Annotated in this window: 35 protein-coding genes and 5 tRNA genes (1 of these 40 running past the window's edge); 17 read left to right on the top strand and 23 right to left on the bottom strand. The window is 31.3% G+C overall.

Features of this window, described 5'->3' with window-relative positions; all coding sequences use genetic code 11:
* The 16 genes from nusG to ACEWL1_RS10915 all read right to left on the bottom strand — a co-directional run.
* Positions 1 to 419, bottom strand: partial view of a transcription termination/antitermination protein NusG gene (nusG, locus tag ACEWL1_RS10840; protein ID WP_409233324.1) — the 5' portion only. Its footprint begins 133 nt before the window's first position; only the first 419 of its 552 coding nucleotides appear in the window; its start codon is at positions 417 to 419; its stop codon lies off the left edge, out of view.
* 2 nt (positions 420 to 421) lie between these two features.
* Positions 422 to 610 (bottom strand): preprotein translocase subunit SecE, encoded by a 189-nt coding sequence (gene secE, locus ACEWL1_RS10845; RefSeq protein WP_409233325.1) that lies wholly within the window; start codon positions 608 to 610, stop codon positions 422 to 424.
* Positions 611 to 625: 15 nt separating this feature from the next.
* A tRNA-Trp gene (locus tag ACEWL1_RS10850) sits at positions 626 to 698 on the bottom strand.
* A 65-nt stretch (positions 699 to 763) separates the two neighbouring features.
* A complete protein-coding gene (gene tuf, locus ACEWL1_RS10855) occupies positions 764 to 1948 on the bottom strand; it encodes an elongation factor Tu (protein ID WP_409233326.1) in 1185 nt (394 codons plus the stop codon).
* A 63-nt stretch (positions 1949 to 2011) separates the two neighbouring features.
* Positions 2012 to 2084, bottom strand: a tRNA-Thr gene (locus ACEWL1_RS10860).
* Positions 2085 to 2096: 12 nt separating this feature from the next.
* Positions 2097 to 2169 (bottom strand) — tRNA-Gly (locus tag ACEWL1_RS10865).
* 42 nt (positions 2170 to 2211) lie between these two features.
* A tRNA-Tyr gene (locus ACEWL1_RS10870) sits at positions 2212 to 2293 on the bottom strand.
* A 32-nt stretch (positions 2294 to 2325) separates the two neighbouring features.
* Positions 2326 to 2399: transfer RNA gene (locus tag ACEWL1_RS10875), tRNA-Thr, on the bottom strand.
* 96 nt (positions 2400 to 2495) lie between these two features.
* On the bottom strand, positions 2496 to 2804 hold the full coding sequence (hpf, locus tag ACEWL1_RS10880) for a ribosome hibernation-promoting factor, HPF/YfiA family (RefSeq protein WP_409233327.1): 309 nt from the start codon (positions 2802 to 2804) through the stop codon (positions 2496 to 2498).
* A gap of 6 nt (positions 2805 to 2810) precedes the next feature.
* Positions 2811 to 3695 (bottom strand): tyrosine-type recombinase/integrase, encoded by an 885-nt coding sequence (locus ACEWL1_RS10885; RefSeq protein WP_409233328.1) that lies wholly within the window; start codon positions 3693 to 3695, stop codon positions 2811 to 2813.
* Positions 3696 to 3809: 114 nt separating this feature from the next.
* Positions 3810 to 4007, bottom strand: a complete 198-nt coding sequence (gene rpsU, locus ACEWL1_RS10890; protein ID WP_347173836.1) for a 30S ribosomal protein S21 — start codon at positions 4005 to 4007, stop codon at positions 3810 to 3812.
* Between the two features lie 209 nt (positions 4008 to 4216).
* Entirely contained in the window at positions 4217 to 5383 is a 1167-nt protein-coding gene (locus ACEWL1_RS10895; protein WP_409233329.1) for an acyl-CoA dehydrogenase family protein, read from the bottom strand.
* 28 nt (positions 5384 to 5411) lie between these two features.
* Complete coding sequence (locus tag ACEWL1_RS10900) at positions 5412 to 6290, bottom strand: ComEA family DNA-binding protein (RefSeq protein ID WP_409233330.1); 879 nt, start codon at positions 6288 to 6290, stop codon at positions 5412 to 5414.
* Positions 6291 to 6301: 11 nt separating this feature from the next.
* Positions 6302 to 7978 (bottom strand): alanine/glycine:cation symporter family protein, encoded by a 1677-nt coding sequence (locus ACEWL1_RS10905; protein WP_409233331.1) that lies wholly within the window; start codon positions 7976 to 7978, stop codon positions 6302 to 6304.
* 86 nt (positions 7979 to 8064) lie between these two features.
* The gene (locus tag ACEWL1_RS10910; protein ID WP_409233332.1) at positions 8065 to 8967 is read right to left on the bottom strand and encodes an SDR family oxidoreductase; all 903 of its coding nucleotides are present in this window, start codon (positions 8965 to 8967) and stop codon (positions 8065 to 8067) included.
* Positions 8968 to 8973: 6 nt separating this feature from the next.
* Positions 8974 to 9201 (bottom strand): PspC domain-containing protein, encoded by a 228-nt coding sequence (locus tag ACEWL1_RS10915; protein ID WP_409233333.1) that lies wholly within the window; start codon positions 9199 to 9201, stop codon positions 8974 to 8976.
* A 110-nt stretch (positions 9202 to 9311) separates the two neighbouring features.
* Here ACEWL1_RS10915 and uvrA point away from each other — a divergent pair, with 110 nt between their 5' ends.
* The 5 genes from uvrA to ACEWL1_RS10940 all read left to right on the top strand — a co-directional run bounded on the left by uvrA (position 9312) and on the right by ACEWL1_RS10940 (position 20460).
* Entirely contained in the window at positions 9312 to 12134 is a 2823-nt protein-coding gene (uvrA, locus tag ACEWL1_RS10920; RefSeq protein WP_409233334.1) for an excinuclease ABC subunit UvrA, read from the top strand.
* A gap of 64 nt (positions 12135 to 12198) precedes the next feature.
* Positions 12199 to 12909: an LOG family protein gene (locus tag ACEWL1_RS10925; protein ID WP_409233335.1), complete on the top strand. Its 711-nt coding sequence runs from the start codon at positions 12199 to 12201 to the stop codon at positions 12907 to 12909.
* A 71-nt stretch (positions 12910 to 12980) separates the two neighbouring features.
* On the top strand, positions 12981 to 15782 hold the full coding sequence (locus tag ACEWL1_RS10930; protein WP_409233336.1) for an aminopeptidase: 2802 nt from the start codon (positions 12981 to 12983) through the stop codon (positions 15780 to 15782).
* A gap of 310 nt (positions 15783 to 16092) precedes the next feature.
* Entirely contained in the window at positions 16093 to 17802 is a 1710-nt protein-coding gene (locus tag ACEWL1_RS10935) for a tetratricopeptide repeat protein (RefSeq protein WP_409233337.1), read from the top strand.
* Between the two features lie 204 nt (positions 17803 to 18006).
* Positions 18007 to 20460 carry an alpha-ketoacid dehydrogenase subunit alpha/beta gene (locus tag ACEWL1_RS10940; protein WP_409233338.1) on the top strand — a complete coding sequence of 818 codons (2454 nt, stop codon included), beginning with the start codon at positions 18007 to 18009 and terminating at the stop codon, positions 20458 to 20460.
* A 26-nt stretch (positions 20461 to 20486) separates the two neighbouring features.
* Here ACEWL1_RS10940 and ACEWL1_RS10945 read toward each other — a convergent pair whose 3' ends face one another.
* The gene (locus tag ACEWL1_RS10945) at positions 20487 to 21767 is read right to left on the bottom strand and encodes a DUF2851 family protein (RefSeq protein WP_409233339.1); all 1281 of its coding nucleotides are present in this window, start codon (positions 21765 to 21767) and stop codon (positions 20487 to 20489) included.
* A 145-nt stretch (positions 21768 to 21912) separates the two neighbouring features.
* Here ACEWL1_RS10945 and ACEWL1_RS10950 point away from each other — a divergent pair, with 145 nt between their 5' ends.
* The 10 genes from ACEWL1_RS10950 (at position 21913) to ACEWL1_RS10995 (ending at position 30648) form a co-directional block, all read left to right on the top strand.
* Positions 21913 to 22545: an NAD(P)H-dependent oxidoreductase gene (locus ACEWL1_RS10950; protein ID WP_409233340.1), complete on the top strand. Its 633-nt coding sequence runs from the start codon at positions 21913 to 21915 to the stop codon at positions 22543 to 22545.
* Between the two features lie 146 nt (positions 22546 to 22691).
* Positions 22692 to 24155, top strand: coding sequence for an aminoacyl-histidine dipeptidase (locus ACEWL1_RS10955; protein ID WP_409233341.1), 1464 nt, complete (start codon positions 22692 to 22694; stop codon positions 24153 to 24155).
* A 187-nt stretch (positions 24156 to 24342) separates the two neighbouring features.
* Positions 24343 to 25107 (top strand): ParA family protein, encoded by a 765-nt coding sequence (locus tag ACEWL1_RS10960; RefSeq protein WP_409233342.1) that lies wholly within the window; start codon positions 24343 to 24345, stop codon positions 25105 to 25107.
* Positions 25107 to 25994: a ParB/RepB/Spo0J family partition protein gene (locus tag ACEWL1_RS10965; RefSeq protein WP_409233343.1), complete on the top strand. Its 888-nt coding sequence runs from the start codon at positions 25107 to 25109 to the stop codon at positions 25992 to 25994. Before ACEWL1_RS10960 ends, ACEWL1_RS10965 begins: the two co-directional genes overlap by 1 nt.
* Positions 25994 to 26569: a DUF5683 domain-containing protein gene (locus ACEWL1_RS10970; RefSeq protein ID WP_409233344.1), complete on the top strand. Its 576-nt coding sequence runs from the start codon at positions 25994 to 25996 to the stop codon at positions 26567 to 26569. The genes ACEWL1_RS10965 and ACEWL1_RS10970 overlap by 1 nt, the downstream gene beginning before the upstream one ends.
* Position 26570: 1 nt before the next feature.
* Positions 26571 to 27272 (top strand): 4-hydroxy-tetrahydrodipicolinate reductase, encoded by a 702-nt coding sequence (dapB, locus tag ACEWL1_RS10975; RefSeq protein ID WP_409233345.1) that lies wholly within the window; start codon positions 26571 to 26573, stop codon positions 27270 to 27272.
* A gap of 88 nt (positions 27273 to 27360) precedes the next feature.
* A complete protein-coding gene (gene lepB / locus ACEWL1_RS10980; protein ID WP_409233346.1) occupies positions 27361 to 28983 on the top strand; it encodes a signal peptidase I in 1623 nt (540 codons plus the stop codon).
* Between the two features lie 3 nt (positions 28984 to 28986).
* Positions 28987 to 29607: a WbqC family protein gene (locus ACEWL1_RS10985; RefSeq protein WP_409233347.1), complete on the top strand. Its 621-nt coding sequence runs from the start codon at positions 28987 to 28989 to the stop codon at positions 29605 to 29607.
* Positions 29608 to 29616: 9 nt separating this feature from the next.
* Positions 29617 to 30195, top strand: coding sequence for a Crp/Fnr family transcriptional regulator (locus ACEWL1_RS10990; RefSeq protein WP_409233348.1), 579 nt, complete (start codon positions 29617 to 29619; stop codon positions 30193 to 30195).
* A 144-nt stretch (positions 30196 to 30339) separates the two neighbouring features.
* Positions 30340 to 30648 (top strand): DUF6122 family protein, encoded by a 309-nt coding sequence (locus ACEWL1_RS10995; protein WP_409233349.1) that lies wholly within the window; start codon positions 30340 to 30342, stop codon positions 30646 to 30648.
* Here the strand turns inward: ACEWL1_RS10995 and ACEWL1_RS11000 are convergent.
* Genes ACEWL1_RS11000 through ACEWL1_RS11025 form a run of 6 tightly spaced genes read right to left on the bottom strand, consistent with a single transcriptional unit; the run spans position 30629 to position 38351 of the window.
* Positions 30629 to 32089 (bottom strand): oligosaccharide flippase family protein, encoded by a 1461-nt coding sequence (locus tag ACEWL1_RS11000; protein WP_409233350.1) that lies wholly within the window; start codon positions 32087 to 32089, stop codon positions 30629 to 30631. The two genes, ACEWL1_RS10995 and ACEWL1_RS11000, sit on opposite strands and share 20 nt — an antisense overlap.
* Before the next feature lie 8 nt (positions 32090 to 32097).
* Positions 32098 to 33183, bottom strand: coding sequence for a non-hydrolyzing UDP-N-acetylglucosamine 2-epimerase (gene wecB / locus ACEWL1_RS11005; protein ID WP_409233351.1), 1086 nt, complete (start codon positions 33181 to 33183; stop codon positions 32098 to 32100).
* A 5-nt stretch (positions 33184 to 33188) separates the two neighbouring features.
* The gene (locus tag ACEWL1_RS11010; RefSeq protein ID WP_409233352.1) at positions 33189 to 34463 is read right to left on the bottom strand and encodes a glycosyltransferase family 4 protein; all 1275 of its coding nucleotides are present in this window, start codon (positions 34461 to 34463) and stop codon (positions 33189 to 33191) included.
* Positions 34460 to 35683 carry a glycosyltransferase gene (locus tag ACEWL1_RS11015; protein ID WP_409233353.1) on the bottom strand — a complete coding sequence of 408 codons (1224 nt, stop codon included), beginning with the start codon at positions 35681 to 35683 and terminating at the stop codon, positions 34460 to 34462. The genes ACEWL1_RS11010 and ACEWL1_RS11015 overlap by 4 nt, the downstream gene beginning before the upstream one ends.
* Positions 35684 to 35692: 9 nt before the next feature.
* Entirely contained in the window at positions 35693 to 38098 is a 2406-nt protein-coding gene (locus tag ACEWL1_RS11020) for a YfhO family protein (protein WP_409233354.1), read from the bottom strand.
* Position 38099: 1 nt separating this feature from the next.
* The gene (locus ACEWL1_RS11025; protein ID WP_409233355.1) at positions 38100 to 38351 is read right to left on the bottom strand and encodes a DUF4834 family protein; all 252 of its coding nucleotides are present in this window, start codon (positions 38349 to 38351) and stop codon (positions 38100 to 38102) included.
* Between the two features lie 205 nt (positions 38352 to 38556).
* Here ACEWL1_RS11025 and ACEWL1_RS11030 point away from each other — a divergent pair, with 205 nt between their 5' ends.
* The gene (locus ACEWL1_RS11030) at positions 38557 to 39714 is read left to right on the top strand and encodes a transporter (RefSeq protein ID WP_409233356.1); all 1158 of its coding nucleotides are present in this window, start codon (positions 38557 to 38559) and stop codon (positions 39712 to 39714) included.
* A gap of 27 nt (positions 39715 to 39741) precedes the next feature.
* Positions 39742 to 40866, top strand: a complete 1125-nt coding sequence (locus ACEWL1_RS11035; protein WP_409233357.1) for a GTP cyclohydrolase — start codon at positions 39742 to 39744, stop codon at positions 40864 to 40866.
* Positions 40867 to 40923 lie beyond the last annotated feature (57 nt).

The raw sequence follows: 40923 nt of genomic DNA on the forward strand, positions 1-40923 counted from the left end.
CCATCAACAACTTTTACTGTTTCTCCAATAACATAAGGTATAGCCACATTATCATCCTGAACAGAAAGTTCATCAACTTTACCTAACATTCTATTTACTTCTGATTTTCTTAATGGTACCGGAGAACCACCTTTCGTTTCACCTAAAAAACCAATAACACCTGTTACCGATTTAATTACGTGAGGAACTTCTCCTGCTAAATTGGCTTCTACCATTATATAACCTGGAAAATAAACTCTTTCTTTGTGAATTTTTTTTCCATCTCTAATTTGTATAACTTTTTCTTTTGGTACTAAAACCTGATCAACATAATCAGACAAACCTAATCGTGCAATTTCAGTTTCGATATAAGCCTTAACCTTATTCTCTTGACCTCCAATTGCTCTAACTACGTACCACTTTTTAACTGAATCAGCCATAATTAATTATTAAACATGGTAAAAAAGTTATCTAAACCTAATTGAAAAACGTAATCAACAGCGAAAACTGCTAATGCAAAAATTATCGTAAACACAGCAACAACAACAGTTGATTTTTGCGCCTCCTCTCTAGGTAACCAAGTTACATGGTTATTTAATTCTTCAAACGATTCTTTGATATATTTTATCATATTATTAGTTATTTGCACGGGCGGAGAGACTCGAACTCCCGACACCTGGTTTTGGAGACCAGTGCTCTACCAACTGAGCTACGCCCGTAAACACAAGGTGCTAACCCAAATTATATTGAGAAGCACCTTGAAATGTTATTAAATGAATTCTTATTAAAGAATTTCAGTTACCTGACCAGCACCTACTGTTCTACCTCCTTCACGGATTGCAAAACGCAAACCTACATTCATTGCAATTGTAGAGTGTAATTCAACAGTAATTGTTAAGTTGTCACCTGGCATAACCATTTCTACTCCAGTTGGTAAAGTAATAGTTCCTGTTACATCTGTAGTTCTAACGTAGAACTGTGGACGATAGTTGTTATGGAATGGAGTATGACGTCCACCTTCTTCTTTCTTAAGGATATAAACCTCAGCTTTGAATTTATCGTGTGGAGTTACAGAACCTGGCTTACAGATTACCATTCCTCTTTTGATTTGCTCTTTATCAATACCTCTTAATAAGATACCTGCATTATCTCCAGCCTCACCTCTATCTAAGATTTGACGGAACATTTCAATACCAGTAATAGTAGAAGTTAATTTTCCAGCTCCCATACCGATGATTTCAACAGGATCTCCTGTGTTTGCAATACCAGTTTCGATACGACCTGTAGCTACAGTTCCACGACCAGTAATTGAAAATACATCTTCAATTGGCATTAAGAAATCTTTATCTACTTCTCTTAACGGCTCTTCAATCCAAGAATCACAAGCTGCCATCAATTCTAAAACAGAATCAACCCATTTTTGCTCACCATTCAATGCACCTAATGCAGATCCAGCTACAACAGGCCCGTTATCACCATCATATTCATAGAAAGAAAGTAAATCTCTAATTTCCATGTCTACTAATTCTAACAACTCCTCATCATCAACCATATCTACTTTATTCATAAATACAACAATTCTAGGAATTCCTACCTGACGACCTAATAAGATATGCTCTCTTGTTTGTGGCATTGGTCCATCAGTTGCAGCTACTACTAAAATAGCTCCATCCATTTGTGCAGCACCAGTTACCATGTTCTTTACGTAATCCGCGTGACCAGGACAGTCAACGTGAGCGTAGTGACGATTAGCTGTTTGATACTCTACGTGAGATGTATTAATTGTAATTCCTCTTTCTTTTTCTTCTGGAGCGTTATCAATTTGATCAAATGATCTTGCTTCTGAAAAACCTGCATCAGCTAGTACTTTTGTAATAGCAGCAGTTAAAGTTGTTTTACCGTGATCTACGTGTCCAATAGTACCAATGTTTAAGTGTGGTTTTGAACGATCAAAAGTTCCTTTTGCCATGATTATTAATTTTTAATTCTTAGTTAAATATATTTAGTGTTTATTTTATTCTACTTTTATTTGAGCCAGCGACGGGAGTTGAACCCGTGACCTCATCCCTACCAAGGATGCGCTCTACCAACTGAGCTACACCGGCTTAAAAAATTAGAGCGAAAGACCGGGTTCGAACCGGCGACATTCAGCTTGGAAGGCTGACGCTCTACCAACTGAGCTACTTTCGCATTCTATTTTTAACCTTTGTTTTTCAATTGAAAAACTATCAGTGGTGAGAGCAGGATTCGAACCTGCGAAGACGTAGTCAGCGGATTTACAGTCCGCCCTCGTTGGCCACTTGAGTATCTCACCATTGTCTCAATGAACGTTTTTGTTTTTTTTTGAGCCGATGAAGGGACTCGAACCCCCGACCTGCTGATTACAAATCAGCTGCTCTAGCCAGCTGAGCTACATCGGCTTATTGCATAAAAAAACAATCCGCTATTTCTAACGGACTGCAAATGTATAAAGTTTTTTTTATTTCTAAAACTTTTTTTACCTATTTTTTTAATTTTTAAATTGACATTGAACCTCTTAATTTTTCTTTCGACTTTTTAAGTTGTCTTTTTAACGAATCTACACCCGTACTTATTCCTTCTTCAAAAGTTTTTGCTTCTTTTTTTACAATCAATTCACTACCCGGAATATTGATTTTAACCTCCGAAATTTTATTTTCCTTATCACTTGTGTTTTGTACCTTTAAAAAGACTTCTGCATCGATAATTTTATCATGAAATTTAGCCAAACCTTGCACTTTGTCTTCTACATATTTTAATAAACCTGAATCTGCATTGAAATTAACTGACTGGATAAATACTTTCATATTATTTTACTTTTTATGACTCCTTGGATGAGCCTGGTTGTACACTTGTTTTATCTTCTCTAAACTATTATGTGTATAAACTTGAGTTGAAGCTAGACTAGAATGCCCTAACAATTCTTTAACCGAGTTTAAATCTGCCCCTTGATTTAGCAAATGAGTCGCAAATGAATGTCTTAATATATGCGGGCTCTTTTTTACTTTCGTTGACACATTACTAAAGTAATTATTTATAACTCTATAAACAAGTGTTTCGTAAACTTTATTTCCTTTTTCTGTGACAAATAGAAAATTTGTATCTATTGCAAATTCTTTTCTCAAAATTAAATATTCTTCTATTGTTTTTAATACAGAAGGAATTAAAGGAATTAATCTTTCTTTATTTCTTTTACCTAATACTTTTATTGTTTTTGATTGAAAACTTATCGATGTTAATTTTAAATGTATCAACTCAGCCCTTCTCATTCCGGTAGAATAAAAAAGCTCCACTATTAATTTATCTCTTAACGATTTAAAATCAGTTCCGGTTTCTAAATCATTTAACACCTCATTTATCTCTTTTGATGTAAACGGAACTTGCACTTTTTTTGCAACTTTAAGCGATTTGTGTTTCGCTAACGGATTCGATTTCTTTTGTCCTGTTTTTTGCAAAAATTTATAAAACGATTTTAAAGAACTAATTTTTCTGTTTACCGAGTTGTTCGAAATTCCTTCATCAACCAATTTTACAATCCAAGACCTTATTTGACTGTAATTTATATCTTTTAAGTTTTCAGTTTCATATTCTTTGTTACAAAACTCAAAAAACGAACTGATATCATTTTTATAAGCTGTAACAGTGTGTACAGAATACTTCCTCTCTAAAACCAAATACTCTAAAAAAGCAGCGATCATTTTTTACATTGTTGATGTTTTCAAATTTACATATATATAAAGTAGCAAAAAGTATAAAACAGAAAAAATCCTGTTGAATAAACAGGATTTTTATATTGTAAAAATAGATTATAACTAACCTACTTCTTCTTGAGTTCTTAATCTTTGAACATAAGATGCTTTGATGTTTTGAGCTCTCTTAGCAACAGAAGGTTTTGTAAAATGTTTTCTGTTACGCAAGTTCTTCATTGTCTTCGTACGATCAAATTTTCTCTTGAAACGCTTTAAAGCTCTATCGATATTCTCTCCTTCTTTAACTGGTATAATTAACATATATTGGCACCTCCTTTCATTTGTTCTATCTATTTGTTTTTTTAATGGATTGCAAAAGTACAAAGGTTTTTTTAATAGTCAACAAAAAAAGATTGATTATTTATTGAGTTGCAAAGTTCTTCAATTACCATTTATCAATAATCAGTTAATTATCGATTATAAAAAAAATCTATCTAATAATCTAACAATCTAAACATCTAGCAATCTAATTAGGTTGCTGGCTTATAATCTTTCTTGTCGATAATCATCTTAGCAATTATCTCTTTTAAGATTTCTGAAGTTCCACCACCAATTGGACCTAATCTGCTATCGCGTAGCAAACGAGCCATCGGATAATCCTCCATATAACCATAACCGCCCAACATTTGTAAAGCATCATAGATTACAGCATCTGCCATTTTAGTTGACAACATCTTTGCCATGCTTGCTTCTTTTACAACATAGGTTCCATCGTTCAATCTTTTTGCGATCGAATAATTAAACTCTTTACACATTTCTACTTCACTCGCCATTTCTGCTATTTTATGGCGTAATGCTTGAAATTTATCCAACGTTTGCCCAAAAGCCTGACGCTCACTCATATATTGAATTGCATATGCTACCGCATATTCTGCTCTAGCATGTGCATTAATTGCCATTACCAGACGCTCTAAAGCAAAATGCTGCATGATATAAGGAAATCCTTTTCCTTCTTCGCCCATTAAATTTTCTGACGGAATTACCACATTATCAAAAGCAATTTCTGCTGTATCCGAAGCTCTCCAACCTAACTTATCTAATTTGGTTGATGAAATCCCTGGCGTATTTCTATCCATAATAAAAATACTCATTCCTTTATGCTTATCCTCTGGATTTGTTTTTGCTGCTACCACTAGGTAATCTGAATAAATTCCGTTTGTAATAAAAGTTTTAGATCCATTAATTACATACGAATCTCCTTTTTTAATAGCTGTAGTTCTCATTCCTGCAACATCACTTCCACCAAATGGTTCTGAAATACACAAGCAACCTATTTTATCACCATTAATGCTTGGTGTTAAATATTCGTTTTTAATTCTGTCGTCACCTTCTTTTGTAACGTGCGTCATTGCTAAATATGCATGTGCCCACATTGCAGCCGCAAATCCGCCTGAATTAATTTTTTGTAATTCTTCTAAGAAAATAACGGTATAAAAAATATCTAAATCCAATCCTCCATATTCTTCTGGAGAGTTTAATCCGAAATACCCCATTTCGCCAAATTTTTTCCAAATAAAGCGCTCTATTGTTCCAGATTTTTCCCATTTATCAATATGCGGAGTCACTTCTTTTTGTAAAAAATCACGAAAACTTTTTCTAAAAACCTCGTGTTCTTCTGTAAAGTACATGTTATTCATAGTACTGTTTGCTATTTTAGTTGTTTGTTTATTTAGCTTCCAAATATAGAATTATTCTATCATATTTATCTAAAGGAAAACCTTCAATATTTTTTAATTCTTCAATAGATTGTAATTCAGCAACTTCATCTCTAAACTCAAAGATTTTTTTGCACAATTCATAATCTATATATGGATTAGAAAGCACTTGTTTAAATGTAGCAGTATTTATATTTATTTTGTTGATGATGGGTGCTTTAACAATTTTAAAAATAATTAAAATTCTTTGCACAATTTCAGTGTCCAGTTTCCAAACTTCCTCTAATTGATTTTCAAAAGTAAAACCGCCAAGTTTTTCTCTATATTTCACAATACGTCGAGCAACATATTCATTGACTCCATTTATTGTTTGAAAATCTTTAATAGTAGCAAAATTTAAATCCGAAGTACTTCGTTTTGCTTTAGTACCATTTCGGTTAATTTTTGAACCCCTTGTTTTCTGTTGATTTTCCTTAACCACCCATTTTGGAAATTTAAAATAAGGAGAAATCTCATCTAATAAACTATCAGAAACTTGTGTAATTTTCTGAAACTGACTCGCAGAATTAATAAACTTATTGGTTCCTCTAAAGGCAAGTAATCGATCAATTTCTTGAAGAGACATTCCTAATTGAGCGCCTTTAAAATCTGTAATATAATTTGGATTGAATGGATATATTTTTGGTTTTCTTTTCTCAATCTCAATTTTTTTCAAAGAATTTATTTTTGCATTTAATGCAATTGATTCATTTTTATTAAAAGGCTGATTATTGGTAGAAAAATCTACTAAAGAAATGGTTATTTGAAGAAAAACAATTGTCAATAATAAAAAGAAAACCCCATTCCGTTGGCTTTTATTGTACCAGAAATGGGGTCTTTTTTTAAACATTTTTTATGTTTTTACATATGCTCATTAACATCTATTGCACCATCTTCAATCGCTTCTTTTTTAATTGTGATCGCTCCAACATATTTTTTCATTTCTTCTCTTACTTTTGGAAATAAAAATAGCAATCCGATCATATTTGGGAATACCAATGCTAAAATCATTGCATCAGAGAATTTTATTACCGCATCTAAAGTAGCTGCAGCTCCAATAACAATAAACAATAAGAATAATATTTTATAAACTATATCTGCAGTTTTACCTCTTCCAAACAAGAATTTCCATGATTGCAATCCATAATAAGACCAAGAAATCATAGTTGAAAAAGCAAACAATACAATTGCAATTGTTAGTATATAAGAGAATCCCGGAATAACCGCATCAAAAGCCATAGACGTTAAGTCTACACCTCCAATTGAACTCCCATCTGCATTTAATAAAACACTACTAGACGAATCTCCTGCTGCTCCATACTGAAATATACTTTGCATGTTTGTCCCATCAATGTTAAAGAATATAATTACTAAGGCAGTCATTGTACAAATTACAACGGTATCAATAAACGGCTCTAAAAGTGCTACAACACCCTCAGATGCTGGGTATTTTGTTCTAACAGCTGAATGCGCAATTGCTGCTGAACCTGCTCCTGCTTCATTTGAAAAAGCAGCACGTTGAAAACCAACAATAATAACCCCAACTATTCCTCCAAGACCAGCCATCGGTGTAAAGGCTCCGTCTATTATCAATGTAAATGCATCATCAATATAAGACGCGTGTGATAATATAATAATTAATGAAGCAATGATATAAATTCCTGCCATAAACGGCACAATTTTTTCGGTGATTTTAGCTATTCGCTTTATACCTCCAATAATAACTATACCTACTAAAATTGCCAATACAACTCCAATAATAAATCCAGAAGAACCTCCTTGAAGTCCCATTAAAGAAGATAACTGTACAGTTGCTTGATTTGACTGAAATGCATTTCCACCTCCAAAAGAAGCACCCACACACAAAATTGCAAATAAAACACCTAATACTTTTCCTAAATTTTTAAATCCTCGTTCTTTTAGTCCTTTCGATAAATAATACATAGGTCCGCCATAAATCGTACCATCATCTCCTACGTCTCTATATTTAACACCTAAAGTACATTCTACAAATTTTGTTGACATTCCAATCAAACCACAAACAATCATCCAAAAAGTAGCTCCAGGGCCACCTAATGCAATTGCTACTGCAACTCCCGCAATATTTCCTAAACCAACGGTTCCTGAAACTGCTGTTGCCAATGCCTGAAAGTGAGAAACTTCTCCATGAGCGCTCTCGTCACGTATAGTATCTAAAATATCTTCTTCTGCTAAGGCTTCGTCATTGTTATACAATTTATCAACACCGTGTTTTTCAATGTCAACATACTTACCTCTTACTGTATTAATTGCAGTATGAAAGCGAGTAACACCTGGCACTTTAAAATAAATAGTGAAAAATGTTGCTCCACCGACTAATAAAAGTACCACAAAAGGGACATTAAACTCTCCAATCGGTACTGTAGTTAAGATAAAGCCTTCCCACCAAGTTGCAATTGGCATAAAAGCATCATTAATTTTTTCATCTATACCTTTTTCTTGGGCAAATGTAAATACTGGTACTACTAAAAATAGTAGTGAAAGAAGTTTTTTCTTCATGAGAAATATTTAATTTAATTGATTTGTAGGCGCAATATCATAAAAAAAATGAACTTTTAACAATTTTTAGACGTTAAAAATGAACATTATATTATTTTATCCTTAAATCTTTGTAAATCTTCTTTAAAAGATTTTGGGAAGAATTTCAATTCACGGTTTGTTTTAGTTAAATCAAATCCTGTTTTTGGAGGTCTTGCTGCAGTCTGATTTAAAGTGCCGGTAGAAATTGGTTTTATCAACGTTTTATCTAATTGAAAAACTTCTGCAATTTCTTGTGCAATTTCATAAACACTTAACAATTGATTGCTAGAAATATTAAAAATTCCTGTTGCTTTTTTATCGATTGAAATTTTACATGCCAAAGCTAAATCTTCTACATAGGTTGGTGTTCTAAACTGATCATTAACTATGGTAATTTCTTTCTTTTTTTCTAGGGATTCTTTCACCCAAAGTACAATATTACTTCTGCTCATGTCATTTACCAAACCGTACACTAAAATGGTTCTTAAAATAGTGTAATTTATGGTTGATTTTTGTAAAACCGCTTCAGAAAGCAATTTGGTTTCTCCGTAATAACTTAACGGATTTGGAACAGCATCTTCTGTATAATTTCCTTTTTTCCCATCAAAAATAAAATCTGTAGAAATATGAATCAAATGTGCATTTATTTCTGAACAAATAGCTGCTAGATATTGAACAACACTTACGTTTAAATCATAACAACCAATTTTATCGTTTTCACAAGCATCAACATTTGTCATTGCTGCGGTATTGATAATAAATTTTGGATTGATTTGCTTTGTTTTTTCTACTAACAATTGTTTGTTTGTAATATCTATATTATGATATTCAAAATCGGCTCTTCCACTTCTATTTTCTCCTCTAGAAAATCCAAAAATTTCATAACGGGTTTTATCCTTTTGAAATAAATCAATTAAATTTTGACCTAACAACCCGTTGCTTCCTGTAATTATTATTTTTGTTTTCATTAATTTTTATAAATCAAAAACAGAACTTCGCTTCGTATAAATCATATCTTTTAGTTTTAACAAAAAAGCTAAAGTTAAATACAAACCAAAAGATAATCCAATGGTTACAAAAGAAATATAAACAAAGAACAATCTCACATTCAAAGTTCGCATACCTAACCGATCTGCTAACCTAGTAGAAACTGCAAATCCGTGACGCTCAAAATAATGTCTAACAGCATGTATAAAACTCATGGAAAAATATTGTGTACGCAAGATAATATATATAGATGAATTGCTCTTCGCTTTTTAGTAAAAAATAAATTGGTTTGTGTAACTTTGCCTTTTTCCTAAAAATTCCCAGTTTGAAACAACAAGAATACATAGAAGTTTTTGGCGCTAGAGTACACAATTTAAAAAATATTGATGTTAAGATACCGCGCGAAAAATTAGTTGTCATTACTGGTTTAAGTGGAAGTGGAAAATCATCATTGGCTTTTGATACTATTTATGCCGAAGGACAACGAAGATATATTGAAACGTTTTCTGCATACGCAAGACAGTTTTTGGGCGGATTAGAACGACCAGATGTTGATAAAATTGACGGCCTTTCTCCTGTGATTTCTATTGAACAAAAAACCACCAACAAAAGTCCGCGTTCTACTGTTGGTACCATCACAGAAATTTATGATTTTTTAAGATTGCTTTTTGCCAGAGCTGCCGATGCGTATTCTTATAATACGGATGAAAAAATGGTGAGTTATTCGGATGAAAAAATCAAAGAATTAATTCTTACCGATTTTCAAGATAAAAAAATCGCTGTTTTAGCACCCCTTGTAAAAGCTAGAAAAGGACATTACAGAGAATTATTTCAGCAAATTTCTAAACAAGGTTTTGTAAAAGTTCGTGTTGATGGAGAAATTATAGAAATCACAAAAGGAATGCGTTTAGACAGATATAAAACGCACGATATTGAAGTTGTAATTGATAGAATTGTTGTAAACAATTCTGTAGAAAAAAGACTAGAAGAAACGATTAAAACGGCTTTGTATACTGGTAATAATATTTTAATGGTGATTGATTTAGAAACCAATCAACCAAGATATTTTAGTAGAGATTTAATGTGTCCTACAACCGGAATTGCATACCCAAACCCTGAGCCAAATACATTTTCATTCAACTCACCAAAAGGGGCTTGTCAATCATGTAACGGATTGGGAATTACCAATGAAGTAAATTTAAAAAAAGTAATTCCAGATGAAACCATTTCTATAAAAAATGGCGGAATTATTCCTTTAGGAGAACAAAAAAATAGTTGGATTTTTAAACAATTGCAACTAATTGCAGAACGCTACAATTTTAAATTAAATAATCCGATTAGTAAAATTCCTAAAGAAGCAATCGATATTATTTTAAATGGTGGAAACGAAAAATTTAATATAGAATCAAAATCTGTTGGCGTAACTAGAAATTATGAAATTGATTTTGAAGGCATTATTTCATTTATCAACAGTCAATATAAAAACAGCGAATCTACTTCTATAAAAAGATGGGCAAAAGATTTTATGGACGAAGTTTCGTGTTCTACATGCAACGGAAATCGCCTAAAAAAAGAAGCCTTGTATTTTAAAATACTCGATAAAAACATTAGCGATTTAGCCAAAATGGACATCACAGAATTGGCACGTTGGTTTGACAAACTCGATAAGAAAATCTCTAAAAGGCAGTTAACAATTGCTGAAGAAATTTTAAAAGAAATCAGAACTCGAATTCAGTTTTTACTAGATGTTGGTTTAGATTATTTAAACTTAGACAGAACTTCAAAATCCTTGTCTGGCGGAGAAGCGCAACGTATCAGATTGGCAACACAAATCGGTTCTCAACTAGTTGGCGTGTTGTATATTTTAGATGAACCAAGCATTGGTTTGCATCAAAGAGACAATCAAAAACTAATCGATTCTTTAATCAAATTAAGAGACATTGGAAATTCGGTGTTGGTTGTAGAACACGACAAAGACATGATTGAAGCTGCTGATTTTGTATTTGATATTGGCCCGGGAGCTGGAAGACATGGCGGAGAAATTGTCAGCAAAGGAACTTTTGAGGAATTAAAAAAACACGATACCTTAACTGCCGATTATATCACAGGTAAAAAAGAAATTGCGGTTCCTACCAAAAGAAGAAAAGGAAACGGGAAAAAAATTCAATTAAAAGGTGCAACCGGAAATAATTTAAAAAATGTTTCGGTAGAGTTTCCTTTGGGAAAAATGATTTGCGTTACTGGAGTTTCTGGAAGCGGAAAATCAACCTTAATCAACGAAACGTTGTACCCCATTTTAAACGCACATATTTATCGTGGCGTAAAAAAACCAATGCCGTACAAAAGCATCAAAGGGTTAGAACATGTAGATAAAGTTATTGACATAGATCAATCTCCAATAGGGAGAACTCCACGTTCAAATCCTGCAACATACACAGGTGTTTTTGGTGAAATCAGAAGTTTATTTGCACGCACACCAGAAGCTGCAATTCGCGGTTATAAACCAGGAAGATTTTCTTTTAATGTAACTGGCGGAAGATGTGAAACGTGTCAAGGTGGCGGAGTTCGAGTTATTGAAATGAATTTTTTACCAGACGTTCATGTAGAATGTGAAACCTGTCAAGGAAAACGTTTCAACAGAGAAACCTTAGAAATTCGTTACAAAGGAAAATCGATTTCAGATATTTTAGAAATGACCATTGATGATGCTGTTGTTTTTTTTGAAAAAGTTCCTAAAATCTACCGTAAAATTAAAACCATCAAAGATGTTGGTTTAGGCTATATAACATTAGGGCAACAATCTACAACGCTTTCTGGTGGAGAGGCACAACGTATAAAATTAGCATCAGAATTATCTAAAAGAGACACTGGGAATACTTTTTATATTTTAGACGAACCAACCACCGGTTTGCATTTTGAAGACATCAGGGTATTAATGGATGTATTAAATAAATTAGCAGATAAAGGAAATACTGTTTTAATTATTGAGCACAATTTAGATGTTGTAAAATTAGCAGATTACATCATTGATATTGGTATGGAAGGAGGAAAAAAAGGTGGAGAAGTTGTATGTTATGGAACGCCAGAAGAAGTTGCAAAACATAAAACAAGTTATACAGCTAAGTTTTTGAAAAAAGAAGTATCTTAGCACGTTTGCCAAAAAAGTAATTTGGCAAGAAAAATTATATTAGAATCATTTAAAAATAGAGATTATGGATCCGAAGGAAGAGAAATTAATTAGAGAGAAGTTAGGACAAAAAACGTGGAATGAAATAAAGTCAAACGATTCTTGGGCAATTTTTAAAATCATGTCAGAATTTGTTGCAGGATATGAAAAATTAAGTAAAATTGGACCTTGTGTTTCAATTTTTGGATCTGCAAGAACAAAACCAGAAGACAAGTTTTATAAATTAGCAGAAGAAGTGGCTTTTAAATTAACTCAAAATGGTTACGGAGTTATTACAGGTGGCGGACCAGGAATAATGGAAGCTGGTAATAAAGGTGCGCACAGAGGAAAAGGAACTTCGGTTGGATTAAATATAGAATTGCCTTTTGAGCAACATTTTAATCCTTGGATAGATAGCGATAAAAACTTAGAATTCGATTATTTCTTTGTTCGTAAAGTAATGTTTGTAAAATATTCTCAAGGATTTATAGTTATGCCTGGAGGATTTGGAACCATGGATGAATTGTTTGAAGCAATTACCTTAATTCAAACTAAAAAAATTGGCCGTTTTCCTATCGTTTTAGTGGGTAAAGCTTTTTGGGGCGGATTGTTAGATTGGATAAAAAACACATTAATTGCGGAAGGTAATATTAGTACTGAAGATTTAAATTTATTTAGAGTTGTTGATACTGCAGATGAAGCAATAGATCACTTAAATAAGTTTTACGCAAAATACAGCCTAAAACCAAATTTCTAAAAATAGCTACATACTTTTTTTGAAATTTTTTCATTAATAACTTGTACCCTTTATTAAAAATTAATTTCGCCTTGAAACTAAAACAAGTCTTTGCATTTTTTCTTTTATTATTTGTGAATCGGATTTGCGCACAAACAAATTCGATTCGAATTAATGCGATTTTAGATGAAAAAAATGATGTATTAAAAATTCAGCAAGAGCTTGTTTATTACAATAATTCTAAACAAGCTTTAGGCGAAATTTATCTTCATAATTGGGCAAATAGTTTTAAAGACAAAAATACCCCATTAACAGATCGATTTATTGAAGATTATGATAAATCGCTCTATTTTGCAAAAGAGAATGAACGCGGATTTAGCAAGATTTTAAATCTAACGGTAAATTACAAATCGGTACAATTTACTACAGAAAAAAATGCCGTAGATATTATCAAAATAAAATTAAACGACCTTTTAAACCCTGCAGATTCTGTTGTAATAAAAGCTTCGTATACAGTTAAAATTCCCAATGCAAAATTTACTGGTTACGGAAAAACAAAAACAGGGTATCATTTGCGTTACTGGTATTTAACTCCTGCTGTTTTTACTACTGATTGGCATTTAATGAGCAATTTAAATATCGATGATTTATTTATAGACATTACCAATTACAACATTGATTTAAAAGTAGCAAAAAACACTTTTGTTACGAGTAATTTGTCACAAAAAAAAGCATCAAATTCGGTGTATAATTTATCTGGAAAAAACAAAACCGATATAATTGTAAGCATTGATAAAAAAAATAATTTTACGACTTACAAAACTGATGATATTGATGTTATAACCGATATTCCTTTTAAAGGAATCAACAAAAAACTAGCTTCTGATATTTTTAATAGAGAGATTTATTTTCTAGAAAATTATTTAGGTGAATATCCTCATAAAGAAATTTTAATAGACGAAATTTCTCAAAATAATAATCCCATTTATGGTTTAAATCAATTGCCTAAATTTTTAAGTCCATTTTCTGATGTATTTGATAGAGACATTACTTTTTTTAAAGCGATTTCGAGAAAATATATAGAAAACACGTTGCTTTTAAACAGAAGAACAGACTATTGGTTAATAGACGGAATTCAGACTTATTTAATGATTGAATATGTAAATACGTATTATCCAGATGTAAAGCTTTTAGGAACAGTTTCTAAAATTTGGGGAATTAGAAGTTTCAATTTTTCTAAACTAAATTTTAATGATAAATATCCATTTGTATATCAATTTAGTGCGCGTCAATTTTTAGATCAGGCATTAACAACAAGAGCAGATTCTTTATCAAATTTTAACAGGAAAATAGCCAACAAATACAAAGCTGGCTTAGGTTTACAATATTTAAAAGGATATGTTGGCGATTCTGTTGTCAAACAAAGTTTTAAAGAATATTACAAAACACATCTTTTAAAAATCAGTAAAAGTGCAGATTTTAACAACATCATTTCATCAAAAACCGATAAAGATTTAACATGGTTTTTTGGCGATTATATCAATACCAATAAAAAAATTGATTACACCATAAAAAAAATTGAAACAGCAAATGATTCTTTAAAAATTGACATTAAAAATAAAAGGAACATTACGGCTCCGGTTGCTTTATATGGCGTAAAAAACAAAGAAATAAAGTTTCAAAAATGGTTTACCGGAATCGATTCTACAAAAACAGTAACCATTGCAAAAGGAGATTTTGATAAAATTTCTCTTAATTACGAGCAATTATATCCAGAATACAACACCTTAGATAATTGGAAAAATGTAGAAAAAAGTCTTTTAGACAAACCGATACAATTAAAATTAATCAAGGATATTGAAGACCCGTATTACAATCAATTGTATTATCAACCCGAATTAAGTTACAATTATTATGACGGAATTACACTTGGATTAAAACTGCACAACAAACCAGTAATTCCAAGAAATTTTGTTTTTAAACTAGTGCCATCTTACGCAACAAAAAGTCAATCTGTAACAGGTTTAGCTTCTGTAATGTACAATCAGTATTTCGAGAAATCTAAAATTAGGCAAGTTGTTTATGGAGTTTCTGCAAGCAATTTTCATTACGCACCAAAATTATCTTACGGTATTTTTACTCCGTACGTTTCTGTTCTTTTTAAACGAAAAAGTTTACGTGATGTTGGCGGAAGCGCTTTAACCTTTAAATATGTTAATATTCATAAAGAAACGGCCCCTAACGTTCCTGTTAGAGAGCAAGATGTGTACAATGTTTTAAACGTAAAATACCTTTATTCTAAACCAAATATTATTGAAGGGATTTCCTACAAAATAAATACCGATATTTCTTCGAACTTCACAAAACTTTCTACCGATATTAGATACAGAAAACTAACCGCAGCAAACAGGCAATTAGATTTTAGATTTTTTGGTGGATTCTTTTTAAATAATAAAACTACTGGAAATTATTTTAGCTTCGGATTAGATCGTCCGTCAGATTATTTGTTTGAACAAAATTATTTTGGAAGATCAGAAAGTTCTGGGATTTTTAGTCAACAAGTTATTATCAATGATGGTGGTTTTAAATCTGTGTTGCCAACACGTTATGCAAATCAGTTTATGGTTTCTTTTAATTCTAGTATCGGACTTTGGAAATGGGTAGAATATTATACCGATGTTGCTTTTTTAAAGAACAAAGGGCAAGACACATATTTTGGGTACGAGAACGGAATACGATTTAACTTTATCCACAACATTTTAGAAGTTTATTTTCCGATGTACTCAAATAATGGTTGGGAAATAAATCAAGAAGCATATTCGAGCAAAATTCGTTTCGTGCTAACCGCCAGACCATCAGCTATTTACAACTTCTTCAGAAGAGGTTTTTTATAATCATCAGAAATTATTTTGTAACGTTTTGTTGCCAAAACTATAACATACCACAAAGCATTTGTTAAATTTTAAATTTATAAAAACTAAACTTTGTTTAAAAAAAACTGCCTAAAAGGCAGTCTTTTTGCTTTCACATCAAAAATACACATACACTTAAAATTTTCTTTATTTATTTTTCATTTTAAAAAAATACCTAAAGAATTAATAGACAAACGGTTATTAAAAAACCACTGTAAGTTTCATCATCCAATACCTATTCTTCCTCATAATTCCAATAAATTATTAAGTATATTCGATTTATATTTCCCTAATGATGAAACTAAAACTAATAGGATTCTTTTTATTATTTGGCTGTGTAACATCCTTTGCACAGTACAAAGAAATGCTTCACAAACCTTATAAAGATAAGATTGAAGCTATAGATGTACTGTATAGAAATACCATAAACAAAAACAAACAAGATTCTTTATATATTAAAACCTACACTCAAGAAATGGAGCAATGGGCTTTAGCAAATAATGATCAAGAGCTTGCTCTAGAAGCAGAATTGTTACGTGCATACGCTAATTGGTTTTTTTACGGAGATAAAAGACTAGAACTAATTCAAAACCTAATTGATATTGCCCAAAAAGGTAATACATACAAAGTTTATCATATAGAAGAGCGCGCAATACAAGTTATTGCTACACATTATTGGTCTTTTAAAGATTATGAAACTGCCTTTGAATGGTTGTTACAGTCTGCTAAAATTTTAGATAAAATGGAGCCTGAGAGTTTTCCTAATATGGCTAGTCATTTAAATTTTATTGGTCGTTCTTATTATCACTTCGAAGACTACACAAATGCACTTACTTATTTTATAAAATCAAGCAACATAAAAAAAACAGCATTTAACGCTACGGAGATTCTTGGAGCACAAAATACCGTTGGATTGTGTTATCAAAAATTAGGAGAATTTGAACTTGCTAAAACCTACTTCTTTAAAGTGATCAATGATACTTCCCCACATAAAAATACAGCTTGGATAGGTATAGCTTCAGGTAATTTAGGATATAATTATTATTTGGAAGGAAATTTTGAAAAAGCAATTCCCTTATTTAAGAAAGACATTAAAGAAGCCTTAAAAAATGAAGATTATGGTCTTGCTTCAGGATCTGCAACACCTCTTGCAGATATCTATTTAAAGCAACATAAATTCACAGAAGCTAAACAAAAAATTGATGAAGCTAGAAAGTACATCAAACTATCTAAGCAAACAGATCGCCTTCATAAATTATATCCAATAATTAGCAAATGGTATGCTGCAAACAATCAGTTGGTGCTTAGCACAGCATATTTAGATTCTACAATGATTGCAATAAACGCCTACAATGAAAAATACAGTGGTATAAAATTATTGAGAGCCAATCAAAAAGTTGAAGCGAAAGAACGTGAATTAGAAGTTGGAAAATTAAAAACAGAAAGTAAATTAAAAATCACTCAACGTAATTTTATCATCATTATCATTGCACTCTTACTAATAGTTAGTATGTTCTCTTTTTGGTTTCGAAATCAGTACCTTTTAAAAAAACAAGAAATTAAAGAACTGGCTTTAGATAAAACACAAAAAGAATTAGAAAAGGCTGAAAGTCAGTTAAAAAATCTAACAATAAAAATACGTGAGGACAACAGGTTAATTACAGAGTTAAAAAAAGACAAAGTTTCTAAAAATAGTGCAAACATACTTTCTGATCTAAAAACTAAAAATATTTTAACTCAGAATGATTGGAGTAAATTTCAAAGTACTTTTAAAAAAGTTTACCCTAATTTTATCTCCTCATTTACAGCGGCCTACCCAGATATAAGTCAAGCCGAAATTCGTTGTTTATGCTTAGAAAAACTTCAGTTAACCAATAGCGAAATGGCGCTAATCCTAGGGGTATCTACAAATACAATTCGTGTAACAAAACATCGTATTCGAAAAAAACTAAACAAGCATACAGAAAAAAGTTTAGAGAAACTTCTCCAAGAATTTGGGTAAGTAATAAATTTACACTCACGAACAAACCTATTGAATTTTAATTGTGATAATTACTAAATTCACGACTGGCGTTAACAATTGCATTATCCTCAGTAAAAGATTCATAATTCCGTGTTTTATTATGATATCATCAACAAAACAAAATATTTTTAAATATCAACGAAAAACACTACCTTTGCAAAACACGTAATACACTTTATAAATATGACAAAAACAGCTACAAAACCAACTACTAAAGAACTCTCTTTTAATGATTTTAAAAACGAAGTTTTAAATGATTACAAAATTGCACGTATTAGTAGAGAATGTAGTTTGTTAGGTCGTAGAGAAGTGCTAACCGGAAAAGCAAAATTCGGAATTTTTGGAGACGGAAAAGAAGTGCCACAATTGGCAATGGCAAAAGCGTTTCAAAAAGGAGATTTTAGATCTGGTTACTACAGAGATCAAACGTTTATGATGGCTTTGGGCGAACTTACTGCACAACAATTTTTTGCTGGTTTGTATGCACATCCAAGTTTAGACGCAGATCCAATGTCGGCCGGAAGACAAATGGGCGGACATTTTGCAACGCATAGTTTAGAAGAAAACGGAGATTGGAAAAATCTTACAAAACAATACAATTCTAGTGCCGATATTTCTCCGACTGCCGGACAAATGCCTCGTTTATTAGGACTGGCTCAAGCTTCAAAAATTTACAGAAATGTAGAAGAATTAAAAAACGCTTCTCATTTTTCTACAAACGGTAACGAAATTGCGTGGGGAACAATTGGTAACGCAAGTACAAGTGAAGGCGTATTTTTTGAAACGATAAATGCTGCTGGTGTTTTACAAGTACCAATGGTGATGAATGTTTGGGACGATGAATACGGAATTTCGGTTCACGCTAAATACCAAACAACAAAAGAAAGTATTTCTGAAATTCTAAAAGGTTTTCAAAGAGACGAAAAAAATAACGGTTACGAAATTATTGTTGTCAACGGATGGGATTATGTACAACTAATTGATGTCTATCAAAAAGCGGCAAAAATTGCAAGAGAAGAACATGTTCCGGTTTTAATTCACGTAAAAGAATTAACGCAACCACAAGGGCACTCTACTTCTGGTTCTCATGAGCGCTACAAAGACGCAGATAGATTAAAGTGGGAACAAGATTTTGATTGTATCGCAAAAATGCGTTCTTGGATTTTAGATTTTGAACTAGAAGATAGCAATGGAGAAATTTTAAAGTTTGTTGCTTCAGAAGAAGAATTAATAGCACTAGAAAAAGAAGCAAAAAAACACGTAGGTACAGCAAAAAGAAATGCTTGGAATGCCTATCTAAATGAAATAAAAGACGAAGTAAAAATTGCCGTTAGCTTACTAGAACAAGTAGCAAATAAGAGCAGCAATAAATCTTTTATTTTAAAATTAAAGAACGAATTGGAAGCAATTTCAGAACCTATCAGAAAAGATGTTTTAATTGCTACACGAAAAGCTTTACGTTACGTAAAAGATGAAACTTTTACCGAAAAAACTGCTTTACAAAGTTTTATCAAAAATAAAATAAACCAAGGGTTTGATTTATTCTCGACACATTTATTAAGCGAAACAGAATTAGCAACAACAAATATTCCTCCAGCATCACCAACATATAATTCTGAAAAGACATTAGTGGATGCAAGAATTATTATGAGAGATAACTTTGATGCTATTCTTAAAAAACATCCAGAAGTTTTAATTTTTGGAGAAGATGCTGGCTTTATTGGTGATGTAAATCAAGGATTAGAAGGCTTACAAGAAAAATATGGAGAGCTTAGAGTTTCTGACACAGGAATTAGAGAAGCAACCATTCTTGGTCAAGGAATTGGAATGGCAATGCGTGGTCTAAGACCCATCGCAGAAATTCAATATTTAGATTATTTATTGTACGCTTTGCAAATTATGAGCGACGATTTAGCAACGCTTCGTTATAGAACTGTTGGCAAACAAAAAGCGCCATTAATTATTAGAACGCGTGGTCACAGATTAGAAGGGATTTGGCATTCGGGTTCTCCGATGGGCGGAATCATAAATAATGTTCGCGGAATGCATGTGTTGGTTCCTAGAAACATGACCAAAGCCGCCGGTTTCTATAATACTTTATTAGAAGGCGATGATCCAGGATTGGTTATAGAATGTTTAAACGGCTATCGATTAAAAGAAGAATTACCAACCAATTTAGGTGATTTTAAAACAGCTATCGGAGAAATTGAAGTCATAAAAGAAGGAAAAGACATTACAGTTGTTTCTTACGGATCTACTTTAAGATTGGTTGAAGAAGCTGCAAAAGAATTGCAACAAGTTGATATTGATATAGAAATTGTTGATGCACAAAGTTTATTGCCTTTTGACATCAATCATGAAACAGTAAAAAGCATTGCAAAAACTAACAGATTATTGGTTGTTGATGAAGATGTTCCTGGCGGAGCTTCTGCCTACCTATTGCAAGAAATTTTAGAAAATCAAAACGGATATCAATATTTAGACAGCAAACCAACAACGTTGACTTCTAAAGCGCACAGACCAGCTTACGGAACTGATGGAGATTATTTCTCTAAACCTTCTGTTGAAGATGTTTTTGAAGCTATCTATAAAATAATGCACGAAGCAAATCCTGCAAAGTATAAAAGTTTGTACTAGTTAAAAAGGTTTCGAATCCGCTCAACCTAACAATACGAATTTTTCAGTAAACTATTCCCTATTGCGCATTGCAAACATCGTTTCTTTGCGCAATACTTATTTTTAAGCTGCAACAACGCTTGGGTTTCTAAAGCATTTTTAGAATGAATCTCCAAATCTTTAAATTTAGAAATGATCGAATTTTGTTCAGGCTTTAACTGCTGAATTAACATTAAGAATTGAGCTTCCTCTACTTCTCCTCTACTTTTTAAATAGTTGAATTTCAAAGGAATTATCGTATTAATCAACAATAAATCTACAAAGGATTTTGTTATATTTTTTGCACTTTTCAATCCTGTTTTCTGAAAGGTATAATGTGTTTTCCAAAAATCATTCAACTCAATAGTAAAAAATTGGTACATTTCTTTTACATCTTTAGTTTTCATCAACTTAGAAAATAAATTTTGCTGTTTGTAGTACAAAGAAACCAGTTGCGCTATTCTTATGGTTGGAAAATTTGTTGGACGCATTCTAAAAAATTGAAATTGTCCGTTGTGAATTGGTTGCAACTTGAATTTATGTTTTAAGTACTCATATTCAGTTTTTAAATCAATGGTATATTGTTCTTCTGATGTCTTTTCTAAAAAGCCAGCTTGACCAAAAAACAAAGCTTCCAATTGAAATGCATCCTTTTGTAACTTTCTAACAATAGAAAAATCAACAGAATTCGCCAGGTTTAAAAATGCTTCTGCATTGGTTTTTAATCCGAAGTTTTTTGCTAATAATTTAAATAATACCGCTTCATAATCAGAATTTGAATCGTTTAATAATTGATTTATCAATACTGATTTCTCTTCCAATCGTTCGAAAAACAAACCCTCTTTCCAATTCTCAAACACAAAAGAATCAATCGTATTAATTGCGTTTTCACAAGGAATCCAACGTTGCTCTTTTGAATACAATTTCTGATAGTTGAACAACAAATCTTTGGCAACTAATTTAGAGAGGTTTATGGTTGATAAAGACAAATTATCTTTTGTAAAAACTTCAGCATCATCCTCCCAAACCACGTGTAAAATAACGGAATCGTAATTAGGATCTTTCTCGTGTTGATGCACATACCAATCAGAAGATTTTACATGAATCTCAACATTTCCTCCCCATAAAATATCCTCAATTTTAATTTTAGCGTTTAAAAAATCTGGCCCAGAATTGGTATTATAATTCCCCGGAAAAACAATTTCAATTTGATTAAATTTTGTGGATTGTAAATTTGTTTTAGAAAACAATTGGTGTCTCCACACATACTGTAGAAAATCTTCCTTCATAGCTAAACATTTTTCTTTTTCGCCAATCAATTTAGAAAAAAAAGTTGAGTAAAGAAAAAATCTATATGTACATTATGAAATCTAATCGACTAACTTCTGTATTAAAATGAATTTATAGTACTTTTGTTTTGTTAAAAAACACCGAATGAGCATTATAAAAAATTTAGAATGGCGGTATGCAACAAAGAAATTTGATGCCACAAAATTGCTGTCAGATTCACAGATTAACACCTTAAAAAAAGCGTTTAATTTAACCGCAACTTCATACGGTTTACAGCCTATAAAAATGGTTGTTGTACACAATAAAGAGATTCAAAAAGAATTGGTTAAACATTCTTGGAATCAGCAGCAAATTGCACAAGCATCTCACGTTTTAGTGCTTTGTATTCAAAAACATATGTCTAGCGATGATGTTGAGAATTATTTTTCTTTAGTCAAAAAAATTAGAAATACACCCGATGAAATTTTAGATCAATTTAAAAACTACTTAAAAAATGATTTTGAAACAAAATCAGAAGAAACGATACATTCTTGGATGAAAAATCAAGCGTATATTGCTTTAGGAAATTTAATGACGGTTGCGGCATCAGAAAACATCGATTCTTGCCCGATGGAAGGATTTATTCCTGAAAAATATGATGCCCTTTTAAATCTTGGTAAACACAATTTAAAATCGGTTTTAGTACTTCCTGTTGGATTTAGAGCAGAAGATGATTTTATGAAAGACTTGAAAAAAGTTCGTAAAAACACCGACGAAGTTATTATCGAAATCAACTAATAATTTGCTTGATAAAAAAACTTCTCGATGCTACTTGAAGTAATTTTTACACTATGTTTTGTCGAACAGAGCCGAGACCTTTTACCTGCTTTTATTTTATAGAACAAGAGTAAAACTTTACTTTTGAAACACAAAAAACACACACAATGAACACAGAAATAAGAAACTTAGCGCCAAAAGCCGTTTGGAAGAATTTTGCAGATTTAAATGCAGTACCAAGACCTTCAAAAAAAGAAGAAAAAGTGATTGCTTTTATGGTTGCTTTTGGCAAAAAGCTAAACCTAGAAACAGTTGTTGATCCTGTTGGAAACGTTATCATTAAAAAACCAGCAACTGCTGGATTTGAAAACAGAAAAACAATCGTGATGCAAAGTCATTTAGACATGGTGCATCAAAAAAATTCTGACACTGATTTTGATTTTGATTCGCAAGGCATAGAAATGTATGTTGATGGTGATTGGGTTACCGCTAAAGGCACCACTTTGGGCGCAGATAACGGCTTAGGAGTTGCTGCAATTATGAGTGTTTTAGAATCAACAACAATTGACCACCCAGCTATTGAAGCGCTATTTACAATTGATGAAGAAACTGGAATGACAGGCGCAAAGGGTTTAGAAGCTGGATATTTAAGCGGAGAAATTCTATTGAATTTAGACACTGAAGAAGATGATGAAATTGGAATGGGTTGCGCTGGCGGAATTGATGTTACAGCAAAAAGAACGTATGCTGAAGAAACTATTTCAGAGAACACCTTGGCTTTTTCAATTTCCGTAAACGGATTGAATGGTGGTCATTCTGGAATGGATATTCACAAAGGACTAGGAAATGCAAATAAAATAATGAACCGTATTTTATTTGATGGTTTTGAAAACTTTGGTTTGCGTATTTCAGAAATTAATGGAGGAAGTTTAAGAAATGCAATTCCAAGAGAAAGCAAAGCAATAGTTGTTATTGATGCCATTTCTAAAGAGTCCTTCTTTTTTGAAATGAATGAACTCATCAATAATATTTATGCTGAATTTAAAAGTGTTGAACCTAATTTATCCATCGAAATATCAGAAACAAATGCACCTGAAAAAGTAATGAAATTAGGTGTTCAAGAAGGATTTATAAAATCAGTTTACGCTACTTTAAACGGAGTTTATAGAATGAGTCCAGACATTAGCGATTTGGTTGAAACTTCAAATAATATTGCAAAAGTTGTTGTAAAAGACGGAGAAATTTTAGTGAATTGCTTAACGCGTTCTTCATCAGAAAGCAATAAAATAGACTTGGCAAATTCTATTCGTGCTGCTTTTGAATTGGCTGGATTTGACGTTACTTTTTCTGGTGAATACCCAGGTTGGTTACCAAATATACATTCAGAAATTTTAAAAACCTTAGATGGTTTATACGAAAAACTACATGGAGAAAAAGCAAAAATTGCTGCTTGTCATGCAGGATTAGAATGTGGAATTTTAGGGCAGAATTATCCAGAAATGGACATGGTTTCATTTGGGCCAACTATTAGAGGTGCACATTCTCCAGATGAAAGAGCAAGCATTTCATCAACTCAGAAATTCTGGAATTTTTTACTAGAAATACTAAAAAATATTCCAAATAAACAATAAAAACGAATAAGAAAACCGTTGATAACTCAACGGTTTTTTTAAGCCTTACAATGTTCATTATCTTCAATAAAATAAATGTACATATTTGATTTTTAGACCATTACATTTTTATTATTTTGTTAACATCTTTGATTTTAATTAACGACAAATAATCGTATTTTTACTTTTTATATAATCCGATATTTTAATGACTAAAATTATTGCAATTGCAAACCAAAAAGGTGGTGTTGGTAAAACGACAACTACGGTAAATTTAGCAGCTTCTTTAGGGGTTCTAGAAAAAAAAGTGTTGTTGATAGATGCTGATCCTCAAGCAAATGCTTCTTCTGGTTTGGGAATTGATGTAGATACTGTAGAAATTGGAACCTATCAGGTTTTAGAACATACAGCTTCTATAAACGATGCCATACAAAAAACAACATCTCCGAATGTTGATATTGTTCCCGCTCACATAGATTTGGTTGCCATAGAAATTGAGTTGGTTGATAAAGAGCAACGAGAATACATGCTTCAAAAATCGCTCACAAAATTAAAAAACAAATACGATTATATTTTAATTGACTGCGCTCCTTCGTTAGGATTAATCACCTTAAATTCTTTAGTTGCTGCTGATTCAGTTATCATTCCGATTCAATGTGAATATTTTGCACTAGAAGGATTGGGTAAATTATTAAATACCATTAAAAGTGTACAAAACATCCACAATCCAGATTTAGATATCGAAGGATTATTATTAACCATGTTCGATTCTCGTTTACGCCTTTCTAATCAAGTTGTAGAAGAAGTTCGCAAGCATTTTAGCTCAATGGTTTTTGATACAATTATTAGACGTAACACACGTTTAGGAGAAGCTCCAAGTTACGGAGAAAGCATTATTGCATATGATGCTACAAGCAAAGGTGCTGTAAATTATTTAAGTTTAGCAAACGAAATTATTAAGAAAAACGCATAATGGCAAAAGCAACAAAAAAGCAAGCTTTAGGTAGAGGATTATCTGCTTTATTAAAAGAATCTTCGGCAGATATCAATTCTGTTTCAGACAAAAATGCCGACAAATTAGTTGGTACTATTGTAGAAATTGAATTAAAAAATATCGAAGTAAATCCGTTTCAACCTAGAACTTATTTTGATCAAGATGCTTTAAATGAATTAGCCAATTCTATCAAAGAATTAGGAGTTATTCAGCCAATTACCGTTCGTAAATTAGAAGGAAATAAGTTCCAGTTAGTTTCTGGAGAACGTAGATTCAGAGCTTCAAAATTAGTTGAAAACACTACTATTCCGGCTTATATTAGACTTGCCAACGATCAAGAAATGCTAGAAATGGCATTGGTAGAAAACATTCAACGAAAAAATTTAGATCCCATAGAAGTTGCCCTTTCTTATCAACGTTTAATTGATGAAATTCAATTAACTCAAGAACAATTAAGTGTACGTGTTGGTAAAAAAAGATCTACCGTAACCAACTATTTACGTTTGCTAAAGTTAGATCCAATTATCCAAACCGGAATGCGAGATGGGTTTATTTCAATGGGACATGGACGCGCATTGATTAATGTTGATTCTTCTGAAAATCAATTAAATATCTACACCAAAGTTGTGAAAGACAAATTGTCTGTTAGACAAACAGAAGAATTGGTTAAAAATATAAAAGAAGGAAATACCGTTACAAAATCAAAAAAACAAACGCCTAGTTTTGTAAAAGAATCTTTACCAGAATTGAACTCGTTTTTTGGTAGCAAGGTCGCAATTAGTTCTACTGCTAAAGGAAAAGGAAAAATTTCAATTTCATTTAAATCAGAAGAAGATTTTAATCGAATAAAAAACTTATTAAAGTAGTGTTATCACTAAAAAAAATACTTTTCTTTTTAAGTGTACTTATATCTTTTTCTATAAGCGCACAAAAAGATTCTACTCAAGTAGATGATCTTAAAATAAAAGGAAAAATCAAATTAAATAGCAATTATTTTAATCCGTTATCTCCATCAAAAGCGGCGTTTTACTCAGCAATATTTCCTGGTGGTGGTCAAATTTACAACAAGAAATATTGGAAAGCACCAATTGTTTGGGGAGCAATGGGAACAAGTATTTATTTGTATTTAGACAATAACAAAGAATACGACAGATATAGAACAGCATTTAAATTACGAGAAGCAGGCTTACAAGATGAATTTGCGGATATTGTTTCTAGAAACGGATTAATAAGCGCACAAAAAACATTAAAAAGCAATAGAGACTTGGCCATGTTAACGACCGTAGTTTTTTACGTTTTACAAATTGTAGAAGCAAGTGTAAATGCACATTTGTTGCAATTTAACACCAACGATAATTTATCGTTTACTCCAGTTATGATTCAGAGCCCAAAAACATATGGAATTCCGAAATTTGGATTAACTTTTAAATATTCTTTTTAGTATGAAAATAGCTTTATTAGGATACGGAAGAATGGGCAAAGAAATTGAAAAAATTGCCTTACAAAGAGGTCATGAAATTGTAATAAGATCAACTTCAAACTCAACATATATAATTACGGATGCCGATGTTGCTATCGATTTTAGCGTACCAACATCAGCAGTAAAAAACATCTCTAATTGTATAGAAAATCAAGTTCCTGTAATTTCTGGAACCACTGGTTGGCTTGAAAAATATGATGAAGTAGTTGATTTATGCAATGAGAAAAAAGGGGCCTTTATCTATGCATCAAATTTTAGTATTGGTGTCAATATTTTTTTTGAACTCAATAAACAATTGGCCAAAATGATGCATGCTTTAAGTGAGTATCAAATTTCTTTAGAAGAAATTCATCATACACAAAAATTAGATGCGCCAAGCGGAACAGCAATTACATTGGCAGAAGGAATTATAGAAAATAGCACTAAATCAGCATGGAAATTAGAAGGGAAAAAATCAGCAGAAATTGTTCCGATAACATCTAAAAGAATTGCAGATGTTCCTGGTACACATATTATAAATTACGCATCAGAAGTTGATTCTATAGAAATAAAACACACAGCACATAACAGAACTGGATTTGCATTGGGTGCAGTTGTAGCTGCAGAATGGATTCTGAATAAAAAAGGCGTGTTTACAATGAAAGATGTGTTAAACATTGGTTAAAGAATGTAACAATTCTTAACAAAACAAACTAATACACTATTATTACAATATTGTTTTCTTTAGCGGAAACAAGCAAAAAATACAGATTATGACATTTACAGAATGGTTTTTATTCTTTTTAGCAATACAAGCTATCCACTTTTTAGCTACTTGGAAATTATATATAAAAGCTGGTAGAAAAGCTTGGGAAGCAATTGTACCAATTTACAATGCAATTGTATTGATGCAAATTATAAATCGCCCGAAATGGTGGATAATCTTATTGTTTATTCCGATAGTAAACCTATTAATGTTTCCAATTATTTGGATAGAAACCTGTAGAAGTTTTAGTCATAACAAAAGACCTGATACAATTCTTGCGGTTGCAACTTTAGGGTTTTACCTATTTTATATCAATTATTTTTCTAAAAACGAATATGTAAAAGATCGAAGTTTAGAGCCAAGAAGTGTACTTGGCGAATGGATTAGCTCTATCGCTTTTGCAATTATTGCAGCCACTTTGGTTCATACCTATTTTATGCAGCCATATACAATTCCTTCTTCATCATTAGAAAAAACATTGTATGTTGGCGACTTTTTATTTGTAAGTAAGTTTCATTACGGAGCAAGAGTTCCGATGACAACGGTAGCAGCGCCAATGGTTCATGACACAATTCCTGCGATTCCAATTCCATTTATCGGACTAAATTTAACTCCTTCTTTTCAATCCTATCTTTCTCAATCAAAAGAAGACAAATATGAAGGTTCTTGGCTTAACAAACTATCACTACCATACATGCGTTTACCAGGAATTCAAAAAATAGAACGCAACGATATTGTTGTGTTTAGCTGGCCTGCAGATTCTTTAAATTTAATGTGGGGAGATAAATCTGGAAAATTCACCTACAAACCAGTTGATAAAAGAACCAACTATGTAAAACGTGCCGTTGGTGTTCCAGGAGATTCTTTAGAAGTAAGAGATGGTTATGTATTTATAAACGGAAAAAGAACCGTATTGCCAGATAGAGCTAAACCGCAATACTTTTTCACGGTTGACACAGGCGGACAACAATTTAGCCAAGGCGCTGCAAAAAGATATAATATTAGAGAATATGGATCTGAAAATGGAAAATATATTTTAAACCTAACTGACCAAGAAGCTGCTTTAATTAAAAATAACCCAATTGTAAAAAGTGTTGTTAAAAGAATAGAACCTAAAGGAACTTTCAACAAAGATTTATTTCCGCACAGTCCACATTATTTATGGACAAACGATAATTACGGCCCAATTTATATTCCTAAAAAAGGAGAAACCGTAGCATTAAATGAAAAATCGATGCCTTTTTACGAACAAATCATAAGAAGATACGAGCATAATAATTTATCAATTATTGGAAATGATTATTATTTAAACGGTAAAAAAGCAACTTCTTACACCTTTAAGCAAGATTATTATTGGATGATGGGAGACAACAGGCAAAACTCATTAGATGCACGTTCTTGGGGTTATGTCCCATTTGATCATGTTGTTGGAAAACCTGTTTTTATTTGGTTAAGTTGGGATCCTAATGCAAAAGGATTTGCGAAATTTGCATCAATTCGTTGGGATAGGATGTTTACAACAGTTGGCGGAAGTGGAGAACCTGTTTCTTATTTTAAACCTTTTTTACTCATTTTAATGGGCTATTTTGCATTCAACTATTATCGTAAAAAGAAAAAAGCAACTAAATAATAAATGTCTTTACTAGTACCAACCTACTTCTCTCCTATTTCGCAATATATCGCTATTGCAAATACAGACGAAGTACTTTTTGAAGTAGAAGATAATTTTCAAAAGCAGACCTATAGAAATCGCTGTTATATTTATGGTCCAAACGGAAAACAATTATTAAATATTCCTGTAAAACATACATCCACTTCATCTAGAAAAAAGACAAAAGACACTTTAGTAGATAATTCTGTCTCATGGCAAAGTCAACATTTAAAATCGATACAAATTGCATATCGAAATTCGCCTTTCTTTGAATTTTACGAAGATGATTTACTGCCCATTTTAACAAATAAATACAAATACTTATTAGACGTAAGCATCGACACATATCTTTTTATTACTGATGCTTTACAAATAAATCAAGCATATAAAAAAACAAAAGAATACCAACTTTCCACTAAAAATGATTATCGATTTTTAGCAAATGCTAAACAAGAACATCACGGCAATTTTAAACCTTATATTCAAATGTTTGATGATAAATTTGGGTTTATTAAAGATCTTTCTGTTTTAGATTTACTATTTATGGAAGGTCCAAATGCAATTAGTTTTATAGAAAATAATGCGTTAACTTTGAAAGAATAAAATACTATTATGGATTTCGTTTCCAACTTTATAAATACATATTCACCTAATTTATCAAAAAAATCTAGGGTAATTTTTGAATCTAATATTCAATTCAAATTTTATAAAAAAGGAGATATAATTGTAAATGCTGGCGAAATTCCTACAAACTTTTACATATTAAAAACTGGCGTTTTAAGAAGTTTTTTAAGAGACTCTAAAGGTAAGGAACATATTAAAACTATTTACATTCCAATTACTACCTCTGGGTCTTTATCTTCGTTAATTACAAAAAAACCTTCAAATGCAATTTATGATTGTTTAACAGATGCTGAAATATTAGTTGGTAACTTTCACGAATTTATAAAGCAAACAGAAAAACATCATGATTTAGCTTTGCTTTACAATAGAGTATTGGAAAGTATATTTATTAGAACTGAAAAAAGAATTTTTGAACTATCTGTATTAAATGCTACAGAAAGATATATTAAGCTAAAAAAAGAAATTCCAAATATTAGTAATTTAATACAGCAATATCATATTGCTTCTTACTTAAATATTACTCCTGTTCAGTTAAGCAGAATTAGAAAAGAATTGTATTCTAAATGAAAAATTTATTAACATATGTTAACTTTTAACATTGGATATTCTTTTATCTTTGGTAGAAGAATATCCCTTGATGAATTTACTATCCCCTAGTTGTTTATTAAAAAAAGACTTGTTTAATCACAAGTCTTTTTTATTTTTACTAAAATGGATTTAAAATTTCTAGTACATTACAGTTTTCATTTTATTGTTCCTGCAATAATTGCCTTCCTATTTTTTAAAGAAAATTGGAAAAAAGTATACCTTATTTTTATAGCAACGATGTTGATAGATCTAGATCATTTATTTGCTAATCCCATTTTTGATCCGAATAGATGCAGTATTCATTTTCATCCTCTACATAGTTATATTGCAATCGTAATTTATTTTTTACTACTAATTTGGGAAAAAACGAGAATCCTAGCAATTGGATTACTATTACACATTCTTGCAGATACTATCGATTGCTTTTTATAAGTTTATCTATTATTGTATTGATATCAGAAGAAATTTTAAGTTTGTAAATACTAAATAAGTACAGTATCGTTATTAAAACTCCCTTTAATCCAATATTAATAATTGGATGAAACTTAAAATCCCAAAAGAAAAACACACCATAAATAACGCCTAAAACCAAAAGCAAGTAGATTGTTTTTATCGTAAAAGGTACAATATTAAATTTCTTTTTTACGTACCAAATCTTAACTGTATTAAAAAACAATAAAACAATTAGTGTAGAGAGCGCAGCTCCACTCATTCTATAAATAGAAATAAGCCAGTTATTTAAAAGAATAACCGCCAGCGCCATCGCAATAGAATAGGGCAATAAAATTTTATAGTATTTAGAATTTGAAATGATTGCTCCGTTATTTCCCAAAGCCATAGTGTATAGTTTTGCTATAGAAATCATAAACACCACCCAAATTCCTTGAGAATATTTTTCATCAATCAATAAATATCCTTGGCTGATGTTTAAATTTATCAACAAGAAAAATAATCCGCAGATTAATAATAAGTTGATGGAAGTACTTTTGTACAATTTATTAATTTCAAGCGCATTATTTTCGTTTAAAGCCTTTGCTGTAATTGGTTGTACAATTTGCGCCATTGCTCTTCCAGGGGCTTCTAATAACGATGCAATATACACTCCGACAGAATAATATGCAGTGTACGCAATTGCTTCTTTTTGCGGAATCATAAACTTATCAATATCTAATAAAATTGCTCCTGCAGAGCCCGCTAAAATGATATACGAAGCATATTTAAACACTTCTTTATAATTATTTGGCAACTGAAAGGTAAACTTTGGCGTGTATAATTTAAGCGCATACAAAAGCATGATAAGTGCCCGAATAAAATACGCTCCAGTTAAATAATAAATAAATTCAACTTGATCAATTACTTTAAAAAAAACTAAGGTTAAAAGAAGCGTTACAGCAATTCTAGAAAACATTTCTTTTAATATATTTCCAAAAACCGATTGCAGTTGCACTTTAGCCCAAGCGTAAAAAATTTCGAAATATGCTGTGGCAACAGCTACTAAGTAAATAACCCAAGTAAACTCTTTTATAATCGGATTTTCTAAGGATAAATAGTTACTGATTTGCTCGTAAAAAACGGTTCCGAAAAAACCAAACGGCAATGCAATTAGCAAAGGAAACACCAACGATGAACTCAAAAACTTATCTTTTTCTAGCTTAGAAGTGTATGACGAAAAAAACTTGACAATTGAATACTGAACACCAAAAGCTGTTAGTGGCATTAATAAATTTGCAGTTGATAACAAATACGTTACCAAACCGTAATACTCATCCGTTAAAAAGTTGGTATATAAAAACAATGCGTTAACACCACCAATTCCGAATGCCGCAAACGTGATAATTGTGTTTTTAAACGATTGATTGAATACAATTCCCAATGAAAAAGTTATTTAGTTAACAATGTTAAAATAGATTGATGAATACTTTCTCCAACTTGATTCCCAAACAGTTCTAAATTAAAATCCATTTCTGAATTTTTAAATTTATGAAATGCATTTATAATTTTAGTTTGATTACTTCCAACAATTTCTGCAAAACCGTTTTCCACCAACTCAACCCATTCCGTTTCTTCTCTTACAATTATGCAATTTTTTTTGTTAAAAAATGCTTCTTTTTGTAATCCGCCACTATCAGAAATTACTAGCGTACAATTTTTAAGCAACTCTAACATTGCAAAATAACCAACAGGGTTTATCAAAGTGATATTGGGTTGGATATTATTTTTTTCTAATATTTTTTTTGTTCTAGGATGCAATGGTAAAACCACTTTACAATCTTTATTAATTTCTTCTAAACCAGCAAAAATCGATTTTAAATTCTCAACATCGTCAGTGTTTTCTTGTCTGTGTATTGTTGCCAACACAAATTCATTTTTATTCAAATCTAAATCAGCAATGATAGAAGATTTTTCTGCGGATGTTTGACTGTAATATTCCACTGCATCTTTCATTATATCGCCATTTTTTACAATTTTGATTGGCAAATTATCAAAGCCTTCTTTTTGTAAATTTTTGATAGCAGTGTCTGTTGGACAACACAACAAATCAGAAATTCTGTCTGTTAAAATTCGATTGATTTCTTCTGGCATTTTCATATTAAAGGAGCGCAAACCTGCTTCTATGTGAATTACTTTAATATGTAGTTTTTTAGCTGCTAAAGAACCAGCGATGGTTGAATTTGTATCGCCATACACAACAACTGCGTCTGGTTTTTCATCCAACAAAATGGTTTCTATTTTTTCTAACATTTGTCCAGTCATTGCACCATGACTTAAACTATTAATCGCCAAATTATAGGTGGGTTTCGGGATTTCCATTTCTTCGAAAAAAACTTCACTCATATTGGCATCAAAATGTTGACCAGTATGAATGATCACTTCTTCAATTTGATGGTGATTTTTAATCACTCTACTCAACACTGCAGCTTTTACAAATTGTGGTCTTGCTCCTAAAATGGTTACTATTTTTTTCATAAAATTCACAAAACGGTTTCTTTAATGATATTGGCTAATTTCTCTGTTAAATTTCTGCGATGATATTGCTCTATATTGCTAGAATTTGATACTAAATTTCCTTTTATAAAAGAAGCATATAGATGTAAAATTTCTTTTTTTAAGTTTTCAACATCATTAAAATTCACAATAATTCCTGAATTTGTTTCTTTTAAAATCTCTGCCAAATCGCCATTTGTTGGTCCAATAGCTAAGATAGGACGTTTTGCTTGTAAATACTCAAATATTTTCCCTGTAATAACACCTTTTGCGCTTTTTACATTGTTTACTGCGAGTAATAAAACTTGTGATTTTTGTTGATATTTTGTTACTTCTTGATGCGAAACATATCCAATATCTATAATGTTTTTTATGTGATATTCTTCTAAACAATCGTGAACTTCTGGAGCTATTTTCCCTACAAACTGAATTTGGTAATCCGCTGCAAAAGCATCGTTTTCTTTACTAATTTCAGAAATTGCTTTCCATAATGAAATTGGATTTCTATCTGCATTCATCAATCCAACATGTGTAATGGTAAATTTCTTATCTAATGGTATAGTATCCGTTTTTACATCAGAATCAAAACCATTAGTAATGACATAAATGTTCTTTGAAAAATTAATAAAACGCTCCTTCATAGTTTTCCCGATAACTAAAACTGCATCTGATTTTTCTAAAACTTTTTGTTCTAATTGTTGATGTTTTTGAATTGATTTCTTGGTCAAAGGTAATTGCTCAAAATAATCTATTTCTGTCCATGGATCTCTAAAATCTGAAATCCATTTGATGTTCAAGTCTTTCTTCAATTCCAATCCGATTAAATGCAAACTATGCGGAGGACCCGAAGTTATGATTGCGTCTATATTGTGTTCTGATAAATATTTTTTTAAATACTTAACCGAAGGTTGTATCCAAAATTTACGTGCATCAGGAATAAAATAATTGGCTCTAATATATTGTAATATTTTTCCAAAAAAAGGAGGATTTGGATTTAAAAATCCTGCAGATTGTTGCGTGTTTTTCTTTTTAAAAAAGGAAAAAATAGTGTTTGGTTCCCAAATAGGTTGTTTTAAAATGGTAATATTTTTCGGGACCTCATCAAGAAAAGAAGTATCTAAAATTGGATATTTCGGATTGTCAACTGTAAATACAACAGGTTCAATTCCGAAATCTTGTAAATATTTAACAAATTTCAACCAGCGTTGCACTCCAGAACCACCAGAAGGAGGCCAATAATATGTTATAATTAGTACTTTCAATTACCTAAGTTATCGTATAAATGTACTAAGTTTTTTGAAGTAAATTCCCAATTAAGCTCACCATTTAAAGATTCGTGGTTTCCTTTTTTTGCTTTTTGCATTGCAGCATCGTAATCCGCATGAATATTTACAATTGAATTTGCCAAACTAGTTGGATTTTCTGATTCAAAATAAGTTCCGATTTCATATTGATGTACCAACCTTTTCATCGGTGCACAATTAGAAACCAACAATGGCTTTCCTGACAATAATATTTGAAAAAACTTATGCGGAACAGCACTTTCTGTGTGTTCATTAGAAATATGCGGAATGATATTTACTGAGGAATTCCTCATTATATTAACCACGTTTTTAAAAGGTTCGCTTCCTCTAATCTCTACAAAATCTTGCAAATTATTTTGATTGATGATGTTTTGCAAATGATTTCTAACATCCTTATTTGCCGGACCGACTAGTACTAAAAAAGCATTCGAAATTTTCTTAGAAATTTCTTTCATTCCTAAAATTGCTGTATGTAAACCTCTATGTGGACCAAAACCACCAACATAAGAAATGATGAATTTATTTTTTAAATCACTAAAATAATTCGAAGCTGAATCATCAAAATTCTTGATAAATTCTTTCTTCTCTGAATTCGGAACAATCACAATTTTACTTTCAGAAATGTTGTGTTGCTCAATCAATCGATGCTTCATTTCATCAACAACGGTAATTAAAATATCAAATTTTTTAATGATTCTAGATTCATAATTCCGCCATCTATTATAGCTAAAAAACAAGTGATTTTTTAATCTGATTACAGGGTTTTTACGCCAAGAAAACCACGTCATTAAAGCTGCTGGATAATTTTCATGTAAATCTAATACCGTTTTTAAATGATTTTTTTTTGCAGCTAAAAAGGCCGTTTTCGCCAAAGGTAAATCGTGAACATGTAAAACATCAATTTTATTTTCTTTGATAAAATATGGGAGTTGTTTTTTAAAAAAAGGATGTACAAAACCAACGGAAGCAATGACATCTATAATGCCTTCATGAGCCAAGCTTTTATATTCTATTTTACGAATAATTTGAACTCCGTTAACAACTTCATACTCTTTTTCGTTTGGATTTTTTTTACACAGTACAATAACAGAATGATTATTTTCTACCAAAGTTTCTGCTTCTTTACGAACTCTAATATCTGCCGGATAATTTCCGTTCAATAACATTCCAATGTTCATAAAGCTGTTTTATTTTTTCTTCTTTTCGTAAAAAAACCATCCAATCGGAATCATCAATAACAAGAAGTAAGAAGTTAATGTTATGGTATTTCCGTTTTTAATTGTTGTAGGCTCAAATTTAAAATCGATAGTATGTTTTCCTGCCGGAATTTCCATTCCACGCAATACATAATTCACTCTATAATGCGGAGATAACTTTCCATCTATATATGCATTCCAACCATCTTTATAATAGATTTCAGAAAAAACAGCAAACTGATTTTTTGCAGCATTAGATTGATATGTTAACGTTGTAACATCATAATTTGTGAGTTGAATTGTTGCAGTAGGATCTCTTTCGAAATTGTTTTTAACATCAAATTTACTTGCATCAATTACAGCTTCATATTTTGTTTTTAAAGAGTCTAATGCCTTTATTTCTTCATCTGCAGAAGCCACTAATTTTAAGTTTGACACATACCAAACGCTACCATTTGTATTTGGGTTTTCTTGTACACTTAAATTACCTGTTTGATCTGGAAAAATAAAATATTTGGCATTTAACATGTTCAACACTTCCATGTTGTTTTTTACTATCTGATAATCAAACAATTCTTGATAACGTCCCATTTTAGCAGCGTGATAACCACCAATAGAATTATGAAAATACGATGTTCTTCCGTCTTGTAACGGACTTGGAAAATTGGCAACTCTATAATACCCTTTATCTTTTAAGATTTGCTTATCGATGTCATTTAATTGAAAAGGTTTTTCAATATTTCTGGCTTTTTCAAATGAATCGTTATTTACATAATTGATATTTACAGAAAGTAAGTCAACTAAAATGATGATAGCAAACCCTACAATTGCCTTCGTTTGATTCACTTTATTTTTAAGGAAAAACCATAAAATTGCAAACGAAATTGAAATCAAAATTAATGAACGTAAACTGTCTTGAAATAACATTGTTTTTCTATCAGAAATTAATGCATCAACCAAACCAGGAATTTGCTCATAATTATTGTCTCTAAATCCTTCAAAATCAAATAAACTGGATCCAAAAAGGGTAAAGAAAACTGTAATTCCTCCTAAAATATAAAATGCTTTTTTTAATGCATTCTTTTTCTCATCCGAAGAAATTTCTTTTGAAAAGAATTCTTTTAAAGCTAAAATTCCCAATAAAGGAACACAAATTTCTGCAATTACTTGAATCGAAGAAACTGCTCTAAATTTATTGTACAGCGGTACATAATCAATAAATAGATTGGTAATAATTTCAAAATTTTTACCCCAACTTAATACAATTGAAAAAATCGTTGCAGCAACCAGCCATTTCTTAAGCGTTCCTTTGATTAAAAAAGCACCGAGCAAAAACAAAAACACTAAAATTACTCCAATATACGCTGGCGCTTCAATAATTGTTTGATTTCCCCAATACGTTAATACCTGTTTTGATGCTTGCGATGCCTGAACAGGTCCAATTTGCGGATGTGATTTTAAGGTTTCATAAAAATTGGAGTTTTTCCCTAATTCCTCATAAGTTCCGCCTCCCATAAACCTTGGAATGAACAAATTAAACGTTTCGGTTAAACCATAACTGTATTCTGTAATATATTCTTTAGATAAACCTTCTGTAACTTGTTTGGGTGAACCATTTGGATCAATAGTTAATTCTGTTTTTCCCCGTGTACTATAACTTGCATATTCTTGCATTGCTAATAAACGAGTAGAATTTACACCAAGTCCCAATAACATTGCAAAAACAATAATTATTGATTGTTTAACAAAAGGTTTGTACGTTTTTTCTTGAATAGCATCAATTAGTTTTACAATTCCTAAAATCAATAAAATAAACCCTAAATAATAGGTCATTTGTGGGTGATTTGAATTTATTTCTAACGCCATTGCTATCGAAGTAACAACAAATCCGAGTAAGTACTTTTGTTTAAAAATCCAAATTACACCAGCCATTACCATTGGCATGTATGCAATTGCGTGCGCTTTTGCATTATGTCCTGCTCCAAATATGATAATTAAATAAGTAGAAAACCCAAAGGAAAGTGCACCTAAAATTGCCAATTTCCATTCTACTTTTAAAGCTGTAAGCAGTAAAAAAAATCCTAAGAAATATAAGAAAACATAATCTGCTGGTCTTGGTAAAAAACGTAAAGCGCTATCTAGAGTTTTTATATAATCATTCGGATAATAAGCACTTAATTGATATGCTGGCATTCCGCTAAAAGCAGCACCGGTCCAATAAGGTTCTTTTCCTTTTTCTGCTCTGTAATCTGCTATTTCTTTAGACATTCCTTTAAACTGAGTAATGTCGCTTTGTTTTATTTTTTGTCCTTTTAAAACCGGATTAAAGTATAAAACTGATGCAATTACAAAAATGAGAATTGCTATTAAATATGGAAATGTTCTTTTAATTTTCATCTTATTCTACTTCTTCATAATCAACATATTCACCAACAGAATTATTGCTTTGATTCTTATTTCCTGGCTTTTTATCGATTATAGTTTCTCCAACTTTTACATTGGGTTCTTGTTGATTTTGGTGTTGATTTCGTGCTTTTTCTTGCATCTTACTCACCATTCTTTTCATCAAGTATGGAGCAAAAAGTTTAGCCAAATACTTAAACACATAATAAACCAATAAAATAATAGCGATTGTTCTTAATAAACCCATTTGTACTGTAACTGCTTTTTATAATTCGAAAAATTACTTCAAAAGTAACAATTTGAGAGCAACTTTAACGTTAAGTTTATACAAAAAACATCGCGAAAGTTTAAAAAAGCAATTTCTTAAATATGACGTGTGCTTTTTTTGCTGTATGTTTGTGTTTATCTGCAAAAAGACAGCGTATAGATGATGAATTACCCCAAAAATGAATATGAATAAAAAGATTCTTTTTTTCTTTTTTTTATGTAGCAGTTATCTTTTAAATGCTCAATACACAAATGTAATTAACTCTAACAGACCTGGTTTTTCTGAAAGTCCGTATAGTGTTGGCTCTGGCATTTATCAAATAGAAACTGGTTTTTTTTATAATTCCTCTAAAATTGTTAGAACCTTTACCGTTCCGAGTTCTTTTGGTTACACATTGGATTTTAGGACTAGTTTTTTTGACGAAAAATTAGAATTCAATACAAACTTTGCACTTCAAAAAGATAAAGTAGCGTTTAAAAATGTTTTTACTTCTGATTATTTTACAACTGGAGTTAGCGATTTGTCATTCGGTGCTAAATATTTAGTTTTTCATCAAGAATATGAAGACAAATCTAAAGAAATAAGAAGCTGGAAACGCAGACATGCTTTTGATTGGAAAAGAGCAATTCCGTCTGTTGCCATCTACATTGGTATCAATACAAATTTGGTAAATGATATTTATAAACTAGAAGGCCTGACTCCTAAATTTGGGGTTTTGCTTCAAAATAATTTATCTAAGAAATTAAATATTGTTACCAATGTTTTCTACGACAACATTGGAAGTTCGTACTCAGAATTAGCATATATCGTTACCGGAACTTATGCTTTTAATGATACTTGGAGCAGTTTTTTAGAACATCAAGGAAGTTATAATAAATATCAAACAAATAACAACTTCGGAACAGGAATTGCCTATTTGTCCAGTAGACATTTTCAGGTTGATGCTTCAACTCGATTAAATTTCAACGGAAAAACAACTGAATTTTATGCCGGACTCGGATTTTCGTTTCGTTTAGACAGACATGTTCCAAAATTTGATTTGTTAGACGAAAAAGGAAATATAATTGTAGATGAGAAACCTGCATCAACAAAAAAGAAAAAATTCTTTGGAAGACTACTTGATTTCTTTAAATTTAAAAAGAAAGAAAAAGAAACTGATAATACATACAAACGAAAAAGACCAGTACGTAAAAGAATAGAATCTACAACCGGTAAAAAGAAAGATAGCAAAAAAGAAAAAAGTGGTTTTTTTAGTTTCTTAAAACGAAAAAACAAGAAGAAAGATAACACAAAAAAGGAGGCGGAAAAGAAACAAAAAGACGATACAAAAAACGATAATTAGTAATTGAACGTTTTGTATATTTAGCCTATGATTACCATTAAAGAAATTTTTACAAGAAAGGAGTTAAAACAGTTTGTTGCATTTCCTTTTTCACTTTATAAAGGAAACCCTTATTGGGTTCCGCCAATAATTAAAGACGAATTAGATACGTTAGACAAGCATAAAAATCCGGCTTTTGAACATGCTGAAGCTCGTTTTTTTATCGCAATTAAAAATAAAAAAATTGTTGGACGTGTTGCTGCAATCATCAACAAATATGAAACTGAAAAACAAGGCATTCTTAAAATGCGTTTTGGTTGGTTTGATGTAATTGATGATATAGAAGTTAGTAGAATTTTACTAGAGAAAGTAAAAGAAATCGGTTATCAAAATAACCTAGCATATATAGAAGGCCCGGTTGGGTTTTCCAATTTAGACAAAGTGGGTGTTTTAATTGAAGGTTTTGATCATATCGGAACTATGATTACCTGGTATTCTCAACCTTATTACAAAGTACATTTAGAAAAATTAGGATACACTAAAGAAAAAGAATATTTAGAGAACAAGTTTCAAATTAGCAATATTGATGCTGCCTATTATGAAAGGATTGCAAACGTTGTAAAACATCGATATAAACTTACTCCGTTAAATTTTAGTAACACAAAAGACATCATGCCTTATGTGGATGAAATGTTTGATTTGTTTAGTAAAACCTATTCAAAATTATCTTCTTTTGTTCCGATTTCTAACACACAAATTGCGCATTTCAAAAAACATTATATCGGATTTATCAATCCAGAGTTTATCAAGTTTGTGGTTGATGAAAATCATAAATTAGTTGCTTTTGCTATTATTATGCCTTCATTTTCGAAAGCACTTCAAAAAGCAAACGGAAAATTATTTCCATTCGGAATTTTCCATTTATTAAAAGCTCGTAAAAACCCTAAAACAGTAACATCTTATTTAATCGGAGTTGAAGATAGTTACAAAAACAAAGGTGTAACGGCTATTATTTTTGACGAATACACCAAGGTTTGTATTGCAAAAGGAGTGAAAGAAATGATTAGAACTCCAGAGTTAGAAGACAATGAAGCAATTCATAAAATTTGGCGGAATTTTAATCCCGTTACACACAAAAGACGTAGAACTTATAAATTAGGAATTAGGAATTAGGAATTAGGAATTAGGAATTAGGAATTAGGAATTAGGAATTAGGAATTAGGAATTAGG

This window comes from Polaribacter gochangensis (genome assembly GCF_046224025.1).
Taxonomy (GTDB): domain Bacteria; phylum Bacteroidota; class Bacteroidia; order Flavobacteriales; family Flavobacteriaceae; genus Polaribacter; species Polaribacter gochangensis.

What these genes read in the sequence shown, in the direction of transcription:
- secE (WP_409233325.1), bottom strand. Translation starts at nt 610, where the DNA reads ATGATAAAATATATCAAAGAATCGTTTGAAGAATTAAATAACCATGTA.
- tuf (WP_409233326.1), bottom strand. Translation starts at nt 1,948, where the DNA reads ATGGCAAAAGGAACTTTTGATCGTTCAAAACCACACTTAAACATTGGT.
- hpf (WP_409233327.1), bottom strand. Translation starts at nt 2,804, where the DNA reads ATGAAAGTATTTATCCAGTCAGTTAATTTCAATGCAGATTCAGGTTTA.
- ACEWL1_RS10885 (WP_409233328.1), bottom strand. Translation starts at nt 3,695, where the DNA reads ATGATCGCTGCTTTTTTAGAGTATTTGGTTTTAGAGAGGAAGTATTCT.
- rpsU (WP_347173836.1), bottom strand. Translation starts at nt 4,007, where the DNA reads ATGTTAATTATACCAGTTAAAGAAGGAGAGAATATCGATAGAGCTTTA.
- ACEWL1_RS10895 (WP_409233329.1), bottom strand. Translation starts at nt 5,383, where the DNA reads ATGAATAACATGTACTTTACAGAAGAACACGAGGTTTTTAGAAAAAGT.
- ACEWL1_RS10900 (WP_409233330.1), bottom strand. Translation starts at nt 6,290, where the DNA reads ATGTTTAAAAAAAGACCCCATTTCTGGTACAATAAAAGCCAACGGAAT.
- ACEWL1_RS10905 (WP_409233331.1), bottom strand. Translation starts at nt 7,978, where the DNA reads ATGAAGAAAAAACTTCTTTCACTACTATTTTTAGTAGTACCAGTATTT.
- ACEWL1_RS10910 (WP_409233332.1), bottom strand. Translation starts at nt 8,967, where the DNA reads ATGAAAACAAAAATAATAATTACAGGAAGCAACGGGTTGTTAGGTCAA.
- ACEWL1_RS10915 (WP_409233333.1), bottom strand. Translation starts at nt 9,201, where the DNA reads ATGAGTTTTATACATGCTGTTAGACATTATTTTGAGCGTCACGGATTT.
- ACEWL1_RS10925 (WP_409233335.1), top strand. Translation starts at nt 12,199, where the DNA reads ATGGATCCGAAGGAAGAGAAATTAATTAGAGAGAAGTTAGGACAAAAA.
- ACEWL1_RS10935 (WP_409233337.1), top strand. Translation starts at nt 16,093, where the DNA reads ATGATGAAACTAAAACTAATAGGATTCTTTTTATTATTTGGCTGTGTA.
- ACEWL1_RS10940 (WP_409233338.1), top strand. Translation starts at nt 18,007, where the DNA reads ATGACAAAAACAGCTACAAAACCAACTACTAAAGAACTCTCTTTTAAT.
- ACEWL1_RS10945 (WP_409233339.1), bottom strand. Translation starts at nt 21,767, where the DNA reads ATGAAGGAAGATTTTCTACAGTATGTGTGGAGACACCAATTGTTTTCT.
- ACEWL1_RS10950 (WP_409233340.1), top strand. Translation starts at nt 21,913, where the DNA reads ATGAGCATTATAAAAAATTTAGAATGGCGGTATGCAACAAAGAAATTT.
- ACEWL1_RS10955 (WP_409233341.1), top strand. Translation starts at nt 22,692, where the DNA reads ATGAACACAGAAATAAGAAACTTAGCGCCAAAAGCCGTTTGGAAGAAT.
- ACEWL1_RS10960 (WP_409233342.1), top strand. Translation starts at nt 24,343, where the DNA reads ATGACTAAAATTATTGCAATTGCAAACCAAAAAGGTGGTGTTGGTAAA.
- ACEWL1_RS10965 (WP_409233343.1), top strand. Translation starts at nt 25,107, where the DNA reads ATGGCAAAAGCAACAAAAAAGCAAGCTTTAGGTAGAGGATTATCTGCT.
- dapB (WP_409233345.1), top strand. Translation starts at nt 26,571, where the DNA reads ATGAAAATAGCTTTATTAGGATACGGAAGAATGGGCAAAGAAATTGAA.
- lepB (WP_409233346.1), top strand. Translation starts at nt 27,361, where the DNA reads ATGACATTTACAGAATGGTTTTTATTCTTTTTAGCAATACAAGCTATC.
- ACEWL1_RS10985 (WP_409233347.1), top strand. Translation starts at nt 28,987, where the DNA reads ATGTCTTTACTAGTACCAACCTACTTCTCTCCTATTTCGCAATATATC.
- ACEWL1_RS10990 (WP_409233348.1), top strand. Translation starts at nt 29,617, where the DNA reads ATGGATTTCGTTTCCAACTTTATAAATACATATTCACCTAATTTATCA.
- ACEWL1_RS10995 (WP_409233349.1), top strand. Translation starts at nt 30,340, where the DNA reads ATGGATTTAAAATTTCTAGTACATTACAGTTTTCATTTTATTGTTCCT.
- wecB (WP_409233351.1), bottom strand. Translation starts at nt 33,183, where the DNA reads ATGAAAAAAATAGTAACCATTTTAGGAGCAAGACCACAATTTGTAAAA.
- ACEWL1_RS11015 (WP_409233353.1), bottom strand. Translation starts at nt 35,683, where the DNA reads ATGAACATTGGAATGTTATTGAACGGAAATTATCCGGCAGATATTAGA.
- ACEWL1_RS11020 (WP_409233354.1), bottom strand. Translation starts at nt 38,098, where the DNA reads ATGAAAATTAAAAGAACATTTCCATATTTAATAGCAATTCTCATTTTT.
- ACEWL1_RS11025 (WP_409233355.1), bottom strand. Translation starts at nt 38,351, where the DNA reads ATGGGTTTATTAAGAACAATCGCTATTATTTTATTGGTTTATTATGTG.
- ACEWL1_RS11030 (WP_409233356.1), top strand. Translation starts at nt 38,557, where the DNA reads ATGAATAAAAAGATTCTTTTTTTCTTTTTTTTATGTAGCAGTTATCTT.
- ACEWL1_RS11035 (WP_409233357.1), top strand. Translation starts at nt 39,742, where the DNA reads ATGATTACCATTAAAGAAATTTTTACAAGAAAGGAGTTAAAACAGTTT.